At 61.9% G+C, this 56,416-nt stretch carries 55 protein-coding genes and 1 tRNA gene (1 of these 56 running past the window's edge); 44 read left to right on the top strand and 12 right to left on the bottom strand.

Going from position 1 to position 56,416, the window contains the following annotated elements; genetic code table 11:
• Positions 1-198: the start of an endonuclease III gene (gene nth / locus DBR47_RS12530; RefSeq protein ID WP_124450503.1), read on the bottom strand. The gene continues 447 nt to the left of window position 1, outside the view; only the first 198 of its 645 coding nucleotides appear in the window; its start codon is at positions 196-198; its stop codon lies off the left edge, out of view.
• Positions 199-303: 105 nt separating this feature from the next.
• On the opposite strand from nth, the gene DBR47_RS12535 reads away from it, so the two are divergent.
• The 4 genes from DBR47_RS12535 (at position 304) to DBR47_RS12550 (ending at position 3,963) form a co-directional block, all read left to right on the top strand.
• Positions 304-1,749 (top strand): glycosyltransferase family 39 protein, encoded by a 1,446-nt coding sequence (locus tag DBR47_RS12535; RefSeq protein WP_231512280.1) that lies wholly within the window; start codon positions 304-306, stop codon positions 1,747-1,749.
• 92 nt (positions 1,750-1,841) lie between these two features.
• Positions 1,842-2,777 (top strand): glycosyltransferase family 2 protein, encoded by a 936-nt coding sequence (locus DBR47_RS12540; RefSeq protein WP_231512306.1) that lies wholly within the window; start codon positions 1,842-1,844, stop codon positions 2,775-2,777.
• A complete protein-coding gene (locus tag DBR47_RS12545) occupies positions 2,774-3,151 on the top strand; it encodes a GtrA family protein (protein ID WP_124450509.1) in 378 nt (125 codons plus the stop codon). Before DBR47_RS12540 ends, DBR47_RS12545 begins: the two co-directional genes overlap by 4 nt.
• 11 nt (positions 3,152-3,162) lie before the next feature.
• Complete coding sequence (locus DBR47_RS12550) at positions 3,163-3,963, top strand: ChbG/HpnK family deacetylase (RefSeq protein ID WP_197047035.1); 801 nt, start codon at positions 3,163-3,165, stop codon at positions 3,961-3,963.
• A 6-nt stretch (positions 3,964-3,969) separates the two neighbouring features.
• Here DBR47_RS12550 and rsxB read toward each other — a convergent pair whose 3' ends face one another.
• From rsxB to DBR47_RS12565, 3 genes are all read right to left on the bottom strand, one after another.
• The gene (rsxB, locus tag DBR47_RS12555) at positions 3,970-4,653 is read right to left on the bottom strand and encodes an electron transport complex subunit RsxB (RefSeq protein ID WP_124451041.1); all 684 of its coding nucleotides are present in this window, start codon (positions 4,651-4,653) and stop codon (positions 3,970-3,972) included.
• Between the two features lie 59 nt (positions 4,654-4,712).
• Complete coding sequence (locus DBR47_RS12560; protein WP_124450513.1) at positions 4,713-6,101, bottom strand: polyhydroxyalkanoate depolymerase; 1,389 nt, start codon at positions 6,099-6,101, stop codon at positions 4,713-4,715.
• A 259-nt stretch (positions 6,102-6,360) separates the two neighbouring features.
• A complete protein-coding gene (locus DBR47_RS12565) occupies positions 6,361-7,563 on the bottom strand; it encodes an amino acid aminotransferase (protein ID WP_124450515.1) in 1,203 nt (400 codons plus the stop codon).
• Between the two features lie 216 nt (positions 7,564-7,779).
• On the opposite strand from DBR47_RS12565, the gene uvrB reads away from it, so the two are divergent.
• From uvrB to tsaD, 9 genes are all read left to right on the top strand, one after another.
• The gene (uvrB, locus tag DBR47_RS12570) at positions 7,780-9,894 is read left to right on the top strand and encodes an excinuclease ABC subunit UvrB (RefSeq protein ID WP_124450517.1); all 2,115 of its coding nucleotides are present in this window, start codon (positions 7,780-7,782) and stop codon (positions 9,892-9,894) included.
• 202 nt (positions 9,895-10,096) lie between these two features.
• Positions 10,097-10,630 carry a Fe-S cluster assembly transcription factor gene (locus tag DBR47_RS12575; RefSeq protein ID WP_124450519.1) on the top strand — a complete coding sequence of 178 codons (534 nt, stop codon included), beginning with the start codon at positions 10,097-10,099 and terminating at the stop codon, positions 10,628-10,630.
• Positions 10,631-10,691: 61 nt separating this feature from the next.
• Positions 10,692-11,906: an IscS subfamily cysteine desulfurase gene (locus DBR47_RS12580; RefSeq protein ID WP_124450521.1), complete on the top strand. Its 1,215-nt coding sequence runs from the start codon at positions 10,692-10,694 to the stop codon at positions 11,904-11,906.
• Positions 11,907-12,022: 116 nt separating this feature from the next.
• On the top strand, positions 12,023-12,412 hold the full coding sequence (iscU, locus tag DBR47_RS12585; RefSeq protein ID WP_124450523.1) for a Fe-S cluster assembly scaffold IscU: 390 nt from the start codon (positions 12,023-12,025) through the stop codon (positions 12,410-12,412).
• Positions 12,413-12,448: 36 nt separating this feature from the next.
• Entirely contained in the window at positions 12,449-12,772 is a 324-nt protein-coding gene (gene iscA / locus DBR47_RS12590) for an iron-sulfur cluster assembly protein IscA (protein ID WP_124450525.1), read from the top strand.
• Between the two features lie 79 nt (positions 12,773-12,851).
• The gene (gene hscB, locus DBR47_RS12595; RefSeq protein WP_124450527.1) at positions 12,852-13,370 is read left to right on the top strand and encodes a Fe-S protein assembly co-chaperone HscB; all 519 of its coding nucleotides are present in this window, start codon (positions 12,852-12,854) and stop codon (positions 13,368-13,370) included.
• Between the two features lie 3 nt (positions 13,371-13,373).
• Positions 13,374-15,230 carry a Fe-S protein assembly chaperone HscA gene (gene hscA, locus DBR47_RS12600; protein ID WP_124450529.1) on the top strand — a complete coding sequence of 619 codons (1,857 nt, stop codon included), beginning with the start codon at positions 13,374-13,376 and terminating at the stop codon, positions 15,228-15,230.
• Between the two features lie 12 nt (positions 15,231-15,242).
• Entirely contained in the window at positions 15,243-15,581 is a 339-nt protein-coding gene (gene fdx / locus DBR47_RS12605; protein WP_124450531.1) for an ISC system 2Fe-2S type ferredoxin, read from the top strand.
• A gap of 15 nt (positions 15,582-15,596) precedes the next feature.
• The gene (tsaD, locus tag DBR47_RS12610) at positions 15,597-16,637 is read left to right on the top strand and encodes a tRNA (adenosine(37)-N6)-threonylcarbamoyltransferase complex transferase subunit TsaD (protein ID WP_124450533.1); all 1,041 of its coding nucleotides are present in this window, start codon (positions 15,597-15,599) and stop codon (positions 16,635-16,637) included.
• Between the two features lie 3 nt (positions 16,638-16,640).
• On the opposite strand, the gene DBR47_RS12615 is transcribed toward tsaD, so the two are convergent.
• Complete coding sequence (locus DBR47_RS12615; RefSeq protein ID WP_124450536.1) at positions 16,641-17,105, bottom strand: Hsp20/alpha crystallin family protein; 465 nt, start codon at positions 17,103-17,105, stop codon at positions 16,641-16,643.
• Between the two features lie 406 nt (positions 17,106-17,511).
• Here DBR47_RS12615 and rpsO point away from each other — a divergent pair, with 406 nt between their 5' ends.
• From rpsO to DBR47_RS12745, 26 genes are all read left to right on the top strand, one after another.
• On the top strand, positions 17,512-17,781 hold the full coding sequence (gene rpsO, locus DBR47_RS12620) for a 30S ribosomal protein S15 (RefSeq protein WP_124450538.1): 270 nt from the start codon (positions 17,512-17,514) through the stop codon (positions 17,779-17,781).
• A gap of 326 nt (positions 17,782-18,107) precedes the next feature.
• Positions 18,108-20,261: a polyribonucleotide nucleotidyltransferase gene (pnp, locus tag DBR47_RS12625; protein ID WP_124450540.1), complete on the top strand. Its 2,154-nt coding sequence runs from the start codon at positions 18,108-18,110 to the stop codon at positions 20,259-20,261.
• A 28-nt stretch (positions 20,262-20,289) separates the two neighbouring features.
• On the top strand, positions 20,290-21,276 hold the full coding sequence (locus tag DBR47_RS12630; RefSeq protein WP_124450542.1) for an NAD(P)H-quinone oxidoreductase: 987 nt from the start codon (positions 20,290-20,292) through the stop codon (positions 21,274-21,276).
• Positions 21,277-21,300: 24 nt separating this feature from the next.
• Positions 21,301-22,041 carry a triose-phosphate isomerase gene (gene tpiA, locus DBR47_RS12635; RefSeq protein ID WP_124450544.1) on the top strand — a complete coding sequence of 247 codons (741 nt, stop codon included), beginning with the start codon at positions 21,301-21,303 and terminating at the stop codon, positions 22,039-22,041.
• Positions 22,042-22,107: 66 nt separating this feature from the next.
• On the top strand, positions 22,108-22,491 hold the full coding sequence (gene secG / locus DBR47_RS12640) for a preprotein translocase subunit SecG (RefSeq protein WP_124450546.1): 384 nt from the start codon (positions 22,108-22,110) through the stop codon (positions 22,489-22,491).
• 213 nt (positions 22,492-22,704) lie between these two features.
• Positions 22,705-22,789, top strand: a tRNA-Leu gene (locus tag DBR47_RS12645).
• A gap of 216 nt (positions 22,790-23,005) precedes the next feature.
• On the top strand, positions 23,006-23,365 hold the full coding sequence (locus DBR47_RS12650) for an NADH-quinone oxidoreductase subunit A (protein ID WP_124450557.1): 360 nt from the start codon (positions 23,006-23,008) through the stop codon (positions 23,363-23,365).
• Between the two features lie 143 nt (positions 23,366-23,508).
• Entirely contained in the window at positions 23,509-23,985 is a 477-nt protein-coding gene (locus tag DBR47_RS12655; RefSeq protein WP_046113908.1) for an NADH-quinone oxidoreductase subunit B family protein, read from the top strand.
• Positions 23,986-24,018: 33 nt separating this feature from the next.
• Entirely contained in the window at positions 24,019-24,612 is a 594-nt protein-coding gene (locus tag DBR47_RS12660) for an NADH-quinone oxidoreductase subunit C (protein ID WP_124450559.1), read from the top strand.
• A 3-nt stretch (positions 24,613-24,615) separates the two neighbouring features.
• Positions 24,616-25,869, top strand: coding sequence for an NADH-quinone oxidoreductase subunit D (locus tag DBR47_RS12665; protein ID WP_124450561.1), 1,254 nt, complete (start codon positions 24,616-24,618; stop codon positions 25,867-25,869).
• Positions 25,870-25,884: 15 nt separating this feature from the next.
• Complete coding sequence (nuoE, locus tag DBR47_RS12670; protein ID WP_124450563.1) at positions 25,885-26,394, top strand: NAD(P)H-dependent oxidoreductase subunit E; 510 nt, start codon at positions 25,885-25,887, stop codon at positions 26,392-26,394.
• A gap of 14 nt (positions 26,395-26,408) precedes the next feature.
• Positions 26,409-27,761, top strand: a complete 1,353-nt coding sequence (gene nuoF / locus DBR47_RS12675) for an NADH-quinone oxidoreductase subunit NuoF (RefSeq protein ID WP_124450565.1) — start codon at positions 26,409-26,411, stop codon at positions 27,759-27,761.
• A gap of 26 nt (positions 27,762-27,787) precedes the next feature.
• Positions 27,788-30,121 (top strand): NADH-quinone oxidoreductase subunit NuoG, encoded by a 2,334-nt coding sequence (gene nuoG / locus DBR47_RS12680; protein WP_124450567.1) that lies wholly within the window; start codon positions 27,788-27,790, stop codon positions 30,119-30,121.
• A gap of 13 nt (positions 30,122-30,134) precedes the next feature.
• The gene (gene nuoH / locus DBR47_RS12685; RefSeq protein WP_124450569.1) at positions 30,135-31,193 is read left to right on the top strand and encodes an NADH-quinone oxidoreductase subunit NuoH; all 1,059 of its coding nucleotides are present in this window, start codon (positions 30,135-30,137) and stop codon (positions 31,191-31,193) included.
• A gap of 13 nt (positions 31,194-31,206) precedes the next feature.
• Positions 31,207-31,704 (top strand): NADH-quinone oxidoreductase subunit NuoI, encoded by a 498-nt coding sequence (nuoI, locus tag DBR47_RS12690; protein WP_124450571.1) that lies wholly within the window; start codon positions 31,207-31,209, stop codon positions 31,702-31,704.
• A gap of 145 nt (positions 31,705-31,849) precedes the next feature.
• Positions 31,850-32,497, top strand: coding sequence for an NADH-quinone oxidoreductase subunit J (locus tag DBR47_RS12695; protein ID WP_124450573.1), 648 nt, complete (start codon positions 31,850-31,852; stop codon positions 32,495-32,497).
• Complete coding sequence (nuoK, locus tag DBR47_RS12700) at positions 32,497-32,808, top strand: NADH-quinone oxidoreductase subunit NuoK (protein ID WP_124450575.1); 312 nt, start codon at positions 32,497-32,499, stop codon at positions 32,806-32,808. Before DBR47_RS12695 ends, nuoK begins: the two co-directional genes overlap by 1 nt.
• Positions 32,809-32,815: 7 nt before the next feature.
• On the top strand, positions 32,816-34,873 hold the full coding sequence (gene nuoL / locus DBR47_RS12705; RefSeq protein ID WP_124450577.1) for an NADH-quinone oxidoreductase subunit L: 2,058 nt from the start codon (positions 32,816-32,818) through the stop codon (positions 34,871-34,873).
• A gap of 21 nt (positions 34,874-34,894) precedes the next feature.
• Positions 34,895-36,427, top strand: coding sequence for an NADH-quinone oxidoreductase subunit M (locus DBR47_RS12710; protein WP_124450579.1), 1,533 nt, complete (start codon positions 34,895-34,897; stop codon positions 36,425-36,427).
• Positions 36,428-36,443: 16 nt separating this feature from the next.
• On the top strand, positions 36,444-37,925 hold the full coding sequence (nuoN, locus tag DBR47_RS12715) for an NADH-quinone oxidoreductase subunit NuoN (RefSeq protein WP_124450581.1): 1,482 nt from the start codon (positions 36,444-36,446) through the stop codon (positions 37,923-37,925).
• Positions 37,926-37,938: 13 nt separating this feature from the next.
• Positions 37,939-38,247: a DUF2818 family protein gene (locus DBR47_RS12720; RefSeq protein ID WP_124450583.1), complete on the top strand. Its 309-nt coding sequence runs from the start codon at positions 37,939-37,941 to the stop codon at positions 38,245-38,247.
• On the top strand, positions 38,237-38,833 hold the full coding sequence (locus tag DBR47_RS12725) for an NUDIX domain-containing protein (protein ID WP_124450585.1): 597 nt from the start codon (positions 38,237-38,239) through the stop codon (positions 38,831-38,833). The genes DBR47_RS12720 and DBR47_RS12725 overlap by 11 nt, the downstream gene beginning before the upstream one ends.
• 38 nt (positions 38,834-38,871) lie before the next feature.
• On the top strand, positions 38,872-39,432 hold the full coding sequence (locus tag DBR47_RS12730; RefSeq protein WP_124450587.1) for a DUF1178 family protein: 561 nt from the start codon (positions 38,872-38,874) through the stop codon (positions 39,430-39,432).
• A gap of 254 nt (positions 39,433-39,686) precedes the next feature.
• Positions 39,687-40,835, top strand: coding sequence for an efflux RND transporter periplasmic adaptor subunit (locus DBR47_RS12735; protein WP_231512281.1), 1,149 nt, complete (start codon positions 39,687-39,689; stop codon positions 40,833-40,835).
• Positions 40,836-40,841: 6 nt separating this feature from the next.
• Complete coding sequence (locus DBR47_RS12740) at positions 40,842-44,042, top strand: efflux RND transporter permease subunit (RefSeq protein WP_124450591.1); 3,201 nt, start codon at positions 40,842-40,844, stop codon at positions 44,040-44,042.
• A gap of 129 nt (positions 44,043-44,171) precedes the next feature.
• Entirely contained in the window at positions 44,172-44,822 is a 651-nt protein-coding gene (locus DBR47_RS12745; protein ID WP_124450593.1) for a pyridoxamine 5'-phosphate oxidase family protein, read from the top strand.
• A gap of 60 nt (positions 44,823-44,882) precedes the next feature.
• Here DBR47_RS12745 and DBR47_RS12750 read toward each other — a convergent pair whose 3' ends face one another.
• The 4 genes from DBR47_RS12750 to DBR47_RS12765 form a co-directional block, all read right to left on the bottom strand.
• A complete protein-coding gene (locus DBR47_RS12750; protein WP_124450595.1) occupies positions 44,883-45,827 on the bottom strand; it encodes a hypothetical protein in 945 nt (314 codons plus the stop codon).
• 12 nt (positions 45,828-45,839) lie between these two features.
• The gene (locus DBR47_RS12755; protein ID WP_124450597.1) at positions 45,840-46,523 is read right to left on the bottom strand and encodes a hypothetical protein; all 684 of its coding nucleotides are present in this window, start codon (positions 46,521-46,523) and stop codon (positions 45,840-45,842) included.
• A gap of 246 nt (positions 46,524-46,769) precedes the next feature.
• The gene (locus DBR47_RS12760) at positions 46,770-48,176 is read right to left on the bottom strand and encodes an FAD-binding oxidoreductase (RefSeq protein ID WP_124450599.1); all 1,407 of its coding nucleotides are present in this window, start codon (positions 48,174-48,176) and stop codon (positions 46,770-46,772) included.
• Positions 48,173-48,610 carry a DUF2069 domain-containing protein gene (locus DBR47_RS12765; RefSeq protein WP_231512282.1) on the bottom strand — a complete coding sequence of 146 codons (438 nt, stop codon included), beginning with the start codon at positions 48,608-48,610 and terminating at the stop codon, positions 48,173-48,175. Before DBR47_RS12765 ends, DBR47_RS12760 begins: the two co-directional genes overlap by 4 nt.
• Positions 48,611-48,628: 18 nt before the next feature.
• Between DBR47_RS12765 and DBR47_RS12770 the strand changes: the two genes are divergently transcribed.
• On the top strand, positions 48,629-49,882 hold the full coding sequence (locus tag DBR47_RS12770) for a YihY family inner membrane protein (protein WP_197047036.1): 1,254 nt from the start codon (positions 48,629-48,631) through the stop codon (positions 49,880-49,882).
• Here the strand turns inward: DBR47_RS12770 and DBR47_RS12775 are convergent.
• A complete protein-coding gene (locus DBR47_RS12775; RefSeq protein ID WP_124450601.1) occupies positions 49,871-50,449 on the bottom strand; it encodes a helix-turn-helix domain-containing protein in 579 nt (192 codons plus the stop codon). The two genes, DBR47_RS12770 and DBR47_RS12775, sit on opposite strands and share 12 nt — an antisense overlap.
• Positions 50,450-50,543: 94 nt before the next feature.
• Between DBR47_RS12775 and kbl the strand changes: the two genes are divergently transcribed.
• Genes kbl through DBR47_RS12790 form a run of 3 tightly spaced genes read left to right on the top strand, consistent with a single transcriptional unit; the run spans position 50,544 to position 53,651 of the window.
• Positions 50,544-51,749: a glycine C-acetyltransferase gene (kbl, locus tag DBR47_RS12780; RefSeq protein ID WP_124450603.1), complete on the top strand. Its 1,206-nt coding sequence runs from the start codon at positions 50,544-50,546 to the stop codon at positions 51,747-51,749.
• Between the two features lie 25 nt (positions 51,750-51,774).
• Positions 51,775-52,722 (top strand): NAD-dependent epimerase/dehydratase family protein, encoded by a 948-nt coding sequence (locus tag DBR47_RS12785; RefSeq protein ID WP_124450605.1) that lies wholly within the window; start codon positions 51,775-51,777, stop codon positions 52,720-52,722.
• A 41-nt stretch (positions 52,723-52,763) separates the two neighbouring features.
• The gene (locus DBR47_RS12790; RefSeq protein ID WP_124450607.1) at positions 52,764-53,651 is read left to right on the top strand and encodes a MipA/OmpV family protein; all 888 of its coding nucleotides are present in this window, start codon (positions 52,764-52,766) and stop codon (positions 53,649-53,651) included.
• An 11-nt stretch (positions 53,652-53,662) separates the two neighbouring features.
• Here DBR47_RS12790 and DBR47_RS12795 read toward each other — a convergent pair whose 3' ends face one another.
• Positions 53,663-54,466, bottom strand: a complete 804-nt coding sequence (locus DBR47_RS12795; RefSeq protein ID WP_124450609.1) for an alpha/beta fold hydrolase — start codon at positions 54,464-54,466, stop codon at positions 53,663-53,665.
• A gap of 18 nt (positions 54,467-54,484) precedes the next feature.
• Positions 54,485-55,789: an O-acetylhomoserine aminocarboxypropyltransferase gene (locus tag DBR47_RS12800; protein WP_124450611.1), complete on the bottom strand. Its 1,305-nt coding sequence runs from the start codon at positions 55,787-55,789 to the stop codon at positions 54,485-54,487.
• A 107-nt stretch (positions 55,790-55,896) separates the two neighbouring features.
• On the opposite strand from DBR47_RS12800, the gene DBR47_RS12805 reads away from it, so the two are divergent.
• Complete coding sequence (locus tag DBR47_RS12805) at positions 55,897-56,367, top strand: CBS domain-containing protein (protein ID WP_124450613.1); 471 nt, start codon at positions 55,897-55,899, stop codon at positions 56,365-56,367.
• The last annotated feature ends 49 nt before the right edge of the window (positions 56,368-56,416 follow it).

A 56,416-nucleotide genomic window follows, 5' to 3' on the forward strand; every position in this document is an offset into this window, starting at 1 on the left:
GGCGAGAATCTTTTGGGGCGTATTGGCCACGGGGAACAGTCGCCGCGTTGCCTTGTTGACCCCTACGTCGGTGGCCTGGGCGGACAGCAACACGGCGCTGAGCAGCTCAAACACGCTGGCGTATTCCAGCTCGGTCTGCGGCGAGGGATTGGCGGCTCTCAGGGTGGAGAAAAAGGTCTGGATCTGCTGGGCGTTCATGGCGAGCTATTGTCCTCTGTCGCCAAGCCTCCAAGCTCAGGCATGATGGCGCCCGTTACTTCTTGCAAAACCTTGCTCAAGAAGGTCATTTCCATTGTTCGCTCCATGAATCTTTCCAAAGACATGCGTCTCTCCGTCCGGCCCTGGCTCTGGGTCTTGGCCTTGATCCTGCTGCTGCGCCTGCTGAGCCTGGCCACCATGCCTCTGACGGACCACACCGAGGCTCGCTATGCCGAGATCGCTCGGCTGATGGTTCAGCTGGGTGACTGGGTGAGCCCGCACATCACACCCGATGAGGTGTTTTGGGCCAAACCACCGCTGTCGACCTGGAGCCAGGCGCTGAGCATGCAGGTCTTTAAGGTCAGCGAATGGGCGGCGCGTCTGCCCGCCGTGGGCTGGAGTTTGATGAGTTTGGGCGCTCTGGCCTGGATGTTGCGCGGCAGCCTGAGCTGCTTGCAAATCGCTGCTGTGTTGACCGTGCTGAGCCTGAGCCCCTTGTTCTTCATCAGCGCAGGCGCGGTGATGACCGACGCCACCCTGGGAGCTTGCGTCATGCTGGTGCAGGCCGCCTGGTGGCGGGTTTTGAATAGCGAGGGCAGGGCGCGTCAACGGGCGGCTCGGATCCTGGGTTTTGGCATGGCCTTGGCCTTGTTGACCAAGGGGCCGGCGGCGGCCGTGCTGGCCTTGCTGCCGATTCTGATTCACGCGGGCTGGCGCAAGCATTGGGCTGTGGTGCTGGCCGTGCTGCGCGATCCTTCGGTCTGGTTGATCTGCTTGGGGCTGTCCTTGCCCTGGTACATCCTGGCCGAGATCAAGACGCCGGGTTTCTTGCAGTACTTTGTGCTGGGCGAGCATGTGATGCGGTTTTTGCAACCCGGCTGGAAGGGTGATCGCTACGGCTTCGCCCATGCCCAGCCCCTGGGCATCATCTGGGTCTACACCGTGGTGGCGGCCTTGCCGGCCGTCCTGCTCTTGCTGGCGCGCTTGCCCCTGCTGCGCTGGCGGCAAGGCTCGGGCAGTCTGAAGCGCGCCCTGCAGGCCTCGGGCGGCGTGGAGCTGGCTTGCTATGCCTTGTGCATTGTCCTGGCCCCGCTGCTGCTGTTCAGCGCTGCGCGCAATCTGATCTTCACCTATGCCATGACGGCCTTGCCTGGGCTGGCCTGGCTGGCGGTGATGGTTTTGCCAGAAAGGGCCTTGAGCGGCGCCAAAGCCTGGGGTTTGGCCCTGCTGTGGACGGCGCTCTATGCCTGGGCCTTCTTTTTCAAGCTGCCCGAGGTGGGGCAGCAGCATTCGGACAAGCCTTTGATCGACGCTTACCGTGTCGCTTGCCCGGCGCAAGATTGCGCGCTGCGCTACGAGGCCAAGCCGCCGTATTCGGCCTTCTTCTATACCGGAGGCAAGTTGTACACCGGTCTGCCGGGTCGGCCGGGTGCGCCAGCCTTCAAGGTCGTGCCGGTCGAGAAAAAATCTTCGCGCCCCAGCGATGCGCTGGTCTGTAACAAGGAACAATGTCTGCTGCGCGACGACGGCGTCGCGACCGGTTCACGCTGATGCAACAAGCTATTTCTACCTCCCCCATCGTTTCTCCGTCCTCATCGTCCGCCTCTGTTGTGAGCAGGCGGGCTCAGCCGGGGCTCTTGTCCGTGGTTTTGCCGGCCTTCAATGAGGCTAAAAATCTGGCCTGGTTTCTGCCCGAGCTGGCCACGAAGCTGCAAGGCCAGGCCCGCCGTCTGGAGTTGCTGGTGGTGGACGACGGCAGCAAGGACGAAACCGCGTTGGTGGTTCATGGCCTGATTCAGCAAGGGCTGCCGGTGCGTTTGTTGCGCTTGTCGCGTAATTTCGGCAAGGAAGCGGCCTTGTCGGCTGGCCTGGACGCGGCCGATGGCGATGTGGTGCTGACCATGGATTCCGACGGCCAGCACCCGATTGCCACCGCGCTTGAGATGCTGCCCGCCTGGCGCGAGGGTTTTGACGTGGTCTACGGTGTGCAGACGGGGCGGCGCGCCTCACAGTCCACCGCCAGACGCGGCTACACCAAGTTCTTTTACTGGCTGATGCAGCGCGACTCGCGTTTCGAGTTGCCCTCAGACGCTGGCGACTTCCGCCTCTTGGACCGCCGCGTGGTGCTGGCCTTGCGCAGCCTGCCCGAGCGGGCTCGCTATATGAAGGGCTTGTTTGCCTGGGTGGGCTTCAAGTCGCGCGCGATCGACTTCGTGCCCGATGCTCGCGCTCATGGCGAGACGAGCTTCAACTTCATGCGCCTGCTCTCGCTGGCCGTGGTGGGGCTGACGGCCTTCAGCAAGGTGCCGCTGCGCATGGTCTCTTTGCTGGGCTTTGTGGTTTCGGCGGTGTCGGTGTTCTTCGGCTTTTGGATCATTCTGGAAAAGACCTTGTTCGGCAACCCGGTCTCCGGCTTTGCCACCTTGGCGGCCTCCATCACCTTTCTGGCTGGTGTGCAGCTGCTGTGCCTGGGCATCATTGCGGAGTATCTGGGCCGCGTGTTTGACGAGGTCAAGCAGCGCCCGCTCTACCTGGTGCAGGAGCTGACGCCCCCGCTGGACGCGCCGGAGGAGCTGTGAAGTCCTTGCTCTGGTTTGGCGCGGTCGGTGCCTCGGCCGCCGCCGTGCATTTCGGCGTGGTGTGGGCCTTGGTGGAGAACTGGGGCTTGCCGGCCCTGGCGGCCAATGTGGCCGGGTTCCTCTTGGCTTTTGGTGTCAGCTTTGCGGGCCACCATCGCCTCAGCTTTGCCGCGCAGAAGGCCACGGTGCGGGAGTCGTTGCCTCGCTTTGCCGCGGTGGCGGTCTTGGGTTTTGTCAGCAATGAGCTGCTCTACGCCTTGCTGCTGGGCCTGGGCATGGAGTACCGCCTGGCCCTGATCCTGGTGCTAGTTGGTGTGGCCGCCATGACCTGGATGCTGAGCCGCTTCTGGGCTTTTCGTGCGAGGGCTGCATGACAGGGGCAGGCGTGAAGCGCATTCAGATCTGCGCCGATGATTTTGGTTTTGACGACGCGATCAGCCAAGGCATTTTGGAATGCCTGGACGCGGGTCGCATCAGCGCGACCAGCTGCATGGTCTTGTCGCCGCTCTGGTCGGCCTGGGCTCCGGCCTTGCGGGAGCGCGTTGGCGCTGCCGACTTCGGCCTGCACCTGGACCTGAACGAGTTTGCCGAGTACGCACCTGGCCGAGCCTTGTCGGGCTGGATAGGGCAGGCCTACGCGCGCCGCCTGGATGCGCAAGAGGTTCAGACCTGGGTGAATACTCAGCTGGATGCCTATGAGGCCGCCATGCAGCGGGCGCCAGACTATGTCGATGGCCACCAGCATGTGCACCAACTGCCACAGATCCGGCAGGCGCTGCTGTCCGCCTTGAGTTCGCGTTATGGCAGGCGCTGTGCCTTGCGTTTCACCGGCAATCAAAGCTGGCGTGGACCCAAGGCCGCCATCATCGCGACGCTGGGCTCGGCCGCACTGCGCCGCGGTGCCAGGCAGGTCGGCCTGCGTTGCAACCGTGACTTCGCTGGGGTTTATGACTTCGGCCCTGAGGCCCAGTTCCCTCGGCTCGCCGAAGCCTGGCTGGCCTCGCTGCCCGATGGTGGCTTGATGATGACGCATCCGGGCCGGGCTGCTGCCACCCAGACGCGGGCCGACGCGATACGGGGCGCCCGTGTCAAGGAGCGGGCCTTTTGGCTGAGCGCCGAGGCGGGCGAGATGTTGGCCCGTCTGTCGGTTCAGTTAGGCATGAGCGAGGACTGGCCCCTGGCCTGAGGAAACTCAAGCCTGGGCTTCGCGCTTGGCCCGGGCGCGGGCCAAGGCCGCTTCGATGGTGGCTTTCTTGCGCGCCACTTCATCGGGCTCCGCATTCTTGGTGATTTCGGCGGGGTTCTTGCTCAGGCCCTCCAATTTGTGATGGGCCTTGAGCATAAGACGTGCTTCGTTCTCTGCTGGCGCGCGGGCTTCGCGGACCTGGTGGAATTCGTAGCGCTGCCGGGCTTGATTTGCCAGCGAGGGACTCCAGGCGCCCCAGCCGGTTTGCTCAGCGCTGACGTTGACCAGGCTGATGCAGTCCACCGGGCAGGCCGGCAAGCAGAGTTCGCAGCCGGTGCATTGCTCGGCCACGATCAGATGCATGGCCTTGGGCGCACCGACGATGCAGTCCACCGGGCAGGCCTTGATGCACAAGGTGCAACCGATGCACCAGTCCTCGTCAATCACAGCCAGCAGGCGGGGTGACTCCAGGCCATGCTCGGTGTTGAGTGGTGGGACGGGGCTGGTGCCGGTGATGGCGGCCAGGCGCTGTACGCCCTCGGCACCCCCTGGTGGGCACTGATTGATGTTCGCCTCGCCCTGCGCGATGGCCTGGGCGTAGCTGTGGCAGTCCGGGTAGCCACAACGCGTGCACTGCGTTTGCGGCAGCGCGGCGTTGAGGCCTTCGATCAGCCTGAGTTGCGAGCCAATCGCTGGGGCAGAGGCTGCAAGCTCAGGCTTGGCGGGGGTGGGGAGTGGGGTCGGGAGGGTCAAGCAATACTTTTCTTGGCGCGTGCCTGGCGTTTGGGCGCCTTGGTGGTGGTCGTTGCCGCCGCGCTTGCGCTAGACGCCGCAGCCGCGATGGCTTTGGATGTCGAGCTTGTTGCCGCTTTCTTGGCGGGGCCGCCCACGGCATTCGGGTGGTCGTACTTGAGGATGAAATTCTTCACCTCGGGGTAGACATTGTCGCGCCAACGGCGGCCCGCAAAGATGCCGTAGTGACCGGCACCGATGGCGTCGTAGTGGAATTGGTGCTCGTTGGAGACGCCCGAGCACAGATCATGGGCCGCGCGGGTCTGGCCGGCGCCGGAGATATCGTCCAACTCACCTTCAATAGTCAGCAAGGCGGTTTGACTGATGTCTTGCGGCCGCACCAACTGGCCATTGACCTTCCAGGTGCCATTGACCAGGGCGAAGTCCTGGAAAACAACGCGGATGGTTTCCAGATAGTACTCGGCTGGCATGTCCAGTACGGCGTTGTACTCGTCGTAGAACTGGCGGTGCGAGTCGGCGCTGTCGTCGTCGCCGCGCATCAGGTCGAGGAAGTAGTCGTAGTGCGAGGTCAGGTGGCGATCCGGGTTCATGGCCACAAAACCGGTGTGCTGCAAAAAGCCGGGGTAGACGGCACGGCCGGCACCGGGGAAGTTGGTGGGCACCCGGTAGATCACATTGTTCTCGAACCAGCTATAGCTGCGGTTCATGGCCAGATTGTTGACGGCTGTCGGGCTCTTGCGGGCGTCGATGGGACCGCCCATCATGGTCATGCTGCGCGGTGTGGCTTCGCCATTGGATGCCATCAGCGAGATGGCAGCCAGCACCGGCACGGTGGGTTGGCAGACCGAGATCACATGGCAGTCGCTGCCAATGTGGCGGATGAACTCCTGCACATAGCTGATGTAGTCGTCCAGATGGAAGGGGCCGACTTCCAGCGGCACCATGCGGGCATCGGTCCAGTCGGTGATGAAGACCTTGTGATCTTTCAGCAACTGGCGCACGGTGTCGCGCAGCAGGGTGCTGTGGTGGCCAGACAAGGGGGCCACGACCAGCACGGTGGGCTGATCTTTCATCTTGGTCAGCACGCCCGGATCGTCGGTATAGCGCTTGAAGCGCAGCAGGCGGCAAAAGGGCTTGGTCACCGGTACCAGTTCCTGCACGGCCACTTCCACGCCGTCGACCTCGACGCCACGAATGCCGAACTCGGGCTTCTCGTAGTCTTTGGCCAGGCGGTGCATCAGGTCCAGACCGGCGGAAACCCGCTGCGACATGGGGGTGTGAGCGAAGGGGGACAGCGGATGGCTGTAGAGCTTGGCGGACGCGCTTGCGAATTCCGAGAAGGGACTCATCAGCGCGCGCTGAGTTTCAAAAAGTTGATACAGCATGGGATGGACTCTGGCTTTCGGGGTGGGCAATTCTGGCCATGATGCCAGAATTTGTGCGCTGCAGCATTTTATCGAAATCCTGCCGTGAAACTGACAACTCGCTGACGCCAAAATGGCGAATCTGCTTGAGTTCTAGGCTAACTGGCAAAACTGATTTCGTCACCCCCGCAATGGCCCGAACTCCGGCAGAGTTGCCGCTTTGTTCCGGAAATCACCCAGGGCTTGCCGTGGCGGGCCCTGGGTGAACTTGTGCCGACGATCAGCCGCGCAAAACAGCGGCCATGGCTTGCGCCACTTGGGGCAGGTTTTTCTCATTCAGCGCGGCCACACAGATGCGGCCTGAGTCCACGCCGTAGACGCCGAACTCGCTGCGCAAACGCTGCATCTGAGCGGCGTTCAGGCCGGAGTAGCTGAACATGCCTTTTTGGCGGGTGACGAAGCTGAGGTCTTGATCCACGCCTGCGGTTTTCAAGGCCTCGACCAAGGCACTGCGCATGGCGCGGATGCGCAGGCGCATGCCGGCCAACTCGTCTTCCCACAGCTGACGCAGGGCAGGTGTGCCCAGCACCAGGGCCACCACTTGGGCGCCGTGAGTCGGCGGGTTGGAGTAATTGGTGCGAATGACGATCTTCAGCTGGCTCAGCACGCGCCCGGCTTCCTCGGCGGAGGCGCAAACCACACTCAAGGCGCCCACACGCTCGCCGTAGAGCGAGAAGCTCTTGGAGAAGCTGGTGGAGACGAAGAAGTCCAGGCCAGCGGCCAGGAACTGCTGGATCACCGCGCCGTCTTCGGCAATGCCTTCGCCAAAGCCTTGGTAGGCCATGTCCAGGAAAGGCACGAGATTGCGTGCCTTGACGGCAGCCACCACCTGGTCCCATTGGGCGGCGCTGAGGTCATAGCCGGTCGGGTTGTGGCAGCAGGCGTGCAGCACGATGACGGTGCCTGCAGCGGCCGCATTCAAGGCCGCCAGCATGCCCTCGAAATTGATGCCCAGCTTGTCGGCGTCGTAGTAGGGGTAGCTGCCGACCTGGAAGCCGGCATTGCTGAACAGGGCGCGGTGGTTCTCCCAGCTGGGGTCGGAGATCAGCACTTGGGCGCCGGGGTTCAGGCGCTTGAGGAAGTCGGCGCCAATTTTCAGGCCACCGGTGCCGCCAATGGCTTGCACGGTGGCCACGCGCTTGGCTTGCAGCACGGCACTGTCGGCACCAAAGACCAGGCCTTGCACGGCCTTGTCATAGGCCGCGATGCCGTCAATGGGCAGGTAACCGCGCGCCTTGGGGTCGGCCTGCATGCTCGCTTCGGCCTGGGCCACGCAGCGCAGCAGGGGTAGCTTGCCGTTCTCGTCGAAATACACGCCCACGCCCAGATTGACCTTGGCGGGGTTGGGGTCGGCATTGAATTGCTCGTTCAGACCCAGGATGGGGTCGCGAGGGGCCATTTCGACGGCGGCGAACAAAGACATGGGAAGGATTCCTGACAGGACGTTGGCAATAGCGGGGAGTGGATGCCTGAATGCGGCTGGCAATATCTGACCAGGCATCCGGCGCGAAGGCTTGGCCTGCGCTAACCTGTCGGGTTGCGCGGCGCTGCGATTTTAGGCGTTGCTGGGCCGGGTTTTGCTCTCGGCCCTTGTGAATGCCAAGCAGGCCATGACGGCCAAGACCCAGGAAAACGACGTATGCAGGACTCTTCATCAGTCAGCCTTATTGACGAAGCCAACGAGCTAGCCGAACGGCCGAAGGGTGAGTTCGTTTCTTTCGAAGGCTCACCCTTTGAGTTGTTCCAGCCCTTTCCGCCGGCCGGCGATCAGCCCACGGCGATCGCGCAGCTGTGTGAAGGCATCAACGACGGCCTGAGTTTTCAGACCTTGCTGGGTGTGACGGGCTCGGGCAAGACCTTCACCATGGCCAATGTGATCGCCCGTCTGGGCCGGCCGGCCATCATCTTTGCGCCCAACAAGACGCTGGCGGCCCAGCTTTACAGCGAGTTCCGGGATTTCTTTCCCAATAATGCGGTTGAGTATTTCGTTAGCTACTACGACTACTACCAGCCCGAGGCCTACGTGCCGCAGCGCGATCTTTTCATCGAAAAAGACAGCGCCATCAACGAGCACATCGAGCAGCTGCGCTTGTCGGCCACCAAGAGCTTGATGGAGCGGCGAGACGTGGTGATCGTGGCCTCGGTGTCGGCGATCTACGGCATTGGCAATCCGGCCGACTATCACCAGATGGTGATGACCTTGCGCAATGGCGACAAGATGGGCCAGCGCGATGTGATCGCCCAGCTGATCCGCATGCAGTACACCCGCAACGAGGTGGAGTTCAGCCGCGGCGCCTTCCGGGTGCGGGGCGACACCATTGACGTCTTCCCGGCTGAGCATTCGGAACTGGCCTTGCGCATTGAGCTGTTCGACGACGAGGTCGAGACTCTGCAGCTCTTCGACCCCTTGACTGGCAAGGTGCGGCAGAAGATTCCGCGCTTCACCGTCTACCCCAGCAGCCATTACGTGACGCCGCGTGAGCGGGTGCTGGCTGCCATGGATGGCATCAAGGAAGAGCTGCGCGTGCGCCTAGGCGAGTTTGTGCGCGACGGCAAACTGGTGGAGGCGCAACGCCTGGAGCAGCGCACCCGCTTCGACCTGGAGATGCTGCAGGAGGTGGGGCATTGCAAGGGCATTGAGAACTACACCCGCCATCTCTCCGGCGCCCAGCCGGGTGAGGCGCCGCCCACTCTGATCGACTATCTGCCGGCTGATGCACTGATGTTTTTGGACGAGAGCCATGTGCTGATCGGCCAGTTCGGCGGCATGTACAACGGCGACCGGGCACGCAAGACCACGCTGGTGGAGTATGGCTTTCGCCTGCCATCGGCCTTGGATAACCGCCCGCTCAAATTCGCCGAGTTCGAGCGCAAGATGCGCCAGGCCGTCTTCGTTACCGCGACCCCGGCGGTGTATGAGCAGGAGAACTCCGGCCAGATCGTCGAGCAGGTGGTGCGGCCGACCGGCCTGGTCGACCCGGTCGTCGAGGTGCGTCCTGCCACCCATCAGGTCGATGACGTGCTGCAGGAAATCCGCGAACGGGTGGAGGTGAATGAACGCGTCTTGATCACCACGCTCACCAAGCGCATGGCCGAGCAGCTGACCGACTATCTGAGCGATAACGGCGTCAAGGTGCGTTATCTGCACTCCGATGTGGACACGGTGGAGCGGGTGGAGATTCTGCGCGATCTGCGCCTGGGGGCCTTCGATGTGCTGGTGGGCATCAACCTATTGCGCGAGGGTCTGGACATTCCCGAGGTCTCCCTGGTCGCCATATTGGACGCGGACAAGGAGGGCTTTTTGCGCTCCGAGCGCAGCCTGATCCAGACCATTGGCCGCTCGGCGCGAAATCTGCGCGGCAAGGCGATTCTCTACGCCGACCGCATCACCGATTCCATGCGCAAGGCCATGGGCGAGACCGAGAGGCGCCGGACCAAGCAGCTGGCCTTTAATGAGGCGAACGGCATCACGCCGCGCTCCATCGTCAAACGGATCAAGGACATGATCGACGGGGTCTACTCCGAGAAGTCCGGGCGCGACGATCAGAAGCTCTTGCAGATGGCGGCTGTGGAGGAGTTGTCCGAGAAAGACCTCAGCAAACGCATGGCCTTGTTGGAAAAGCAGATGCTGGAGCATGCGCGCAATCTGGAGTTCGAAAAAGCCGCCCGGGTGCGCGATCAGCTGGCCCAGCTGCGCGAGCAGGCTTTTGGCGCCGTGGTGCACGACCATGTGCCGTCCACGCCCAGGGCTTGAGAGAGTGGCAAGCCGCGAAATACCCCTTCTTTCGACCGGCTGAATTGGCGGCTCTGCAAGCCTGCCAGTAATTGAGTAAAATGGTCGGAAATAAACCAGGGTTTACCCGGCGCCGCTTGTTCGTGGCGGAAGGTGGCTCTGGCGGGCATCACCCGTGCTTGTTTGTGATGCTCCATGGTCTTGTTGACCGAAGGAGAGTTCGATGCGCCTTACTACCAAAGGTCGTTTTGCTGTCACCGCGATGATTGATCTTGCCCTGCGTGAAAACGGCGGGCCGGTGGCGCTCGCGGCGATCAGCCAGCGGCAGCAAATCTCTTTGTCCTATCTCGAGCAACTGTTCGGCAAACTGCGCCGCCACGAGTTGGTGGAAAGCACACGCGGTCCAGGTGGCGGATATTCCTTGGGCCGTAAGTCCAGTGAAATCACGGTTGCCGACATTATCGTCGCGGTGGACGAGCCCATCGACGCGACCGGCTGCGGCGGCCATGAGAACTGTATGGGCGAGAATACCGGCCGCTGCATCACGCATGAGTTGTGGACCAGTTTGAACGCGAAAATGATCGAGTATCTCGACTCCGTTTCGCTGCGAAAATTGGTGGAAGACCAACTGGCCAAGGGTGTGACCATTGAGGAGGCTTCGATCAAACGGGCCATCTCCACCCAGCCGGTGGTCAAACCCATCCGCATCACCGCCCCCAATTCCGTTTTCGCTCTGGGTAATACCCTGAGCAAGTAAGTCGCGCCATCGCCTCGCCGGCGCGGCTTTCAGATTTCCGATTTCTTTGGCATTCAAAAAAATGACACCGCATTTCCCTATCTATATGGACTACGGCGCAACGACGCCGGTTGACCCGCGCGTTGTGAGCGCCATGGTGCCCTGGCTCAGCGAGCATTTCGGCAACCCGGCTTCGCGCAGCCATGCCTGGGGCTGGGAGGCGGAAGCGATCGTGGAGAAATCCCGCGAGCAGGTGGCGGCGCTGATCGGTGCGGATCCGCGTGAAATTGTCTGGACTTCGGGTGCGACCGAGTCCATTAATCTGGCCATCAAGGGTGCGGCGCATTTCTACAAGACCCGCGGCAAGCACATCATCACTTTGAAGACCGAGCACAAGGCCGTGCTGGACACCTGCCGCGAGCTGGAGCGTCAGGGCTTTGACGTGACTTATCTCGATGTGGAAGAAAACGGCCTGCTGGACTTGGATAAGTTCAAGGCGGCGGTGCGCCCGGACACGATTTTGGCCTCGGTGCTTTTCGTGAACAACGAGATTGGCGTCATCCAGGACGTCGTCAGCATCGGCAATTTCTGTCGTGAGAAGGGCATCATCTTCCACGTCGATGCGGCCCAGGCAACCGGCAAGATCGACATCAATGTGGCCGAATTGCCCATCGACCTGATGAGCCTGGCTTCCCACAAGACCTACGGCCCCAAGGGCATTGGCGCCTTGTTCGTGCGCCGCAAGCCGCGCGTGCGTCTGGAGGCTCAGATGCACGGTGGTGGGCATGAGCGCGGCATGCGCTCGGGCACCTTGGCTACGCATCAAATCGTCGGCATGGGCGAGGCTTTCCGCATCGCGCGTGAAGACATGAAGGCCGACAACGAGCGCATTCGCGCTCTGCACAAGCGTTTGCTGGACGGCTTGCAAGGCATTGAGCAGGTGTTTGTGAACGGCGATCTGGAACGCCGCGTGCCGCACAACCTGAACATCTCCTTCAACTATGTGGAAGGCGAGTCGCTAATCATGGGCGTGAAGGGGCTGGCCGTGTCCTCGGGTTCGGCCTGCACCTCGGCTAGCTTGGAACCCAGCTATGTTTTGCGCGCTCTTGGTCGTAGCGACGAGTTGGCGCACTCCAGTCTGCGCATGACGATCGGCCGCTTCACCACCGAAGAAGAAATCGACTACGCCATCGCGACCCTGAAGGACCGTGTGGCCAAGCTGCGTGAGTTGTCGCCTCTGTGGGATATGTACAAAGACGGCATCGACATCAGCACCATCCAGTGGGCGGCCCACTGACGAAATGGAACCCCCGGCTGCGGTGTACCGCAGCCACCCCCCGAGGGGATGCGGGGCCGCTTGGGAGCGGCCCGGCGCTGGCCCCATCGGAGCAAACAGATCGATAGGAGAACACCATGGCATACAGCGACAAGGTCGTTGACCACTATGAAAACCCCCGCAATGTCGGCGCTTTTGAAAAAGGTGACGACTCGGTTGGCACCGGCATGGTCGGCGCGCCGGCCTGCGGCGATGTGATGAAGCTGCAGATCAAGGTCAACCCGGCCACCGGTTTGATCGAAGACGCCAAATTCAAGACCTATGGTTGCGGCTCGGCGATTGCTTCCAGCTCCCTGGTGACCGAATGGGTCAAGGGCAAGTCACTCGACCAGGCGCTGGACATCAAGAACACCCAGATTGCCGAAGAACTGGCCTTGCCGCCGGTCAAGATCCACTGCTCCATTCTGGCCGAAGACGCGATCAAGGCGGCGGTGGATGACTACCGCGCCAAGCACGCCGCGCAGTAAGACCATACAAAAAGAACAAAGCGTAAAGGAGTCTGCATGTCTGTGACCTTGACCGAAGCGGCTGCCCGCCATGTGACGCGCTATATCGCCAAGCGTGGCCGCGGCGTGGGAGTGCGCCTGGGCGTGAAGACCACGGGCTGCTCTGGCCTTGCCTACAAGCTGGAGTACGCCGATGAAGTCGCCTCCGAGGACGTGGTGTTCGAAGGTCATGGCGTGAAGATCTTGATCGACCCCAAGAGCCTGCCCTATCTGGATGGCACCGAGCTGGACTTTGTGCGTGAAGGCCTGAACGAAGGCTTCAAGTTCCGCAACCCGCGCGAGAAAGATCGTTGCGGCTGCGGTGAGTCTTTCCGCGTTTAAGGCGCGATGCTCTGGACGAAGGCGCGGCCGAATGTCCGCGCCTTTTTCATGCTTCTCTCAAGTTTTAAAGACAGTTCCCATGCAGCTCAGCGACGACGACTTCAGTCTGTTTGGTTTGCCCCAGCGCCAGGCGCAGGACAGGGCCGAGGTCGATGCGCGCTGGAAGGCCTTGCAGGCCAAGGTGCATCCTGACAAGTTCGCTGCCGAAGGCGCGGCCTCGCAGCGCCTAGCCATGCAATGGGCCGTGCGCGTCAATGAGGCGCACCAGCGTCTGCGCGACCCGATGAAGCGCGCCGCCTATCTGTGTGAAATGCGTGGCGCAGCGCTGCAGGCCGAGAGCAATACCCGCATGCCGACCAGCTTTTTGATGGAGCAGATGAGCTGGCGAGAGGGGCTTGAGGAGGCGCGCACCGCCGCTGAGGTGGAGGCGATAGACGCCGAGGTGGCGGCCCGCGAGACCGCCTTGTTGAACGAGGTCCAGCGCCTGCTGGACGATGAGAATGATGCCGCGGCAGCCGCGGAGCAGGTGAGGGCATTGATGTTCATTCATCGCTTCCGCTCCGATATCGATAAACGGCTGGACGCCCTGGGACAATAAGACATGGCTCTTTTGCAAATTTCCGAACCCGGTCAATCGCCCAATCCGCATGAGCGCCGCATCGCGGTGGGCATCGATCTGGGAACCACCCATTCCTTGGTGGCGGCCGTGCGGCATGGTGTGGCCGAGTGCCTGCCCGACGAGCAAGGGCGAGTGATCCTGCCTTCGGCCGTGCGTTATCTGAGCGAGGGTAGACGCCAGATCGGCGCCGAGGCACTGGCGGCTCAGGCCGAAGACCCGGAAAACACCGTGGTCTCGGTCAAGCGCTTCATGGGCCGCAGCCTCAGCGATATCCGCGAGGCCAACAAGCTGCCCTATCGCTTTGAAGACACGCCGGGCATGGTCAGCCTGACGACCCGTCACGGCAGCAAGTCGCCGGTGGAAATCTCGGCCGAGATCCTGGCGACCCTGCGCTTCCGTGCCGAAGACTCGTTTGCCGATGATGTGTTTGGCGCGGTGATCACCGTGCCGGCCTACTTCGACGACGCCCAGCGTCAGGCTACCAAAGATGCCGCTCAGCTGGCGGGTTTGAATGTGCTACGCCTGATCAACGAGCCCACGGCGGCGGCGATTGCTTACGGCCTCGATAACGCCAGTGAAGGCCTCTACGCGGTCTACGACTTGGGTGGTGGCACCTTTGATATCTCGCTGCTGCGCTTGAGTCGAGGTGTTTTTGAGGTGGTGGCCACGGGGGGCGACGCGGCCCTGGGTGGCGACGACTTTGATCGCGTTCTTGCCGACTGGGCCTTGGCGCAATCGGGTTTGCAGGCCGAGAGCAGCCACGACAAGCGCGCGGTGCTGGTGGCGGCACGTGCGGCCAAGGAGGCTTTGTCCGATGCGCAAGAAGTGCAGCTGGCAGCCCAGCTGAATGCCGGGGGACTCAGCGTCACGATCAGCCGTCAAAAGTTTGACGAACTCGCCCAGCCCTTGTTGGAAAAGACTCTGACCGCCGTGCGTCGCGTGCTGCGCGATGCCCGGGTCAAGGCCGAGGAGGTGCAGGGCACGGTGATGGTGGGCGGCTCGACCCGCATGCCTTGCGTGCGCCAAGCCGTCAGCGCCCTGTTTGGTCGCGAGGTGCTGGTCAATCTGAACCCCGACGAAGTGGTGGCTCAGGGCGCCGCCATCCAGGCCAATCAGCTGGCAGGCAATGCCTCGGACGGCGAAATCCTCTTGCTGGATGTGATCCCCTTGTCCCTGGGTCTGGAAACCATGGGTGGCCTGGTGGAGCGGGTGATTGAGCGCAATGCCACCATCCCTGTCGCCCAGGCTCAGGACTTCACCACCTTCAAAGACGGGCAGACGGCCATGGCTGTGCACGTCTTGCAAGGCGAGCGAGAGTTGGTCAGTGAGTGTAGATCCTTAGCCCGATTTGAGTTGCGCGGCATTCCGCCCATGGTGGCCGGTGCGGCGCGCATTCGCGTGACCTTCCAGGTTGATGCCGACGGCTTGCTGAGTGTGTCGGCCAAGGAGCTGGGTTCCGGCGTCGAGGCGGCCATCACGGTCAAGCCCAGCTACGGCTTGTCGGACGACCAGATCGCCGAGATGCTGAAGGACGGCTTTGCCAGCGCCGAGACCGATATGGCGGCCCGCAAACTGCGCGAGGCGCGGGTTGAGGCTGAACGCATGACTCTGGCCACTCAAAGCGCTCTGGCCGCCGATGGTGACCTGCTCACCGAGGACGAGCGCGGCGATTTGCAGGCCTTGTTGCAGGCCTTGGCATTGAGCGCCGAGGCTGAAGATGCGGATGCCATCGACGCCGCCGTCGAGGCCTTGGCCAAGGGAACCGAAAGCTTTGCCGCCGCGCGTATGAATCGCGGCATCCACAAGGCCTTGACCGGCCGCAGCGTCGACCAAATCTGAGGCCGCATCATCATGCCCATCATCAAAATCCTTCCCCACGCCGAGTATTGCCCTGAGGGCGCGACGGTGTCTGTGCCGGCTGGCACTTCCATCTGTGAGGCCTTGCTGGACAACAAGATCGCCATCGAGCACGCCTGCGATATGGTCTGCGCCTGCACGACCTGCCACGTCATCGTGCGCGAAGGCATGCGTTCGCTCTCCGAGATGGAGGAGGAGGAAGAAGATATGCTGGATCGCGCCTGGGGCCTGGAGCCCGATTCGCGCCTGAGCTGCCAAGCCATTCTGGGCCAGCAGGATGTGACCATCGAGATCCCCAAGTACTCGATCAATCACGCCAAAGAAAATCACTGAGAGGGCGTAAGCGCGATGTTGGTCCTGGGTTTTGAATCCTCTTGCGATGAAACAGGCGTGGCCCTGGTGCGGGTGCCCGAGCAGGGCGCGCCGCAGCTCCTGGCCCAGGCCTTGCACAGCCAGATCAGCATGCACCAAGCCTATGGCGGGGTGGTGCCTGAGTTGGCCTCGCGGGACCATATCCGCCGCGTCTTGCCACTGACGCGCGAGGTTCTGGCGCAGGCCGATGTGGATCTGGCCGAGCTTGACGTGGTGGCCTATACCCAGGGCCCGGGTCTGGCCGGTGCTCTGCTGGTGGGGGCGGGTGTGGCGGTTGCCTTGGCATCGGCGCTGGACAAGCCCACGCTGGGCATCCACCACCTGGAAGGGCATTTGCTCTCGCCCTTTCTCTCGGCCGATGCGCCGGAGTTCCCCTTTGTGGCCTTGCTGGTCTCGGGCGGGCATACCCAGCTGATGCGCGTCACCGAGGTGGGGCAGTACGAGATCCTGGGTGAGACGATTGATGACGCCGCGGGCGAAGCCTTTGACAAGAGTGCGAAGCTGCTGGGCCTGCCTTACCCGGGCGGTCCGCATCTGTCGCGCTTGGCGCAAAGCGGCAATGCGGCCGCTTTTGATCTGCCGCGCCCGCTCTTGCACAGCGGCAAGCCGGACTTCAGCTTTGCCGGCTTGAAGACGGCGGTGCTGACCCAGGTCAAGCGCCTGGGCGAGGCTCCGACGGAACAACAAAAAGCCGATCTGGCCGCGGCCACGCAGGAGGCCATCGTCGAGGTCTTGGTGAAGAAGTCCTTGCTGGCCCTCAAGCTGACCGGGCTCAAGCGTCTGGTCGTGGCGGGTGGTGTGGGGGCTAATAGTTTGCTGCGTGAGCAACTCAACACGGCTTGCGCCAAGCGTGGCGTGCGGGTGCATTACCCGGAGTTGAGTCTGTGCACCGACAACGGCGCCATGATCGCCATGGCCGCCGCCATGCGTTTGCAGCGCGGTATGGCCGTTCTGCAATCCGGGCCAGACGCGGGTGGCTTCGAGGTGCGCCCGCGCTGGCCGCTCGGTTCAATCTAGCTTTTAGCTGACCTTCAAATGGCTAGGGCCGCTGGGCTGGCGTTTCACCAGGGTCAGGGTCAGCACGCCGTTTTCAAGCCGGGCCGTGGAGTCCTGTTGATTGACCTCTTGCGGCAAGGCAATGCTGCGTGAGAAGCGGGTCAGGGCGCGTTCGCGGTAGAGGCTGCGCGGGGCGGCAGGGGCTTCGGCTTCTGGCTTGGGGGCTTCTGTCGCACGGGCTTGTTCGGCATCGACGCTGACGCGGCGGCCTTCGATGCTGATCTTCACCGCCTCCTTGCTCACACCCGGCAGGTCCATCAGCAGGATGTAGGCGCTGTCGGTCTCGCTCACATCCAGGGCAGGGCTGCGCAGGGCCAGGGCTTGCTCCGCGGGCTCGGCCTGAAACATGCGTTCAATGCGCTGAGCGATATCGCTGGCTTGGCGGGCTTGGGCTTGGCGGGCGATGCTGTTGACGGGGAAAACAAACATGGTGGCTCCTTTGGGTCTGGGAAGAATCGTTGGAATGCTTTGCTGTGCAAGCCTCACATCTCCAAAAATTGGACTCTTGCCTCCGTCTTCAAGCCCCGAAAAAAACTTCAAACCCTAGCTTGGAACTGGCGCGATCATCTCCAAGTGCGTCGGCTGGCCGAAAGCTTCTCGCCGCCGCCCTGGCTCGCACTTTTGGGAGTGCAGGCAATCTGGTCTATAATCAGCAGGTTTTGTGACTCGAGGCATCGCCGGGCTCGTTCTGGCAAGGTTTGGGGTCGCAAGATTTGAAAGAGCACGGCTCGGGTCGGTTTCACCCGTGTCCGCAAGTTAAAACCTTTGGAAACCGTTTGTGTGCTGCCGCTGACTGGCGCAGCCCGGCGGCTTCCATCATGCAAGGAACGCAAACATGTCAGTCGCCGACATCAACAAGGCAGAAATCGTCAAGTCCAACGCACGTAGCGCCAACGACACCGGCTCGCCGGAAGTCCAGGTTGCTCTGCTGACCGCACGTATCAATGGCCTGATGCCTCACTTCAAGGCCAATATGAAGGATCACCACAGCCGCCGTGGTCTGCTGAAGATGGTCAACACTCGCAAGAGCCTGCTGGCCTATCTGAAGTCCAAGGACGCAGCGCGTTACACCGACCTGATTCAAAAGCTGGGTCTGCGTAAGTAATTCACGCGTGAAATCAAGGAGCCTGTCTGGGTATTGACGCCTGCACAGGCTCTTTGTTTTTTCTGCGATCGGATTTGTAGTCTTTTTTTGAAGTTGTAGTTCCTTGGTCTGTTGTTGGGCCGAGTTTTAGATTTCGGAGTTGAGCTGACGTGGCGCTGCTGTGTCATTCCAAAGCTTCTGCGGCTTGTTGTTTATCGAATGCAGACGCACTGGAATGGCATCCCGCCAAACCCAGACTCACTCCCGGTCAAGAGGCGGGCCGCAAGCCGCTTCGCTAAAAAGGCCTGGGCACCGGTGTGTCCGGGCTGAGCAAAAAGGAGAGACGTATGAGCTTGTTCAATAAAGTCACCAAGACCTTCCAATGGGGCCCCCATTCCGTCACGATGGAAACGGGCGAGATCGCTCGTCAGTCCAGCGGTGCCGTGGTCGTGAACATCGAAGGCACCGTGGTCCTGGCGACCGTGGTGGCCAAGACCGAAGCCAAGGCCGGCCAGGATTTCTTCCCGCTGACCGTGGACTATCTGGAGAAGACCTATGCCGCCGGCAAGATCCCCGGCAGCTTCTTCAAGCGTGAAGGCCGCCCCAGCGAGCTGGAGACCCTGACCAGCCGCCTGATCGACCGCCCCATCCGCCCGCTGTTCCCCGAAGGCTTCTACAACGAAGTCCAGGTCGTCGTGCATGTGCTGTCGCTGAACCCCGAAGTTCAGGCCGACATCGCCGCCCTGATCGCTTCCAGCGCCGCGTTGGCCGTGTCCGGCATCCCCTTCAACGGTCCCATCGGTGCGGCTCGCGTGGGCTATGTCAATGGCGAGTACATCTTGAACCCTGGCAAGACCGAGCTGGCCAATAGCAAGATGGACCTGGTCGTCGCCGGTACCCAAGCCGCCGTGCTGATGGTGGAATCGGAAGCCGATGCGCTGTCCGAAGAGGTCATGCTGGGCGCCGTGGTCTTCGGTCATGAGCAGGGCAATATCGCCATTGCCGCCATCAATGAATTGGTGCGCGACGCTGGCAAGCCGGCCTGGGACTGGAAGGCGCCAGCCAAGAACGAACCCTTGATCGCCAAGGTTGGCGCTCTGGCCGACGAAGCTCTGGCTGCCGCCTACCAAATCCGCAACAAGCAGGCTCGTACGCAAGCTTGCCGCGCTGTGACCGCTAACGTCTTCAAGGCGCTGAGCGATGAAGGCGTCGAGTTCGACAAGGTCGAAGTGGAAAGCCTGCTGTTCGAGATCGAAGCCCGCATCGTGCGCGGCCAGATCCTGGCTGGCGAGCCCCGCATCGACGGCCGCGACACCCGCACCGTTCGCCCCATCGAAATCAGCAACAGCATCCTGCCGCGTACCCACGGCTCGGCCCTGTTCACCCGTGGTGAGACGCAGGCCCTGGTCGTGGCGACCTTGGGCACGGACCGCGACGCTCAGCGCATCGATGCGCTGGCCGGCGAGTTCGAAGACCGCTTCATGCTGCACTACAACATGCCTCCCTTCGCTACCGGCGAAACCGGTCGCGTGGGTAGCCCCAAGCGTCGCGAAATCGGCCACGGCCGCCTGGCCAAGCGTGCGCTGATCGCCGCGCTGCCCAGCAAGGAAGATTTCCCCTACACCATGCGTGTGGTGTCGGAAATCACCGAATCCAACGGCTCTTCGTCCATGGCTTCGGTCTGCGGCGGCTGCCTGGCTTTGATGGACGCCGGTGTGCCGATGAAGGCCCATGTGGCCGGCATCGCCATGGGTCTGATCAAGGACGGCAACCGTTTCGCCGTGTTGACCGACATCTTGGGTGACGAAGATCATCTGGGCGATATGGACTTCAAGGTGGCAGGCACCACCGGTGGCATCACCGCCCTGCAGATGGACATCAAGATCCAGGGCATCACCAAGGAAATCATGCAAGTGGCCCTGGCGCAAGCCAAGGAGGCGCGCCTGCACATCCTCTCCAAGATGGTTGAAGCCATGGGCACGGCCAATACCGAGGTGTCGCAGTTCGCGCCGCGTCTGTACACCATGAAGATCAACCCCGAGAAGATCCGTGATGTGATCGGCAAGGGCGGCGCCACCATCCGTGCGCTGACCGAAGAAACTGGCACCACCATCGACATCGGCGAAGACGGCACCATCACCATCGCTTCGACCGACGGCGAGAAGGCTGAGTACGCGAAGAAGCGCATCCAGGAGATCACCGCCGAAGTCGAAATCGGCAAGGTCTACGAAGGCCCGATCACCAAGATCTTGGACTTCGGTGCCCTGGTCAACCTGCTGCCCGGCAAGGACGGTTTGCTGCACATCAGCCAGATCGCCCATCAGCGCGTCGAGAAGGTGACCGACTTCCTGAAGGAAGGCCAGATCGTCAAGGTCAAGGTCATGGAAACCGACGAGAAGGGTCGCATCAAGCTGTCGATGAAGGCTTTGATCGACCGTGATGCAGCGCCTGCCGCGGCGCCCGCTGCTGTGTCGGCCCCTGCCGACGAAGCTCAGCAGTAATCCGCTGAGCGCCTGATTTGAGATCGGCATGAAAGCCATTGCCATCAGCCGCACTGGCGGCCCTGAGGTTCTGCAGCTGATCGAGCGTCCCGACCCCCAGCCGGGGGCAGGGGAGTGCTTGATCGCGGTAGAGGCTTACGGCATCAACCGCCCCGATGTCTTGCAGCGCAAGGGTGTGTATCCGCCGCCTCCCGGTGCCAGCGATCTGCCGGGCCTGGAAGTGGCGGGGCGCATTGTTGCGGGTGATGCCGCGGCCTTGGCGGCGGCGGGTTTCAAATTGGGTGACGCGGTTTGTGCTTTGACACCTGGCGGCGCCTATGCGCAGCTGTGCGTCACGCCCGTGGGGCAGTGCTTGCCGCTGCCCAAGGGCTGGAGCATGGCTGAAGCGGCGAGCCTGCCGGAGACCTTCTTCACCGTCTGGTCCAATGTGTTTGTGCGGGCGGCCTTGCAGCCTGGCGAAACCCTCTTGGTGCATGGCGGCAGCAGTGGCATCGGCGTGGCGGCCATTCAGTTGGCCAAGGCCTTGGGTTCGCGGGTCATCGTGACCGTGGGCAATGAAGCCAAGGCGCAGGCCTGCTTGGCCTTGGGTGCCGATGTGGCGATCAACTACAAGAGCCAGGACTTTGTGGCCGAGGTGAAAGCTGCCACTGGCAATCGCGGCGTGGACGTCATTTTGGACATGGTGGCCGGCGCCTATATCGAGCGCGGCGTGCAATGCTTGGCGGACGATGGTCGCATGGTCATCATCGGGGTGCAGGGCGGCGTGGACGCCAAGTTCGATGCTGGTGCTGTGCTGCGTCGACGCTTGACGATCAGCGGTTCCACCTTGCGTCCGCGTTCCCTGGAGTTCAAGGCCTCGGTCGCCCGCGCGCTGCGCGAGCGGGTCTGGCCTTTGCTCGAGGCGCGCCAAGTGCTGCCGGTGATCTATCGTCAGCTGCCTGCTGAAGAAGCGGCGGCGGCACATGCTTTGATGGAATCCGGCGAGCATGTCGGCAAGATTGTTTTGAGCTGGTGATAAAGAGATTTGGGGGATTGGGCAATGCGTAAGAAATTGGTCGTCGGCAACTGGAAGATGCATGGCAACCGCAGTGCCAACGCGGCGCTGTTGGCCGGCCTGAAAGAGGCGGGCCCGTGGAATGCGGATGTGGCAGTTTGTGTGCCTTTCCCTTACATCGCTGAAACCGCCTTGGCTTTGACCGGCCAGGCCATCGCTTTTGGCGCGCAAGACTGCTCGGCGCAAGAGCAGGGTGCCTTCACCGGTGAGGTGTCCTCGGCCATGTTGGCCGATCTGGGTTGCCGTTATGTGATCGTCGGTCACTCCGAGCGTCGGGCCTATCACCATGAAAGCGATCAGCTGGTGGCCGACAAGGCCAAGGCGGCCTTGGCGCATGGCGTGACCCCGATTGTCTGTGTGGGTGAAACGCTGGCCGAGCGCGAGGCGGGTCAGACCGAGTTGGTGGTCAAGCGCCAACTGGCTGCGGTGATTCACACCTTGACGCATTGCATCGGTGAAATCGTGCTGGCCTATGAGCCGGTGTGGGCCATCGGCACCGGCTTGACGGCCTCGCCCGAGCAGGCTCAAGCCGTGCACGCCGTGCTGCGCAAGCAGCTGCAGGCGGCCACGCAGAAGGCCGATGCCATGCGCATTCTTTACGGCGGCAGCGTCAAGCCCGATAACGCGGCGCAGCTGTTTGCTTGTGCCGATATCGATGGTGGCTTGATTGGTGGCGCGGCCTTGAAGGCGGCGGATTTCAGCGTCATTTGCCGCGCTGCGAGCTGAACTTTTTAGACCTGTTCGCCCGTTGGCGAAGGGTCGATTCGTAGAAGATTTTTTGGAGCTTTTGAGATGCAATTTTGGATGAATTTGGTGTTGGTGGTTCAGCTGCTGAGCGCCTTGGTGATGATTGGTTTGGTCTTGGTGCAGCATGGCAAGGGGGCCGATATGGGCGCCTCCTTCGGTAGCGGCGCCTCGGGCAGCTTGTTCGGTGCCACCGGCAGTGCTAACTTCCTGTCGCGTAGCACGGCCGTTTGCGCCACCGTCTTCTTTGTCTGCACTCTGGCCTTGGCGTATATGTCCAATAGCCGTAGCGGTCAGACTGGCAACGAAACCATTCTGGACAAGGCCGCGCCCGCTGCTGCCGCCGCGTCTGGTGCGGCAGCTATCCCCGGTGCTGCGCCTGCAGTGATTGCCCCGGCTGCGACGCCCGCAGCTTCTGCTGCCTCGAAATAAGGCCTGGCCGTTGTAGGTGCTTGAGCAGCGAGCTTTGGGTGCCTGCATCTGAAGCTTGGATGCCGCTTTGATGCGGCAACTCAAAAAACGCTGAGAAATTGTTGCGAATTGGCCAAGAGAGCAAAAATTTCAGTATAGAATTTGAGGCTGGCTAGATAGCAAGACGCAAGTCATTCCTCAGGCAAATCTAGTCGCAATTGAGATTAAATAATAGCCGTCGTGGTGAAATTGGTAGACACGCTATCTTGAGGGGGTAGTGGCGAAAGCTGTGCGAGTTCGAGTCTCGCCGACGGCACCAGATCATCGGTTAGTATTCTCGGGTTGGAGCCCGTGAACAACTTGCCAAAGCGCCTCATCGCAGAGTTTGCTTGAACGTAGTTTGAGTCTGCTCTGCAGGGGACCCGAGCGGGCGCAGTCCGTAAGCGAGAATTCGCTGGCGGCGCGCCCGTTGCTTTTTTGTGGTAACTGCTGTGAATCGCCTGGAGGCGTAAGACAGCTTTAGAGAGCGTCACCCATGAACTTGGATCAGTACCTACCCGTCATCCTCTTCATCCTGGTCGGCGCAGGCGTCGGCGTGGCGCCTCAAGTGCTCGGCGCATTGCTCGGGCCGCATCGGCCGGATCAGGCCAAAAACTCCCCCTATGAATGTGGCTTCGAGGCCTTTGAAGACGCGCGAATGAAATTCGACGTCCGCTATTACCTCGTGGCCATTTTGTTTATTTTGTTTGATCTGGAAATTGCATTCCTGTTCCCCTGGGCGGTTTCGCTCAAGGAGATCGGCGCGGCAGGCTTCTGGTCGATGATGATTTTCCTGGGCATTCTGGTCGTGGGTTTCGCCTACGAATGGAAAAAGGGCGCCCTGGACTGGGAGTGATTTTGGATTTCTCGCCCGAGGTTGATCTTGGGTGATCCCCGGATGGGGCGCCGGCCCTGAGTTGACCTGGGCTGGCATTGCGGGCAGGCTGAAGAGCGGCCCGGCGCTCGGCCCGCGTGGCCTAGTCTGAATGGAAGCTCGATATGGGTATCGAAGGCGTTTTGAAAGAAGGCTTTGTCACCACCTCGGTGGACAAGCTGATCAACTGGTCCAAGACCGGTTCCCTGTGGCCGATGACTTTCGGTCTTGCCTGCTGTGCGGTCGAAATGATGCACGCAGGCGCTGCGCGTTATGACATTGACCGTTTCGGCATGTTGTTCCGCCCCAGCCCGCGTCAGAGTGACCTGATGATTGTGGCTGGCACCCTGTGCAACAAGATGGCGCCCGCTCTGCGCAAGGTCTATGACCAGATGGCTGAGCCGCGTTGGGTCTTGTCCATGGGCTCCTGCGCCAACGGTGGTGGCTATTACCACTACAGCTATTCGGTCGTGCGTGGCTGCGATCGCATCGTGCCGGTCGACGTCTATGTGCCTGGCTGCCCGCCCACGGCCGAGGCCTTGCTCTACGGCATCTTGCAGCTGCAAGCCAAGATCCGCCGCGAAAACACCATCGCGCGTTGACCTGAACGTCACGGCTGAAAAGGTCCCTCACAGATGAGCAAACTTGACACCCTCAAAGCAGCGCTCGAAGCAGCGCTTGGCGAGAAGATTCAAAACCTGAAAACCGAGTTTGGCGAAATCACCGTTCAGGTGAGCGCAGCCAACTACGCCGCAGCAGCCAAGATCCTGCGCGATCACTCGGAGCTGCGTTTCGATCAGCTGATCGATCTTTGCGGCCTGGACTACAGCAGCTACAAAGACGGCGCTTATGACGGTCCGCGCTATGCCGTGGCCGTGCACCTGCTGTCGGTAAACAAGAACTGGCGCGTGCGCCTGAAGGTTTTCTGCCCGGATGACGATTTCCCCTGCGTCGCTGCGCTGACGCCGCTGTGGACTTCGGCCAACTGGTTCGAGCGTGAGGCCTTTGACCTGTTTGGCATCATCTTTGATGGCCACGAAGACCTGCGCCGCATCCTGACCGACTACGGTTTCATCGGTCACCCCATGCGCAAGGATTTCCCCACCACGGGCAATGTGGAAATGCGTTACGACGCCGAAGCGCGTCGCGTGATCTACCAAGCGGTCACGATCGAGCAGCGTGAGATCACGCCGCGCATCATCCGTGAAGACAACTACGGCGGACACTGAACGATGGCCGAGATCAAAAACTACACCCTGAACTTCGGCCCGCAGCACCCAGCCGCCCACGGCGTGCTGCGTCTGGTGCTGGAGTTGGACGGCGAAGTGATTCAACGCGCCGACCCGCATATCGGCCTGCTGCACCGCGCGACTGAAAAGTTAGCTGAGAGCAAGACCTATATTCAGTCGCTGCCCTATATGGATCGTCTGGACTATGTGTCCATGATGGCCAATGAGCATGCTTACTGCCTGGCCATCGAGAAGATGCTGGGCGTGCAAGTGCCGCTGCGCGCGCAATACATCCGCGTGATGTTTGCCGAGATCACCCGTTTGCTCAACCACCTGCTGTGGTTGGGCGCGCACGGCATTGACTGCGGCGCGATGAACATCCTGATCTACGCCTTCCGCGAGCGCGAAGATCTGTTCGATATGTACGAGGCCGTCTCCGGCGCGCGCATGCATGCGGCCTACTTCCGCCCGGGTGGTGTCTACCGTGATCTGCCGGATTCGATGCCGCAATACCAGGTCAGCAAGATCAAGAACGCCAAGACCATTGCGATGCTCAATGAGAATCGCTCGGGCTCTTTGCTGGACTTCATCGACGACTTCTGCAAACGCTTCCCCAAGAACGTCGACGACTACGAGACCCTGCTGACCGACAACCGCATCTGGAAGCAGCGTACCGTGGGCATCGGCGTGGTTTCGCCCGATCGTGCGCTGAACCTGGGCTTTACCGGCGCCATGTTGCGCGGCAGTGGCGTGGCTTGGGACCTGCGCAAGAAGCAGCCCTACGACGTCTACGACAAGATGGATTTCGATGTGCCCGTCGGCACCAATGGTGATACCTACGACCGCTATCTGGTGCGCGTCGAGGAAATGCGTCAAAGCAATCGCATCATCAAGCAATGCGTGGACTGGTTGCGCGCCAATCCCGGCGCCGTCATCACCGATGACCACAAGGTGGCGCCTCCTTCGCGTGTCGACATGAAGTCGAATATGGAAGAGCTGATCCACCACTTCAAGCTCTTCACCGAAGGCTTCCACGTGCCCGAAGGCGAGGCCTATGCCGCCGTCGAGCATCCCAAGGGCGAGTTCGGCATCTACATCGTCAGCGATGGCGCCAACAAGCCTTACCGCCTGAAGATCCGTGCGCCGGGCTTCTCGCATCTGGCTGCGCTGGACGAGATGTCGCGCGGCCACATGATTGCTGACGCGGTGGCCGTGATCGGCACCATGGACATTGTTTTCGGCGAGATTGATCGTTGATTTGGACACCTTGCGATGAGCACTGACACCTATCATTTGAGCGAAGCGACCGCCGCGCGTTTTGCTCGCGAAGTCGCCAAGTACCCGGCCGACCAAAAGCAGTCGGCCGTGATGGCTTGCCTGGCTATCGTGCAGCAGGAGATTGGCTTCGTCTCGCGCGCCAGCGAGGACGCCATTGCCGAGTACCTCGGCATGCCGCCCATCGCCGTGTACGAGGTCACGACCTTCTACAACATGTACAACCAGCGCAAGCTTGGTAAGTTCAAGTTGAACGTTTGCACCAATCTGCCCTGCCAGTTGCGTGACGGCCAATCTGCGCTGAACCATCTGTGCAGCAAGCTGGGCGTGGAAGAGGGCGGCACCACGGCCGACGGCCTGTTCACCGTGCAAAAGAGCGAATGCTTGGGTGCCTGCGCCGACTCGCCGGTGATGCTGGTGAATGATCGCCAGATGTGCAGTTTCATGAGCCCTCAGCGTCTCGACGAATTGGTCGACACCCTGCGCGCCCATGCTGGCAAGAACTGAAGGACGAGCACACGATGTTGGATCTCTCCAAATTTCAGTCCACGGGCCAAGAAACCTGCTTCCATGACCGTCATATCGGCGCGCAAATCTACGCCGGTCTGGATGGCAAGAACTGGGGTCTGAAGGACTACGAAGCACGCGGTGGCTATGCAGCCCTGCGCAAGATCTTGAAGGGCGAGGGCGCTCCCGAAGGCGCGCCGCTGACTCAGGATCAGGTGATTGCCGAAGTCAAGGCTTCCGGCCTGCGGGGACGCGGCGGTGCGGGCTTCCCCACCGGCCTGAAGTGGAGCTTCATGCCCCGCCAGTTCCCTGGCCACAAGTATCTGGTTTGCAACTCAGATGAGGGCGAGCCCGGCACTTGCAAGGACCGCGACATCCTGATGTTCAACCCGCACATCGTCATCGAAGGCATGATCATCGCCGCCTTCGCGATGGGCATTCGGGTGGGCTACAACTACATCCACGGCGAGATCTTCGAGGTCTATGAACGCTTCGAGGCCGCCCTGGAAGAGGCGCGCGCTGCCGGCTATCTGGGTGAGGACATTCTGGGTTCAGGCTTTAGCTTCCAGCTGCATGCCCACCACGGTTTTGGCGCCTATATCTGCGGCGAGGAAACCGCCTTGCTGGAGTCGCTGGAAGGCAAGAAGGGCCAACCGCGCTTCAAGCCACCGTTCCCGGCCAGCTTCGGCCTCTACGGCCGCCCGACCACCATCAACAACACCGAGACTTTTGCCGCGGTGCCCTGGATCATCCGCAACGGTGGCCAGCCCTATCTCGAGATCGGCAAGCCCAATAACGGCGGCACCAAGATTTTCTCGGTCTCCGGCGATGTGGAGCGTCCCGGCAATTACGAGATCCCACTGGGCACGCCTTTCTCCAAGCTCTTGGAACTGGCCGGTGGCGTGCGCAAGGGTCGCAAGCTCAAGGCGGTCATCCCTGGTGGTTCTTCCTCGCCCGTGCTGACGGCCGACGTCATCATGGACTGCACCATGGACTACGACTCCATCGCCAAGGCCGGCTCCATGCTGGGCTCGGGCGCGGTGATCGTGATGGACGACAGCCGTTGCATGGTCAAGAGCCTGCTGCGTCTGACCTACTTCTACTCGCATGAGTCTTGCGGTCAGTGCACGCCTTGCCGCGAAGGCACGGGCTGGATGCACCGCGTGGTCGAGCGCATCGCCACGGGTCACGGCAAGCCGGAGGACATCGATCTGCTGAACTCGGTGGCAGACAACATCCAGGGCCGCACCATCTGCGCGCTGGGTGACGCGGCGGCCATGCCGGTGCGCGCCATGATCAAGAATTTCAAACAAGAGTTCGTTCATCTGATCGAACACAAAAGCCCCCTAGTGCCGGCTGCAGTCTGAAGTAGCAGGACAGGACAGGACACGACATGATTGAAATCGAACTGGACGGACAAAAGGTAGAGGTCTTGGAAGGCAGCATGGTCATGCATGCCGCCGAGAAGGCCGGTACCTATATCCCGCATTTCTGTTATCACAAAAAGCTCTCCATCGCCGCCAACTGCCGCATGTGCTTGGTCGATGTGGAGAAGGCGCCCAAGCCCATGCCTGCCTGCGCGACGCCGGTCACGCAAGGCATGATCGTGCGCACCAAGAGCGACAAGGCACTGAAGGCCCAGCAGGGCGTGATGGAGTTCTTGCTGATCAACCACCCCCTGGATTGCCCCATTTGCGACCAAGGCGGCGAGTGCCAGCTGCAAGACCTGGCCGTGGGCTATGGTGGCAGCAAGTCGCGCTACACCGAAGAAAAGCGTGTGGTGTTCCAGAAGAATGTGGGCCCGCTGATTTCCATGCAGGAAATGAGCCGCTGCATTCATTGCACCCGCTGCGTGCGCTTCGGCCAAGAGATCGCCGGCGTGATGGAGCTGGGCATGGCGCACCGCGGTGAGCATGCCGAGATTCAGACCTTTGTCGGCCGCTCGGTGGACTCCGAACTGTCGGGCAATATGATTGACATCTGCCCGGTCGGCGCCCTGACCAGCAAGCCCTTCCGTTACAGCGCCCGCACCTGGGAGCTGTCGCGTCGCAAGAGCGTCAGCCCGCATGATTCGACCGGCGCCAATCTGGTCGTCCAGGTCAAGAACAACCAGGTGATGCGTGTCGTTCCCTTGGAGAACGATGCTGTCAACGAATGCTGGATTTCCGACCGCGATCGCTTCTCCTACGAAGCCCTGAACAGCGACGCCCGCCTGACCCAGCCCATGATCAAGCAGGGTGGGGCCTGGAAGACCGTCGACTGGACCACGGCCCTGGAGTACGTGGCCAATGGCATCAAGGTCATCAAGGCCGAGCATGGCGCCGCTGGTTTCGGCGCCCTGGCTTCTGCGCAGAGCACGGTGGAAGAGTTGCACCTGCTGGCCGCCCTGGTGCGCGGCATCGGCAGTGAGAACATCGACTACCGTCTGCGCCACGCCGACTTCGCTAACGTGGCACCCGCAGGCCAGGCCCAATGGCTGGGTACGTCGATCGCTTCGCTGTCCGAGTTGGACCGCGCCCTGGTCATCGGCTCCTTCCTGCGCAAGGACCATCCGCTGTTTGCTCAGCGTCTGCGCCAAGCCACTCGCCGTGGCGCGCAGATCAGCCGCATCGGCGCCAGCGCCGACGACTGGCTGCTGCCCATCAAGGCGGAAATCACCGGCGCACCCAGCGCCTGGCTGCAGGAACTGGCAGCCGTCGCGGCATCGGTTGCCGGTGCTAACAGCGTGAGCGCGCCGGTTGCAGGCCAGGCCAGCGAGGCTTCAAACGCCATCGCCGCCTCCTTGCTGTCGGGTCAGCGCAAGGCCATTCTGCTGGGCAACGCTGCCGCCCAGCATCCGCAAGCCGCTGCACTGCTGAGCCTGGCGAACTGGATTGCGGCACAGACCGGCGCCACCGTGGGCTATCTGAGCGAAGCGGCCAACACCGTCGGCGCTCAACTGGCCGGCGCGCTGCCGCGCGCAGGCGGCCTGAACGCAGCTCAAATGCTGAGTGGCGAAGGCAAGGCCGTGAAGGGCTTGCTGCTCTTGAACACCGACCCGGTGCTGGACAGCGCCAATGCCGCTGCCGCCGCCAAGGCCCTGGCTGCTACCGATATGGTCGTGGTGATGAGCCCCTTCAAGACCGGTTTGGAATACGCCGACGTGCTGCTGCCGACCGCGCCTTTCACCGAGACCTCGGGCACCTTCGTCAATGCCGAAGGTCGTGCGCAGAGCTTTGTGGGCGTGGCCAAGGCCCTGGGCGAAACCCGTCCGGGCTGGAAGATTCTGCGCGTGCTGGCCAATCTGCTGGCTCTGGACGGTTTCCAGCAAGAAAGCTCGGAGCAAGTCCGCAACGCAGCGCTGGGCGTCGATGCAGATCTGTCGGCCAAGCTGAGCAATGCGTCTAACGCCGCTATCGAGCTGCGTGCCGCCACTGAAGGCTTGGAACGCCTGGCTGATCTGCCCATCTACGCGGCCGATCTGCTGGTGCGCCACGCCAGCTCGCTGCAGCTGACGAGCGACGCTCGCCAAGCGGCCGTGGCGACCCTGCCGCAGGCGCTGTGGACTCAGCTGGGCCTGAGCGCTGGCGACAGCGTGCGCATCAGCCAGGACGGCGCCGGTTCGGTGCAAGTGCCGGCCAAATTGGATGCCAAGTTGCCGGCCAATGTCGTGCGCGTGCCGCAAGGCCTGCCCGAAACGGCGGCCCTGGGCGCGGCGTTTGCCAGCCTGAACGTGACCAAGGTGTGAGGCGAGAACAGCAATGATTGAAACCCTCTACCAAACTGGTGCCGGCCTGCTGGGCGGCGCATGGCCCGTGGTGTGGACCCTGATCAAGATCATCGCGGTCGTCGCACCGCTGATGGGTTGTGTGGCCTACCTGACTCTGTGGGAACGCAAGGCCATTGGCTGGACACAGATCCGCCCCGGTCCGAATCGCGTGGGCCCTTACGGCTTGCTGACGCCCATCGCTGACGCGGTGAAGCTGATCTTCAAGGAAATCATTCTTCCTTCGGCGGCGAACAAGGGCCTGTTCTTCCTGGGCCCCATCATGACCATCATGCCGGCTCTGGCCGCATGGGCCGTCGTGCCTTTCGGTCCCGAAGTCGCGCTGGCCAACGTCAATGCCGGTCTGCTGCTCTTGATGGCCATCACCTCCATCGAGGTCTATGGCGTGATCATCGCCGGCTGGGCATCGAACTCCAAGTACGCCTTCTTGGGCGCGCTGCGTGCTTCCGCACAGATGGTCAGTTACGAAATCGCCATGGGCTTCTGCCTGGTCGTCGTGCTGATGGTCAGCGGCACCATGAATATGAGCGAGATCGTGCTGGCTCAGGGCCGTGGCATGTTCGCCGATATGGGCCTGAGCTTCCTGTCCTGGAACTGGCTGCCCTTGTTGCCCATCTTCGTGGTGTTCTTCATCTCGGGCCTGGCTGAAACCAACCGTCACCCCTTCGACGTGGTGGAAGGCGAGTCGGAAATCGTGGCCGGCCATATGGTCGAGTACTCGGGCATGTCTTTCGCCATGTTCTTCCTGGCTGAGTACGCCAACATGATTCTGGTCTCCATCCTGACCGTGACCCTGTTCCTGGGTGGTTGGATGTCGCCGGTGGCCTTCCTGGACTTCATCCCTGGCTGGATCTGGCTGGGTATCAAGACCTTTGTTGTTGTGACCATGTTCCTGTGGGTGCGTGCCACGTTCCCGCGCTACCGCTATGACCAGATCATGCGTCTGGGTTGGAAGATCTTCATCCCCGTGACCCTGGTTTGGCTCGTTGTGATCGGCCTGTGGATCCAGTCCCCATTCAATATCTGGAAGTGAGCAGAGGAAACCCATGTCTGCAGTGAGCTCCTTCAAAGACACGCTCAAGAGCTTCATGCTTCTTGAGCTGTTCAAAGGCATGGCCCTAACCGGCCGGCACTTTTTCTCGCGCAATATCACCGTGCAATTCCCGGAAGAGAAGACGCCGCTGTCGCCTCGCTTCCGTGGTCTGCATGCCTTGCGCCGCTATGAGAACGGCGAAGAGCGTTGCATCGCCTGCAAGCTCTGTGAGGCCGTTTGCCCGGCCATGGCCATCACCATCGAGTCCGAAGTGCGGGATGACGGTTCGCGCCGCACCACCCGCTACGACATCGATCTGACCAAGTGCATCTTCTGCGGCTTCTGCGAAGAGAGCTGCCCGGTGGACTCGATCGTCGAGACCAATATTTTTGAGTACCACGGCGAAAAGCGCGGTGACCTCTACTTCACCAAGGACATGCTCCTGGCGGTGGGTGATCGTTACGAGCCCCAGATCGCTGCCCAAAAGGAGGCCGATGCCAAATATCGTTGACCTCTCGTCCGGGAGTACCCGGCCGGTCCCCCGAGGGGACGCAGATGAAGGCCGGCATGGGCCGACCTTCACATCTGCAAGCGTCGTCCTTGGGGCGGCCCGGCGGACGACTCCAATCCCTGAGTGACGTATTTGCAGGAATCGCATGGAAATCACCACCGTTCTGTTCTACCTGTTCTCAGCCGTGTTGCTGGGTTCGGCCTTCCGGGTCATCACGGCGCAAAGCACCGTGCATGCCGCACTGTTCCTGATCCTGGGCTTCTTCAATGCCGCTTGTATCTGGATGCTGTTGAAGGCCGAGTTCCTGGCCATCACCCTGGTCCTGGTCTATATCGGCGCCGTCATGGTGCTGTTCCTTTTCGTCGTGATGATGTTGGACATCAATAGCGACAAGGTACGCCAAGGTTTCTGGCGCCATCTGCCGCTGGCCGGCTTGGTGGGTGCCTTTGCCGCGCTGGAAATGTCCTTTGTGCTGATGGGCGGCTTCCGACTGAACGCGGCCCCCGAAGCCAGCGCTGTGGCCCTGCAAATGGGCAATAGCAAGCTGCTGGGCATCGCGATCTACACCCAGTATCTGTACCCGCTGGAAATCGCGGCAGTGTTGCTGCTGGTGGCCATCATCGCTGCCATCGCCTTGACCTTGCGTGAGCGCAAGGACTCGCGCAGCCAGGACGCCGGCGTGCAGGTCCGCACCAAGAAGGCCGACCGACTGCGCATCATCAAGATGGCGCCGACCGTTGAAGTGCCTGCTGCCGATGCAGCGGCCGCCGAGAACAATAAGGGAGCTGCATGATGGCTGCAATTACTCTGGGCCATTTCCTGACCCTGGGCGCGATTTTGTTCGCCCTGTCGGTGGTCGGTATTTTCATGAACCGCAAGAACCTGATCGTGCTGCTGATGGCGATCGAGTTGATGCTTCTGGCGGTCAATCTGAACTTCGTGGCCTTCTCCCACTATCTGGGCGATATGGCAGGTCAGGTGTTTGTGTTCTTCATCCTGACCGTGGCCGCGGCGGAGTCGGCGATTGGCTTGGCCATTCTCGTCGTGCTGTTCCGTAACCGCGCCACCATCAATGTCGATGAACTTGACGCGCTGAAGGGCTGATCGCCATATGTCTGCACAACTCTCTCAAAACATGCTGCTGGCGGTGCCCATGGCGCCGCTGGTCGGCGCGGTGGTGGCCGGCTTCTTCGGCAAGCAAGTGGGCCGCCGTGGCGCCCACAGCGTCACCATTCTCGGCGTCCTGATTTCTTTCATCATCTCGGTGATGACGCTCAATGCCGTCGTCAATGACGGCGCTCACTTCAACCAGACCATTTACGAATGGATGGTGGTGGGCGGCCTGAAGATGGAAGTCGGCTTCCTGGTCGACGGCCTGACGGCCATGATGATGTGCGTGGTGACCTTTGTGTCCCTGATGGTGCACATCTACACCATCGGCTATATGGAAGAAGACCCGGGCTATCAGCGCTTCTTCAGCTATATCTCGCTGTTCACCTTCTCCATGTTGATGCTCGTCATGAGCAATAACATGCTGCAGCTGTTCTTCGGCTGGGAAGCCGTGGGCCTGGTGTCCTATCTGCTGATCGGTTTCTGGTACACCAAGCCGACCGCCATCTTCGCCAATATGAAGGCCTTCTTGGTCAACCGCGTGGGTGACTTTGGCTTCATCCTGGGCATCGGCCTGCTGGTGGCTTACAGCGGCTCGCTGAACTACGGCGAAGTGTTCGCCAAGAAGGACGAGCTGGCTCAAATCGCCTTCACCGCCCCGCTGTGGGGCAGTGATTGGATGATGTTGTCGGTGGCTTGTATCTGCTTGTTCATCGGCGCCATGGGCAAGAGCGCGCAGTTCCCTCTGCACGTCTGGCTGCCGGACTCGATGGAAGGCCCGACGCCTATCTCCGCGCTGATCCATGCCGCCACCATGGTGACGGCCGGCATCTTCATGGTCTCGCGCATGAGCCCCTTGTTCGAGCTCTCGGACACCGCGCTGAACTTCGTGCTGGTCATCGGTGCCATCACCGCACTGTTCATGGGCTTCATGGGCATCATCCAGAACGACATCAAGCGCGTCGTGGCTTACTCGACCTTGTCGCAGCTGGGCTATATGACCGTGGCCCTGGGTGTGTCGGCCTACTCGGTCGCCGTCTTCCACCTGATGACGCACGCCTTCTTCAAGGCGCTGCTGTTCCTCGGCGCGGGCTCGGTCATCATCGGCATGCACCATGACCAGGACATCCGCAATATGGGCGGCCTGCGCAAATACATGCCCATCACCTGGATCACTTCCTTGCTGGGTTCGCTGGCTCTGATCGGCACGCCTTTGTTCTCGGGTTTCTACTCCAAGGACAGCATCATCTTGGCTGTGCACGCCAGCAATTTGCCCGGCGCAAGCTTTGCTTACTTTGCCGTAGTGGCCGGTGTGTTTGTCACCGCCTTCTACAGCTTCCGCATGTACTTCCTGGTCTTCCATGGCAAGGAGAACTTCCGCCACAAGCCATTCCCCGGCGAGCATGACCATCATGATGACCACGGTCACCATGAGCCCCATGTGCCGCACGAATCGCCTTGGGTGGTGACGGCGCCGCTGGTCCTGCTGGCCATTCCTTCGGTGGCTATCGGTTATCTGACGATTGATGCCATGTTGTTTGGCGACTTCTTCAAGTCCTCCATCTTCGTCAACGAGACCTTGCACCCCGCCATGCATGAGTTGGAGCATCACTTCCACGGTGCTTGGGCCATGGCCTTGCACGGCTTGCAGAGTCTGCCTTTCTGGCTGGCCCTGGGTGGTGTGGTGACGGCCTATGTCTTCTATATGGTGGCGCCTGTCATCCCCGCGACCTTGGCACGCGTGCTGCGTCCCCTGGCTGTGGTGCTGGAGAACAAGTACTACATGGACTGGTTCAACGAGAACGTGCTGGCCAAGCTGGCTCGCGGTCTGGGCCTGGCCTTCTGGAAGGGTGGCGACGTTGCCCTGATCGACGGCGTGCTGGTGAACGGTTCGGCGCGTACCGTCGGCGGTGTCGCCGGCCTGGTTCGACTGGTGCAAACAGGCCATCTGTACTGGTACGCCCTGGTGATGATGCTGGGTGTGATTGGCTTGATGACTTGGCAGTTGTGGCCCTTCATCGGCCCCCAACTCAAGGCCCTCCTGGGTCTGGGCCTGTGACACGCGGCGGAGAAAAGAAATATGTTGCTTAGTCTTTCGATTTTTCTGCCCATCGTTTGCGGGCTGGTGCTTCTGGCACTGGGCCGTGACGATCAGGCCAAGGCCGTGCGTTGGCTGGCCTTGATTGCCGCCCTGGCAAGCTTTGCCGTCACGCTGCCTCTGATTGGCGGTTTTGATACCTCCACGGCTGCCATGCAGTTTGTGGAGAACCAGCCCTGGATCGAGCGCTTCAATGTGCGCTACCACCTCGGGGTGGACGGCATCTCCATGTGGTTTGTGCCGCTGACGGCCTTTATCACGGTGATCGTGGTCATCGCTGCCTGGGAAGTCATCGAGAAGCGCGTCAACCAGTACATGGGTGCCTTCCTGGTGCTGTCCGGTCTGATGATCGGCGTGTTCTCGGCCCTGGACGGCCTGCTGTTCTACGTCTTCTTCGAAGCGACCCTGATCCCGATGTACATCATCATCGGCGTCTGGGGTGGCCCGCGTCGGGTTTACGCGGCCTTCAAGTTCTTCCTCTACACCCTGGCCGGTTCGCTCTTGATGCTGATCGCCTTGCTCTACCTGTACTTCAGTTCAGGTGGCAGCTTTGACATCCAGACCTGGCACAAGCTGCCGCTGCCGATGAGCACGCAGACCCTGCTGTTCTTCGCCTTCCTGGCCGCGTTCTCGGTCAAGGTGCCGATGTGGCCGGTGCACACCTGGCTGCCGGACGCCCACGTGGAAGCGCCCACCGGCGGCTCCGTCGTGCTGGCCGCCATCATGCTGAAGCTGGGTGCCTATGGCTTCCTGCGTTTCTCCCTGCCCATCGCGCCCGATGCCGCACACCACTGGTCTTGGCTGATCATTGCCATGTCTTTGATCGGTGTGGTTTACATCGGTCTGGTGGCCCTGGTGCAGCAGGACATGAAGAAGCTGGTGGCTTACTCCTCCATCGCGCACATGGGTTTCGTCACCCTGGGCTTCTTCATCTTCAACGAGCTGGGCGTGTCTGGCGGCCTGGTGCAGATGATCTCGCACGGCTTTGTGTCGGGCGCCATGTTCCTGTCCATCGGCGTGCTCTACGACCGCGTTCACTCGCGTGAAATCGCGGCCTACGGTGGCGTGGTCAACACCATGCCCAAGTTCGCAGCCTTTGCTCTGTTCTTCACCATGGCCAATTGCGGCCTGCCTGCCACCGCCGGTTTCGTCGGTGAGTGGATGGTGATTCTGGGCACCGTCAAGTACAGCTTCTGGCTGGGCGCGATTGCCGCGACGGCCCTGATCTTCGGCGCGGCCTATTCGCTGTGGATGTACAAGCGTGTTTACTTCGGCCCGGTGACGAACGACAACGTCAAGGCGCTGAAGGACATTAACGCACGTGAATTCCTGATGATGGCGGTGCTGGCGATTGCCGTGCTGTGGATGGGCATCTATCCCAAGCCCTTCACCGACGTGATGGACAAGTCGGTCAGCCATTTGCTCCAGCATGTGGGCACGTCCAAGCTGCCGGTGCTGGTCCAACCCGCGGCCCCCGCCGTGACTGAAACGTCGGCCCAGCCGACTGCCAACTGAGAGGGGCCAGGAACAAATGAACAATATGAATTGGCTCGCGGTTTATCCCGAAATCATTCTTCTGGCCATGACTTGCGTGGTGGCCATGGTGGATCTGTGGGTCACCGACCCAGCCCGTCGCCCGACCTATTGGCTGACTCAGCTGACGCTGGGCTTGGTGGGGGCTATCCACCTGAGCTACTTCCATGACGGCCTGACCGTCTACGCCATGCAAGGCATGGTGGTGGCCGACCCCATGGGGCATCTGCTGGCATTCTTCGCCTGTGTGGCCACCATCGTGACCCTGGTCTATGCCCGCCCTTATGCTGCCTCGCGCGAGATGCTCAAAGGTGAGTTGTTCACCCTGACGCTGTTCTCCATGCTGGGTATCAGCGTGATGGTCTCGGCCAATAACTTCCTGGTTGTGTACCTGGGCCTGGAGCTGATGAGCTTGTCGCTCTACGCCTTGGTGGCCTTGCGTCGCGACAACGCGAACGCGACCGAAGCGGCGATGAAGTACTTTGTGCTGGGCGCTCTGGCCAGCGGCTTCTTGCTCTACGGCCTGTCCATGATGTATGGCGCTACCGGTTCGCTGTCGATTCCACGCGTGTTCGAAGTGATCAGCCTGGGTGAAGCCAACAAGTCCGTGCTGGTGTTCGGCGTGGTCTTTGTGGTGGCCGGCCTGGCCTTCAAGCTGGGTGCTGCTCCCTTCCATATGTGGGTGCCCGACGTCTATCACGGCGCGCCCACGGCAACGACCCTGCTGATCGGCGCTGCGCCCAAGCTGGCAGCCTTCGCCATCACCATCCGCCTGCTGGTGGAAGGCATGATTGGCCTGGCCGTCGACTGGCAGCAGATGTTGATCGTGCTGGCCATCGCCTCGCTGCTGGTCGGTAACTTGGCGGCGATCGCGCAGACCAATCTGAAGCGCATGCTGGCCTACTCGACCATCGCGCAGATGGGCTTCATGCTCCTGGGCCTGGCCTCGGGCGTGGTCAACGACAACACCTTGTCGGCTGCCAACGCCTACAGCTCGGCCATGTTCTACGCCGTCACCTATGTGATGACGACGCTGGGCAGCTTCGGCATGATCTTGCTGCTCTCGCGCCAGGGTCACGAAGCCGAAGAGATCAAAGACATGGCCGGTCTGGCCAAGCGCAGCCCCTGGTACGCCGCCGTCATGACCATCTTCATGCTGTCGCTGGCGGGTATTCCGCCTACGGCTGGCTTCTACGCCAAGCTGTCGGTGCTGCAAGCCATGATCTCGACCAACAATCCGCTCTACCTGATGCTGGCCATCGCAGCCGTGGTGGTCTCCCTGATCGGTGCCTACTACTATCTGCGCGTCATCAAGGTGATGTTCTTTGACGAGCCCACCGACAGCTCGCCCCTGGGTGCCCCCACCGATGTGCGCGTGGTGATGAGCCTGAACGGCGTGGCCGTGCTGGTCTTCGGTCTGCTGCCTGGCGGCCTGATGGCCTGGTGCGCTCAAGCCATCGTCAAGACCTTGGCCACCTAAAGCCGGACCCACGATGGATCAGAGCGCAGCCGTTTGGTTGGTGTTATTGGCCGCCGTGGCGGCGGCCAATCTGCCTTACTTCAGCGAGCGGGTGCTGTTCTTCGGCCCGCTGCAAAGCCCCAAGTCTGTGGCCTGGCGTTTGCTGGAGCTTGTGCTGCTGGCCCTGGCCTGCTTGGGCCTGGGTTTTGCGCTGGAGGCCCGCATCGGCCAACGCCAGCCGCAGGGCTGGGAGTTCTACGCCGCTGCCGCCTGCCTCTTCGTGACCCTGGGCTTCCCCGGCTTTGTCTGGCGTTATCTGCGCCGAGGTCGGCATGCCGATTGAAAAGCCGGTGGCCGAGGATCTGCACCTGCGTGAGCAGGCCCTGCAGCAAGACACGGTGTTCAGCGGCTCCTTTTTGAAGGTGCAACGCGACACGGTTCGTTTGCCCGACGGCAAGACTGCTACCCGCGAGTTCATACGTCATCCCGGCGCGGTGATGATTGTTCCCCTGCTGGACGATGGCCGCCTGCTCCTGGAGCGCCAATTCCGCTACCCCATGGGCCGCGTGATGCTGGAGTTCCCAGCGGGCAAGCTGGATGCCGGTGAGGTCCCCCTGCATTGCGCGCAGCGCGAGCTGCTGGAAGAGACCGGTTATCGGGCCCGCGAATGGGCCCATGCCGGTGTCTTGCACAACGCCATCGCCTATTCGGATGAAGGCATAGAAATCTTTTTTGCCCGCGGCCTGAGCGCCGGCAAGCAGGCGCTGGATGAAGGCGAGTTTCTGGACCTGGTGACGCATAGCGTCGAGGAACTGGAGCGTTACTCCGCCCAGGGCGAACTCACCGATGCCAAAACCCTGGTCGGCCTGCTGTGGCTGAGCCGTTGGCAAAACGGCGCCTGGGCGCTGAACTGGCAAGCGGCTGCTTGAAACCCTGCTGATCCCGGCCCAATTCCAAACACTCCCTCATGCTGGTTCTCAATCTGGCTTGCAGCTTAGACCATCGTTTTGAAGGTTGGTTTGGCTCCCACGGCGATTTTCAGTCTCAGACCGAACGTGGCCTGCTGAGCTGCCCCGTCTGCGCCGATGCCAAGGTCAAGCGCATGCCCAGCGCACCTCATCTGAACGTATCCCATCTGCGTCAGGAAGCGCCAGCACCGGCCCGCCGGGAGGCAAAGCGCGCAGAGCAGGGCGCTGCCGCGGCAGCGGGCTCAAAACTCTCTGCGCCGGCCCTGGCTGCGCCCGCGCCTCCAGCCGCCTTGCAGCCCATCGAGGCCGGGCTGGATCCGCGCGAGCAGTTGCAGGTTTTGCAGGCCAAGCTGATGCAGGCGGTGCAGCAGGTGATAGCCAATACCGAGGACGTCGGCACCCAGTTTGCCGAGGAGGCTCGCCGCATTCACTATGGTGAGTCGCCGGAACGCGACATCCGTGGCCAAGCCACGATGGATGAGGCCGCGGCGTTGGAGGACGAAGGTATCTCCGTCATCGCCTTGCCCTCGGCCCTCGGGCATAAGGGCCCGCTGCAGTAGTTGGCGGTCTCCCCTCGGGCGCTACTTTTTGTTGGTAATCCACCCGTAATTTCTGCCCCTTGATCGCCTGCACGGCCCGGCCAGGGCGGCAATCTGAAGGGCGGATGAAGAGTGGCAACATGACCAACGGCAGGGGCTTGGTTTCAGGATAAGCTGGCGCGCTTCCCAAAAGATCGCCCTGTTCTGGAGTCCCTTCGATGTTGCGTGCCCCTTCGCCGTCTTCCTCTCTTCGATTCACACAAGGCCCCCTACGCTTGGCCCTGGCAACAGCGCTCACCTGTGCTGTCGCTCTGAGCTTGACGGCCTGTGGCAAGGACAAGGCCAAGACCGAGGCAGCCGCCACCACCGAGCCCTTGCAGATTGCGCCGGAAGACTTGCGCCATATGAGCGTCGGCGCCTATGCCGTGGGCCCGGTGATCACCGGCTCCATCCAGCCCGAGAAGCGCGCCGATTTGCGCGCCGAGGTTTCGGCCGTGGTCCAGCAGGTGCTGAAGGAAAACGGCCAGCAGGTGAAAAAGGGCGAACTCCTGGTGCGCCTGGACGACACCTCCATCCGCGACGGCCTGGCCTCGGCCGATGAAGCCGCCCGCGCCTCGGCCCAGACTTTTGAGCAGGCCGAGCGCCAGTACCAACGCCTCAAGACCTTGCAGGCTCAGGGCATGAGCTCCTTGCAAGCCTTGGAGGATGCCGAGCTGCGCCGCAATGGCGCGCAAAGCGATCTGGTGGCGGCCAAGGCTCGGGTGGTCACGGCCCGCCAATTGCTGCAACGCACCGAGGTGCGCGCACCTTTCGACGGCGTGGTCAGCGAGCGCAAGGTTTCCATCGGCGACACGGCCCAGGTTGGCAAGGAATTGGTCAAGGTGATCGACCCCCGCAGCATGCGCTTTGAGGGCCTGGTCTCGGCCGATCGCATGCATGAATTGAAGGTGGGCCAGCAGGTCAACTTCCGCGTCAACGGCTACTCGCAAAGCGAGTTCGTCGGCAAGATTCGCCGCGTCGATGCGGCGGCCAATGCCACCAGCCGTCAGGTCGAAGTCTTGGTGGATTTCGCCGATGGCAAGGGCCCCGATGTGGCCGGCCTGTATGCCGAAGGCCGGGTCGAGTCGGGCACGGTGCGCAGCCTGATGCTGCCCGAAGCCTCGCTGCTGCGTTCGGGTGACGAGGCCTATGCCTGGCGCGTCAAAGACGGCAAGCTGGCCAAGGTCAAGCTGGACCTGGGCGAGCGTGACGCCAGGCGCGGCGAATATGCGGTGCGCAATGGCTTGAATGAAGGCGACCAGGTGCTGCGCAGCCCGGGCTCCAATCTCAAAGACGGTCAGGCGGTCAAGCTGGTGGCCACGCCGCCGGTGAATGCGGCTTCCGTGGTCAAGCCCGCGGCTTCCTCTACTGCGTCGGGGAAGTGAGTCGCCATGTTCCTGTCCGACTTCGCCATCAAAAAGCCCATCGCGGCCATCGTCATCATCATCTCCTTGATGTGCTTGGGGCTCTTGGCGCTCAAGAAGCTGCGCGTCAATCAAATCCCTGATGTTCAACAGCCTTTCCTAGTCGTCAACATCAACTATCCCGGCGCCTCACCCGAGACGGTGGAGCGCGAGGTCATCAACCGCATCGAGAAATCTCTACAAAGCATCTCGGGCATCGACCGGGTGCGCTCGACCGCCGGCGAGGGCAATGCCAGCCTCTTTCTGATCTTCAATTTCAATAAGAACATGATCGAGGCCTCGGACGAGGTGCGCAATGCCATCTCGACCGTGCGCTACAAGCTGCCGACCGAGATCCGCGAGCCGGTGATCGAGCGCATCGACCCCAGCGCCGAGCCCGTCATGCAGCTGGCCCTGTCCAGCACTTCGCTCAGCCATGCCGAGATTTCGCGCCTGGCCGAGGACAAGCTGGCCGACAAGTTTCGCGGCATCCCTGGTGTCTCGGTGGTCAATGTCAACGGCGCACTCAAGCGTGAGCTGAGCGTCTTGCTGCGGGCCGAGAAGCTTCGCGAGTACAACGTCTCGGTGACCGAGGTGGTGGCCGCGCTGCGCAGCCAGAACGTCACCGCCCCCGTGGGCAAGGTACGTGGTGGCCTGGAGGATCAAAGCATCCGCCTGCTGGGCCGCATCGAGAACCCTTCGGAGTTCCAGCAAATCGTCATCAAGCGCAGTGGCAGCGAGGTCATTCGTCTGGGCCAGGTTGCCAGCATTGCCGACGGCTTTGCCGAGGTGAATAGCTTCAGCGTGCGCAATGGTCACCCCAATGTGGGCATGTCCATCAACCGTGCCCGCGATGCTTCGACCGTCACCGTCGCTAACAAGGTGCGCAAGCTGACCGAGGAGATCAGCGCCGGCCTGCCTCCCGGCACCACCTTGGAGGTGACCCGGGACGGCGGCAAGGAGGCCGAAGACAATCTCAACAACGTCATCCACGCCCTGGTCTTTGGCGCGGGTCTGACGATTTTTGTGGTGTACGTCTTCCTCAATTCCTGGCGCTCGACCCTGATCACGGCGCTCAGCCTGCCGACCTCGGTGATCGCGGCCTTTATCGCCGTCTGGCTGTGCGGCTTCACGCTCAACTTCATGAGCTTGTTGGGCCTGTCTCTGGCCATCGGCGTGCTGATCGACGACGCCATCGTGGTGCGCGAGAACATCGTTCGCCATATGGAACGCGGCTCGGATCGCCGTACCGCCGCGCTTGAGGGCACGGCCGAGATCGGCCTGGCCGTGGCGGCCACCACTTTTTCCATCGTGGCGGTGTTCATTCCCGTGGCTTTTATGCCCGGCATCTCGGGCGAATGGTTCCGGCCTTTTGCCCTGACCGTGGTGGCCTCGGTGCTGGTGAGCTTGTTCATCTCCTTCACGCTCGACCCCATGCTCTCGGCCTACTGGGGCGACCCACCGGGTCACCACGAAGCGCCCAAGACCGGCATTAGCAAGCAGTTGGCCCGTTTCAACACCTGGTTTGACCACCAAAGCGACCGCTATGGCCATGTGATCGCCTGGGCCTTGCACCATCGTCGCTGGATGGCTGTGTTTGCCGTGGCCAGCCTGGTGGGCGCAATCGTCTTGCAAGCCAAATTGGGTGGCTCCAGCTTCCTGCCTTCCTCGGACAACGGCATGCTGGCCATCGATGTGCGCACGCCTGCCAGCAGCAATCTGGAGTATTCACGCCGCAAGCTGGAATCCGCCGCCATCCTGGCGCGCAGCATCCCAGAGACCGAGGCGACCAATAGCTATGTGAATCCGGGTGGCGGTCGCATCTATGTGGACATTGGCAAGAGCAGCAAGCGCAAGCGCTCGGCCATCGAGATCGGCGTGGAGCTGCGCAAGAAGATCGCCACCCTGGTGGGCGCCGAGTACACGGTGCTGGATGACTTCAATAACGGCGCGCAAAAGCCGGTGCAGATCCGTTTCTCCGGCCCCGATTCGCGCAAGCTGCTGGAGATCACCAATGACTTCATGGTCAAGCTGCGCAGCGTGCCCGGTGCGGTGGACGTCGGCTTGTCCGAGCAAGATCCGCAGAACGAGTTGCAGATCGAGCTGAACCGGGGTCTGGCGAATTCATTGGGCATCTCGGTGGGCGACGCCGCCAACTCCCTTCGCGTGGCTTTTGCTGGTGTGGAAGTGGGCGACTGGGTGGACCCCACCGGCGAGGCCCGCGATGTGGCCGTGCGCCTGCATCCCGATGACCGGGTGGACCTGAGCAATATCGAGCGCCTGCCCATCGCCATCAGCGGCGCGAACCAGATGGTGCCGCTGGAGCAGATTGCCAAGGTCAGCATGGGGCGCGGCCCCTCGCAGATCCAGCATGCCGACGGCAAGCGCACCATCACCGTGGCCGCCAATGCCCAGGGCCGTTCCGACGGCGAGGTGACGGCCGACGCGGTCAAGATCGCCAAGGCAATGAACTTCCCGCCCGGCTACGGCATCGACCTGGAAGGCTCCTCGCGCGATCAGCAAGAGGTCTTCGGCGAGATGGGCATTGCCCTGGTCAGCGGCATTGGCCTGATGTACCTGATCCTGGTGATGCAGTTCGGCTCCTTTACCGCGCCGCTGGCGGTGATGCTGTCTCTGCCCCTGTCCTTGATCGGTGTGGTCCTGGCCTTGCTGATGACCAAGGGCACGCTGAATCTGATGAGTTTCATCGGCGTCATCATGCTGATGGGCTTGGTAGCCAAGAACGCCATCCTCTTGCTGGATGCCGCCCGGCAGCTGGAGAAGGAAGGCGTGGACCGCGAAGAGGCCTTGATGCAAGCTGGCCGCAAGCGCCTGCGTCCGATTCTGATGACCACCTTCGCCCTGATCGCCGGCATGTTGCCGGTGGCCATAGGCGTGGGTGAGGGCGGTGAGTTCTACCGCCCCATGGCCGTGGCCATCATCGGCGGCACCATCACCTCGACGCTCTTGACCCTGCTGGTCGTGCCCAGCTTCTACGACAGCATCGAGCAGGCCCGCGACCGCGCCATCGCCAAGTTCCATCGCCGCGAGACGCGTTGGGGCAGCTTCCTGGCCTTTGTGCTGACCTTGGTCGAAGCTGTTCTGGCCTTGATTTTGGTCCGCCTGGTGTGGCGCTTGTTGGCCAAGGTCTATGCCTTGGCGACGGGGCCTCGGGTGAAGTCGGCCTGATTGCTGGGACGAGACGAATTTAGAAAAGAAATGGCGATCTCCTGATCGCCATTTGTCTTTCAGGGAACCCGAGCTTCAATTGCCACAGTGCTGTCCTGACCAAGATCCATCACCTACTCAAGCTTGCCCATGAGTCCTGATCCAAAACACCCGCTCACAAACCAGATCATTCGTGACGAGGCGCAGCTGCGCGCCCTGATCGGCAGCCCCACAGACTTGGTTTGCAGCAAGATCAGCGATCGCCTCAACGCTATGACACGCCTGTTCGTCGAGCGTTCGCCCTTTGTGTGCTTGGCCACCAGCGACCGGGCCGGCCATTGCGACTTGAGCCCCCGTGGTGACCCGGTCGGCTTTGTGCGCATTCTTGATGAGCGCACCTTGCTCATGCCCGAGCGTCCCGGCAATCGCATTGCGGATTCACTGCGCAATATCTTGGCCAATCCGTATATCGGCCTGCTCTTCGTCGTGCCAGGCAGCACCGACACTTTTCGCGTCAATGGCCGGGCCACCCTCACCACCGATGCCGAGCTCTTGGCGCCCAGCGCCGTCGAAGGCAAGCCGCCCTTGCTCGGCATCCTGGTCGACATCGATGAAGCCTATACCCAGTGCTCCAAAGCCTTGCTGCGCTCACAACTCTGGGACCCGCAGCGCCACGTCGCGCCAGCCAGCATGCCCACTGGGGGGCAGGTGATGCGCGCCATTCACGGCGAGCCCTTTGATGCCGAACAGTACGACAAGGAGCGCGCGGAGCGCTATCGGCGCCGAGTGGGGTTTTACTGATTTTGGGCCGCGGCCTGCGCGTTGTAGTGCAGATGGCCGTCGCCAAGATGGCCCAACTCGTTAACCCAGTCGCTGGGTTGTGGTCGCGCAATGCTCATCCATCGGCTGTGAATTTGAATTCGAGCGAGCCGGGAGAGACATTAGCCAACCGCGCAAGTTTCGTAGCAACACGCGACCGCAGTCGCTCTTGATGAATTGACCTCGTTCAATCGAGTCTTCTCGTCCATCGGTAAACGGAACCGATCGCTGCGGTAGTGCGGGGTCGACAAATGCATCGGCCAGACCAATCTCCAAGCCTTCGGCCACCAAGCCGACTAGTGTGGCCCGCAGTCGCTTCCCCTCATCCTGCTTCCAGACAGATTCAGGCACCTCCGCCTTGATTGGCGTGGACATCACCTGCACCTGGCGCAAGGCCTTCGGCCGATCAGACCCGGAGCTGGGCCAAAAAGCGATCCAAATGTGGGCAGAAATCGTCCTGGCGTCTGCCGCCAAGACGAAGGCCGGTCTCACCTCAACGAGCCAATCGTTTTTCAGCTTTGCATTTCCGCTTGGCAGAAAAGTCTCTCCTAGAGGAGGCCAAGCCGTGGTGAGGTCTCCCATCAAGGAGTTCAAATCCAATTGACTTAGCAACTCTCGATACGGAGCCACGATCTTGTTGGCCCGGCGTGTGGCGCTTTGTTCCTTGACTTGATTCGCCGTGGAATTGATCAAAGCATGGGTCATTACCGAGGCTAAAAAGATGAGGCCATTGCCGCCCGGGTAGAGCATGGTTCCCGGTTTACCTTGGCTGTCATTGGCTTCAGCTCCGCTCAGCTGGAATTCAAAGCCGACGGGAACGCTCCATTGCCAATTTGATTCAGACAGACTTGGCAAGGGGGCTTGCAGGAGTTCCTTGTCGCCTTCTGCGCTGGCGTTGACGTGCAGGCCGAGGACGGATAGGGCGAGAACAAAGATACCCGTCCTCTTGTTCCTCGCGTACGTCGAAAAAAGCCTTACCCAAGTCATTTGCAGAGCGAGTTACTGCAAGGGAGTAACGATGGTCTTTCGTGCAGCCTCAATCGCTTGGAAATAAGCATTGGTTAAACCTGGAAAGGAGGGGGGCTCGTCCCAGTTTTTATTGGTGACCTTCTTCACACTGAAAGGCAAGTACCACTCCAATGCATTGCTCGACAGATTGACGATATAGCTTTGACCCTGGACTGTGGCCGATGGTAGGCCCTGCGGAACGTAGGCCTTGAAATTTCGCTCAAAGCCCAGTTGCTCAATATGAACAATCATCAGCCGCTCTATCTGGAATCGAGACTTCAAGGTCGAAAAGTCTCGAGGCGATTTTTGGGGTTCGTTCAAATTGGAAAATGCTTCCAAGTTGGAGGCGTCGGGAAGCTCAATGACTTCTAACTTCTTGTCTTTGAGTACATCCATCAGGCTGGTCTTTATCTCCAGCACTTCGGCCTTGGACAGCGTGGCTGTGTAAGCGTTCAAGCTCGAATGCATCAGATTTGCAGTCGCGAGACACAGGAGACAGCTTGCGCCGGGAAAGTATGTGTCAGGTTTTTCTGGCAAAACCAGCATGAGGCCGATACGGCCCGCTGTTGCATCCACAGCTTTGGGTGATAAAGCGACGGGCAAGCGCTTGGGGCTTGCACAAGCCGCCACGACCATCAGCATTGCCAAGGCAAGTGCCAGCCTCAAGATCCTCATGCTCACTCCAGTTCTTGTTGTTTTGAGAAAACAAAAGGGCACCTGCAAGAGCAGTGCCTAGTGTCAGCTTGGCTTCAATGAGGCGCATTCTTTCGGGCTTTGCGACGCTAGTTGCCGAGGACAAACCCTTGATCAAGTGGAATTGGCAGAACTTCGCAAATTTGACAATGCTCCGCGAATTGCATGCTGGTCGCTAGATGGTGTTTCGGTGCGGTGCTTTGCAGGGAACCCAGCAATTCACTTCAATCAGAGCATCCGCCCCGGGTTGAGTATTCCCTGGGGATCCAAGGCGGTTTTGATGGCCCGCATCAGGCCCAAGGCCACGGGGCTTTTGCGGGCGGCCAACTCTTCGCGCTTGAGTTGGCCAATGCCATGCTCGGCCGAAATCGAGCCCTCATAACGCTGCACCGCCTCGTACACGATTTGGTTGATGGCAGCCTCATGTCGGCTCAGGAACTCCGCGGGGGGCACGCCTTCCGGCGCCTGCACGTTGTAATGCAGATTGCCGTCGCCCAGATGACCGAAGTTGACCATGCGTATGCCTGCAAAGGCTTGGGTCAGGGCCGCATCGGTTTCACGCACAAAAGCGGGGATGCGGGACAGGGGCAGGGCGATGTCATGTTTGACGTTGAGCCCCTCCTTGCTCTGCGCCAGCGGGATGGACTCGCGCAAATGCCACATGGTCTGCGACTGGGCCAGACTTTGCGCCACGGCGGCGTCCGTGATCAAGCCCTGAGTCAAGGCCTCGCTCAGAATCGCCTCGAACTGAGCTTGCGCATGAGCTTCACCCTCGCTGTCCGAAAGCTCCAGCAGCACCGTCCAGGGGCAGGGTGGCAGGGCTTGTTGCAGCTGCGGGAAGTGGCGGCGCACGAGGCTTAGCGAGAAAGCATTCATCAGCTCAAAGCCGGTCAAGGCCGCTGCGGCTTGGCCGCGCGCCAGGCTGAGCAGCCCTAAGGCCGAGTCCAGATCGGGGCAGGCGGCCAAGGCCGTCATCTGCGCGCGCGGGCGGGCAAAGAGCTTGAGGGTGGCGGCGGTGATGATGCCCAAGGTGCCTTCGCTGCCGATGAAAAGATCGCGCAGGTCGTAGCCGGTGTTGTCCTTGCGCAGGCCGCTCAGGCCCTGCCAGATTTCGCCCTGGGCCGTCACCACCTCCAGGCCCAGGCACAACTCGCGCGCATTGCCATAACGCAGTACCTGGGTGCCGCCGGCATTGGTCGCCAGATTGCCGCCTATGGTGCAGGTGCCTTGCGAGGCCAGGCTCAAAGGGAAGAGCAGACCGTGTGCCTCGGCCGCGTCCTGCACGGCTTGCAAGGTACAGCCGGCTTCTACCGTGAGGGTGAGGTTGTGGGCATCGACACCGCGCACCGCTTGCATGCGCTGCAGGCTCAGCAGAATTTGCTGGCCGCTCCCATCGGGCACGCCGCCACCGACCAGGCCGGTATTGCCTCCTTGCGGGACGAGGCTGAGACCATGCTTGGCGCAGCAGCGCAGCACAGCGGCCACTTGCTCGGTGTTGGCGGGTCGGGCCACGGCCAGGGCGCGGCCTTGATAGCGGCCCCGCCAGTCGTTCTCATAGGCCGACAAATCATGGGCCGGGCTTTGCAGCAGGCCGCCCTCGCCGAGCAGGGCTTGCAGTTCGGCCAGGGCACTCATGCCTCGGTATGCGCCTTCGCTGCGGCTAGGCGTTGGCGCACATGCAGGGCGCAGGCGGTGAAGATCAAGACACTGAGCAAGACCTCCGCCGTAGCCAGCCAGGCCGACAGGCCTTTCTCGCTGGTGGCGCGCACGGCGCCCTCGGCGAAGTAAAGCCAGATCATCAGGCTCAGCCAGCGGAAGGTGTAGAGCCGGTAGCGCCACAGGCCAGCCATGGGAATCAGCAAGGGCAGGGCTTTGATGGCCAGGGTGCCACGGCCGGTGGGAGCCAGCCACAACTCCCAGGCCAGGCAGAGCAGGAAGAGGGCAATCAAGCCGCCCAGAGCCAGCCAGCGGCTCAGGGCTTCGCGCGCATCGGCCTGCGTTCTTTGGGCATGGTTGCTTGCCGAGTTGAGGGGGGGCGTGGGGGCGTTCATGGGAGCGGGTGCGGACATGCTGGCATCATAGCCAGCATGACAAATTCCTCTCCCACCGATCTGGTCCAAGCCAGCCCGGCACCCATGAAGTTCGCCCAAGTTCGCCAAAGCCGTTTGTGGCTGGTCCTGGTCAATCTGCATGCCCGTTTCAAGGAAGAACATCTGGGCCTGACGGCCGGCAGCCTGACCTTCACCACCCTGATCTCCCTGGTGCCCTTGCTGACGGTGATGCTGGCTTTGTTCACCGTCTTCCCCATGTTCTCGTCCTTCCAGGTGGCGCTGGAAAAGTATTTTTTACAGAACCTGATTCCGGCCAATATCGCTCGCCCAGTGCTGACCGGCCTGACCCAGTTCGCTGCCAAGGCCAAGGGCTTAGGCAGCATGGGTGTGGCCTTGCTGGGCTTTACCGCCCTGGCCCTGATGCTGACCATTGACCGCACGCTGAATCTGATTTGGCGGGTCAAGCGGCCCCGGCCCATCGCCCAGCGGGTGCTGGTGTATTGGTTTGCCCTGACCCTGGGCCCGCTGATTCTCGGCGGTAGCATTGTGCTGACCAGCTATGCCGTCACCACCGGTCAGGACCTGCTGGGCGATCTGCCCGGCAACTGGTCCTTCTTTCTGTCCCTGGTGCAGGTGCTGATCATGGCGGCCGCCGTGTCGGGCTTGTTCCACTATGTGCCCAACACCCATGTGCGTTGGCGCCATGCGGCTTTTGGCGGACTCTTTGTGGCCCTGGCCCTGAGCTTGGCCAAATGGGGGCTGGCCTGGTATCTGAAACATGTGCCGACCTACTCGACGCTGTATGGCGCGTTCGCCGTCGTGCCGGTGTTTCTGATCTGGCTTTACCTGGGCTGGGTGATTGTGCTGATCGGGGCCGTGCTCTCTGCTAACGCGCCCAGCTTGGCGGGAGGCATGCCGCGCCGCCCCGAGGCCCCGGGTGTGCAACTGGAATTGGCCTTGGATGTCTTGCGGGCCTTGTGGCGTGCCCAGCGCGAGGGGCGCGGGGGCTTGAGCAGCTCGGCCCTGGCCTTGACGCTGCGGGTGGACCCCCTGCAGCTGGAGGCGGTGCTGGACAGCTTGGTCGGGCTGGACTGGGTGGGCAGGCTGGAGGAGGGCGGCGTGCAGCGTCTGGTGCTGCTGTGCGCGCCCGAGCAGGTGCCGGCCCAGGCCCTGCTGCAAGCCACCGTGGCCCAGCGAACACCCGGCTTGCAACAGCTCTGGGCGCGCAGCGATTGGGATCGCTTGCGCCTGGTCGATCTGCTGGAGCCTGCTTCGACCTCAGCTGTGTAAAACCACCAGCAGCGCCACGGCGGGCTGCTGGCTTTGATTGCGGATGGCGTGGGGCCCGTCCACCGCGTAGCGCGCTGTCTCACCCGTGTTGAGGGTCTGTGCGGCGCCGCCTGCATTCACCACCAGGCTGCCGCTGAGCACACTCAGATGCTCACGCGAGCCGGGCTCGTGCGCGGCCGACTCCAGTGCGCCGCCGGGCTGCACGCTCAGCTCATACCACTCGAACTGGCCGGCCAGATCGATGGGCCCCAGGATGCGCAGCTGGCACAGGCCGTCCGGGCTGCTCATCGAGGGTGTTCCGTGGGCCGGCACGGTCTCGATGGCCGGTGGGCTTGTGCGTTCACCGCCCAGCAGTTCGGCCAATTCCACCCGCAAGGCATTGGCCAGACGCCAGACCACGGCAACTGTCGGATTGGCCTGATTGCGCTCTATCTGCGACAACATGGACTTGGAAACCCCGGCGCGCCGCGACAACTCGTCCAAGGACAAGCCCTGGGCTTGCCTCAAGGCTTGCAAGGTGGCGCCCACCTTGGGGGGCTCGAGTGCGTCCAAATTCGCTGCAGACATGCTTGACCTTGAAAATGAAATCCTAGATACTGCACGCAAATTCGATATATCGAACTGCGTTCAATTTAGTGAATTGTGCACCAGGAGACACCACATGGCTACCGCGCAAAACTTCTACGACCACATCAATGCCGAACTCGCTGGCATCCGTGAGGCAGGCCTCTACAAAAGCGAGCGCATCATCACCGGCGCCCAGAGCGCGGTGGTGCACACGAATGACGGCCGGGAGGTGATCAATCTCTGCGCCAACAACTATCTGGGCCTGTCCTCTCATCCCGAGGTGATTGAGGCCGCCCACGAGGCCCTGCGCACGCACGGCTACGGCCTGTCCTCCGTGCGTTTTATCTGCGGCACCCAAGACCTGCACAAAACCCTGGAAGCGCGCCTGTCCAAATTCCTGGGCACCGAGGACACCATTCTTTACGCCGCGGCTTTTGACGCCAACGGCGGCCTGTTCGAGCCCCTGCTGGGCGAGCAAGACGCCATCATCAGCGACGAGCTGAACCACGCTTCTATCATTGACGGCATCCGTCTGTGCAAGGCCAAGCGCTTCCGTTACAAGCACAATGATCTGGCCGATCTGCAAGCCCAGCTGGAAGCCGCAAAGGCGGCCGGCGCCCGCCACACCCTGGTGTTCACCGACGGCGTGTTCTCCATGGACGGCACCATCGCCCAGCTGGACAAGATCCGCGCTCTGTGCGATCAGTACGGTGCCTTGCTGGGCATCGACGAATGCCATGCCAGCGGCTTCCTGGGCCAGACCGGCCGCGGCACGCATGAGTACCGGGGTGTGTTCGGCAAGATTGACATCATCACCGGCACCCTGGGCAAGGCCCTGGGCGGCGCCTCGGGTGGTTTCACCAGCGGCCGCAAGGAAGTGATCGAGCTGCTGCGTCAGCGTTCGCGCCCCTATCTGTTCTCCAACACCGTGGCCCCCAGCATCGTCGGCGCCTCCATCAAAGTGCTGGACCTGCTGGAAGCCTCCACCGCCTTGCGCGACAAGCTGGAAGCCAACACCGCCTACTTCCGCGCCGCCATCCAGGCGGCCGGCTTCGAGATCAAGCCTGGCACCCATCCCATCGTGCCCATCATGGTGTACGACGCGGTGATGGCGCAAAAACTCAGCGCCCGCATTCTGGAACTGGGCATCTACGCCGTGGGCTTCTTCTTCCCCGTCGTTCCCAAAGGCCAGGCCCGCATCCGTGTGCAGGTTTCGGCCGGCCACGAGCGCGAACATTTGGAAAAAGCCGTGGCCGCCTTCACCCAGGCGGGCCGCGAACTGGGCCTCATCAAGGCCTAAGCAGAGACTTCAGCAGACTTTCGACATGACCACCAAGATTCTCATCATCGGCGCCAACGGCCAAATCGGCTCGGAACTGGCCGCAGAACTGGCCCTGCGCCATGGCAATGCCAACGTCATCACCAGCGATCTGGCCCCGCAAGGCCGGGTGCCCCAGCTCAATCACGAGATGCTGGACGTGACCGACGCGGCCGCCCTGGCCGCCGTGGTCAAGCGCCATGGCATCACCCAGATCTACCATCTGGCGGCGGCCCTCTCGGCCACCGGTGAGAAGCACCCGATGTGGGCTTGGGACCTGAATATGAAGGGTCTGCTGAACGTCCTGGAACTGGCCCGGGTGCAAAAGCTGGAACGCATTTTCTGGCCCAGCTCCATCGCCGCTTTCGGCCCCTCGACGCCGACGCTGGACACGCCGCAGACCACCGTGATGGACCCCACCACCATCTACGGCATCTCGAAGTTAGCCGGCGAGCGCTGGTGCGCCTGGTACCACGCCAACCATGGTGTGGACGTGCGCAGCATCCGCTACCCCGGCCTGATCAGCCACAAGACCCCGCCCGGTGGCGGCACCACTGACTATGCGGTCGACATCTTCTATCACGCCCTCAAGACCGGCAGCTACAACTGCTTCCTGGAAGAAAAGCAGGGCCTGCCCATGATGTATATGCCCGACGCGCTGCGCGCCACCATCGAGCTGATGGAAGCGCCCGCCGAATCCGTCAAGCAGCGCGGCTCCTACAACCTGGGCGGCGTGAGCTTCACCCCGGCCGAGATTGCCGCCGCCATCCGCGCCCATCTGCCCGATTTCAAAATCAGCTACGCGCCCGACTTCCGCCAGGCCATCGCCGCCAGCTGGCCGCAGCGCATCGACGACAGCGAGGCCCACAAGGATTGGGGCTGGAAGCTGGAGTACGACCTGCGCGCCATCGTGGCCGATATGCTCAAGGAAATAGCCCGCAAAGAGGCGGTTTAAGCCGGGATGGCTTCGGGGGCTGCTGCTAAGCTGGGTTCATCATGCCCAAGCCCATTCAGCGCCTCCTTCCTGTCGCTCTCTGCCTGAGCTTGTGGGCGGCCGCCGCCTCGGTATCGGCCGCCGAGCCGAGCGCGGAAGAGCCCAAACGACCCGTAGCCGAACCGTCTTGGTTTGATCTGCCCGGTGATGATTTGCGTTATCTGCTGGGTGCCAGCCTGAGCTATTCGCCGTCCTATCCCGGTGCCCGCATCATGGAGACCTCCCTCAAGCCCATGTGGGCGGCGCGCTGGGGCAAGTGGCGTTTGTCCAGCTCCGGCGGCGCCGGTCTGATGGGTTTTGGCGTGGAGTCCATTGGCCCAGGCTCGGGCGCCAGCCGCGATTTATTCCGCTCGGACACGCTGCGTTTGGGCCTCACTCTGCGTCTGGACAATGGCCGCCGCAGCAGCGATGCCGCCTACACCGAGGGCCTGCCCGATATCGGCCGCACCCTGCGTCTGCGTCTTTACGCCAGCAAGACTCTGGCCCCGCAATGGCAGCTTTCTGCCGCCTGGAGCCAGGATGCGCTGGGCCGCCAAGGCGGGGCGATCTGGAATGCCGACCTGGCACACCGTCTCTATCGCTCTGCCAACGGCGCGGGCGAGCTGATGGCGGGCGTGGGCCTGTCCGGTGGTGATGGGCGTTATTTGCTCAGCTACTACGGCGTGCCGCCAGACAGCGCGGCGGCCCAGCGCCTGGGGCGCAGCTTTGTGCCTGGCGCGGGCTTTAGCGAGGTCAATCTGGGCCTGTCTTACACCCGCGCGCTAAGCCCCCACTGGGTGTTCAATAGCAGCGCGGGCTGGAGTCATTTGCTAGGCCCCGCGGCGGCCAGCCCGCTGACCGAAAGGCTGAGCAATTTCAGCCTGGGCTTCAGTCTGGGCTGGCGGAACTGAGAGTTAGGCGCTCAGGTGCCCAAGATTTGCCGCAAGCTCGCCAGCATTTCTTCCGGCGCCTCGCCCATCAGGGAATGGCCTGAAGGCAGGAGGTAGGTCTTGGCCTTGAGCGCTGCGGCCAGGCTCTGGCTCTGCTTGGGCGCCGTCATCTGGTCGCGCTCGCCCAGCAGCAGGCTGACGGGGCATTGCACTTTGGCCGCCGCCTCCATGCCTTGATCGTAGGCATCGCAGACGCGGAAGTCGTGCTCAAACAGGTTCAAAGCCGTCTGCTTGGCTTGGACGCGCTCCATCAGGGCGCGGCTACCGCCCTGCAGCCAGGCACCGGGGCCGGGATAGCTAGGCTTGCTGGCCCAAGTGGAGATGGAGAAGCTATTGACCATGGCGATGGCTTTCAGAGGTTGATCACGCGCCGTGCTCAGCAAGGCCTCGGACACCTTCATCGGGTAGGCCGTGCCCACCATCACCAGCTGGCGCACCCGCGCGGGCGCCTGGGCGGCGGCTTCCAAGGCGATCAAGGAACCCATGCTATGGCCCACCAGGCTGGCTTGCTGCACGCCCGCGGCATCCAGCAACTCCAGCAACCAAGTGCCTAGCTCGGGCACGCCGCCCAGCACAGGATTGCCGCTGCGGCCATGGCCGGGCAGATCCACGGCCAAGACGCTATGGCCATGGTGAGCGAACCAGCGTGCCAGCAAGGTCCAGACGCTATGGTCGTTCAGCGCCCCATGCACGAACACGAGGCAGGGCAGGGCGGGGTTGAAGGGCTTGCCGCCGGTGTAGGCATAGGCTTGCGTGCCTTTGACATTGAGTTCCATCGCTTCAGTCCTCCCGGCTTATTTGCTGGCGCGCTTGAGCGCTTGTTTCAGATCGGCGATCAAATCGTCGGCATCTTCCAGGCCGATAGACAGGCGCAAGGTGCCGGCCGTGATGCCGGCTTGCGCCAGCGCTGCATCATCCATGCGGCTGTGGGTGGTGGAGGCGGGATGGATGACCAGGGAGCGGCAGTCCCCCACATTGGCCAGGTGGGAGAAGATCTTCAAGGCCTCGACAAAGGCTCGGCCTTGTTCGCGCGAGCCCTTCAGATCGAAGCTGAATACCGAGCCGCAGCCGCGTGGCAAGAGCTCTTGCGCCAGCGCATGACTGAGGTGGCTGGCAAGACCGGGATAGCCCACCTGGGCCACTTGCGGCTGGGCGGCCAGAAACTCCGCCACCTTCTGCGCGTTCTGCACATGGCGCTGCATGCGCAGAGACAAGGTCTCGATGCCTTGCAGAATCAGCCAAGCCGTGTGTGGGCTCATGCAGGCGCCGAAATCGCGCAGCCCCTCGCGGCGTGCGCGAAGCAAAAAGGCACCCACCGTGCTTTCCTCGCTGAAGACCATGTCGTGGAAGCCGGCATAGGGCTCGCACAGTTCGGGGAAGAGGCCGTGTTTGGCATGGGCCGCGTCCCAGTCGAAGCGGCCGCTGTCCACCAGCACGCCGCCCACCACCGTGCCGTGGCCGCTCAGGAATTTGGTGGCCGAGTGGTAGACCAGATCGGCACCATGCTCGAAAGGTCGCAAGAGGTAAGGGGTAGTGAGGGTGGAGTCCACCAGCAAGGGCAGCTTGGCCTGATGGGCGATTTCCGCCACCTGCGGGATGTCCAGCACATCGAGGCCGGGGTTGCCCAGGGTCTCGCCAAACAGCAGCTTGGTATTGGGGCGGATGGCGGCGCGCCAGGCCGCGAAATCACCTGGCCGCACAAACGTCGTCTCGATGCCAAAGCGCCTGAGGGTGTAGTGCAGCAGATTGTGCGAGCCACCGTAGAGCGCGCCGCTGGCCACGATGTGCGAGCCCGCGCCCGCCAAGGTGGCGATGGCCAGATGCAGGGCCGCCTGGCCGCTGCTGGTCGCGATCGCACCGACGCCGCCTTCCAAGGCTGCGACCCGTTCCTCGAAGACGGCCGTGGTTGGGTTGGACAAGCGCGAGTAAACATGGCCGGCGCGTTCCATATTGAAAAGCGAGGCCGCGTGTTCAGAGCTTTCAAACACAAAGGACGTGCTCAGATGCAGTGGCGTGACCCGGGCGCCCGTGCTGGGGTCTGGGGCGGCGCCCGCATGCAGGGCCAAGGTGTCGAAAGAGGGGTCGGCGTAGCCAGCCATGGTGTCTCCCAGGTGTTTGATGCGCGAATTGTGTGCTATGTTTCCATGCAGTCGTATCAAGTGGGATCTGCATCTCGTTTCAGGCCCAGCATCAAGAGGAGAGAGTCATGAAAGTCGTCGACATCCTGCGTGTCAAAGGCGGTACTTTGTTCACCGTCACGCCCGACGAAAGCCTGGCCCAGGCCGTGGCCACCATGTCCGAGCGCGATATCGGCTCCCTGGTGGTGATGGAGCATGGTGACCTGGTCGGTATGTTGACCTTTCGTGAGGTGATTGCCGCCATCGCCCGCAACGGCGGTTCGGTCGGAACCTCGCTGGTGCGTAGCGTGATGGACGATCACCCCTTGACCTGCACGCCCGAGACCGAGATCGATGAAGTCCGCCGCATGATGCTGGGCCGTCATGCCCGCTATATGCCCGCGCTGAACGGCCGCACCTTGATGGGCGTGATCTCGTTCTACGACGTGGCCAAGGCCGTGGTTGATGGCCAGGACTTCGAGAACCGCATGCTCAAAGCCTATATCCGCGACTGGCCGGTGGAAGAAAACGCCAGCACCGCGGGCGAGTCCAAGCTGTGAAGCCCAAGCGGGCGGCGGCCTGAGCCATGCCTTCATGCCAGTTCCTGGC

It is taken from the genome of Paucibacter sp. KBW04, assembly GCF_003852425.1.
In the GTDB taxonomy this organism is placed as follows: domain Bacteria; phylum Pseudomonadota; class Gammaproteobacteria; order Burkholderiales; family Burkholderiaceae_C; genus Paucibacter_A.

Coding starts and splice junctions, on each gene's coding strand:
- DBR47_RS12575 (WP_124450519.1), top strand. CDS start 10,097: ATGCGCCTTACTACCAAAGGTCGTTTTGCTGTCACCGCGATGATTGAT.
- uvrB (WP_124450517.1), top strand. CDS start 7,780: ATGCAGGACTCTTCATCAGTCAGCCTTATTGACGAAGCCAACGAGCTA.
- iscU (WP_124450523.1), top strand. CDS start 12,023: ATGGCATACAGCGACAAGGTCGTTGACCACTATGAAAACCCCCGCAAT.
- tpiA (WP_124450544.1), top strand. CDS start 21,301: ATGCGTAAGAAATTGGTCGTCGGCAACTGGAAGATGCATGGCAACCGC.
- DBR47_RS12775 (WP_124450601.1), bottom strand. CDS start 50,449: ATGTCTGCAGCGAATTTGGACGCACTCGAGCCCCCCAAGGTGGGCGCC.
- DBR47_RS12805 (WP_124450613.1), top strand. CDS start 55,897: ATGAAAGTCGTCGACATCCTGCGTGTCAAAGGCGGTACTTTGTTCACC.
- DBR47_RS12580 (WP_124450521.1), top strand. CDS start 10,692: ATGACACCGCATTTCCCTATCTATATGGACTACGGCGCAACGACGCCG.
- DBR47_RS12650 (WP_124450557.1), top strand. CDS start 23,006: ATGAACTTGGATCAGTACCTACCCGTCATCCTCTTCATCCTGGTCGGC.
- DBR47_RS12710 (WP_124450579.1), top strand. CDS start 34,895: ATGTTGCTTAGTCTTTCGATTTTTCTGCCCATCGTTTGCGGGCTGGTG.
- DBR47_RS12665 (WP_124450561.1), top strand. CDS start 24,616: ATGGCCGAGATCAAAAACTACACCCTGAACTTCGGCCCGCAGCACCCA.
- DBR47_RS12745 (WP_124450593.1), top strand. CDS start 44,172: ATGAGTCCTGATCCAAAACACCCGCTCACAAACCAGATCATTCGTGAC.
- DBR47_RS12615 (WP_124450536.1), bottom strand. CDS start 17,105: ATGTTTGTTTTCCCCGTCAACAGCATCGCCCGCCAAGCCCAAGCCCGC.
- nuoG (WP_124450567.1), top strand. CDS start 27,788: ATGATTGAAATCGAACTGGACGGACAAAAGGTAGAGGTCTTGGAAGGC.
- nuoI (WP_124450571.1), top strand. CDS start 31,207: ATGTCTGCAGTGAGCTCCTTCAAAGACACGCTCAAGAGCTTCATGCTT.
- kbl (WP_124450603.1), top strand. CDS start 50,544: ATGGCTACCGCGCAAAACTTCTACGACCACATCAATGCCGAACTCGCT.
- DBR47_RS12660 (WP_124450559.1), top strand. CDS start 24,019: ATGAGCAAACTTGACACCCTCAAAGCAGCGCTCGAAGCAGCGCTTGGC.
- tsaD (WP_124450533.1), top strand. CDS start 15,597: ATGTTGGTCCTGGGTTTTGAATCCTCTTGCGATGAAACAGGCGTGGCC.
- nuoH (WP_124450569.1), top strand. CDS start 30,135: ATGATTGAAACCCTCTACCAAACTGGTGCCGGCCTGCTGGGCGGCGCA.
- secG (WP_124450546.1), top strand. CDS start 22,108: ATGCAATTTTGGATGAATTTGGTGTTGGTGGTTCAGCTGCTGAGCGCC.
- DBR47_RS12565 (WP_124450515.1), bottom strand. CDS start 7,563: ATGTCTTTGTTCGCCGCCGTCGAAATGGCCCCTCGCGACCCCATCCTG.
- iscA (WP_124450525.1), top strand. CDS start 12,449: ATGTCTGTGACCTTGACCGAAGCGGCTGCCCGCCATGTGACGCGCTAT.
- nuoN (WP_124450581.1), top strand. CDS start 36,444: ATGAACAATATGAATTGGCTCGCGGTTTATCCCGAAATCATTCTTCTG.
- DBR47_RS12795 (WP_124450609.1), bottom strand. CDS start 54,466: ATGGAACTCAATGTCAAAGGCACGCAAGCCTATGCCTACACCGGCGGC.
- fdx (WP_124450531.1), top strand. CDS start 15,243: ATGCCCATCATCAAAATCCTTCCCCACGCCGAGTATTGCCCTGAGGGC.
- DBR47_RS12790 (WP_124450607.1), top strand. CDS start 52,764: ATGCCCAAGCCCATTCAGCGCCTCCTTCCTGTCGCTCTCTGCCTGAGC.
- DBR47_RS12800 (WP_124450611.1), bottom strand. CDS start 55,789: ATGGCTGGCTACGCCGACCCCTCTTTCGACACCTTGGCCCTGCATGCG.
- pnp (WP_124450540.1), top strand. CDS start 18,108: ATGAGCTTGTTCAATAAAGTCACCAAGACCTTCCAATGGGGCCCCCAT.
- DBR47_RS12765 (WP_231512282.1), bottom strand. CDS start 48,610: ATGTCCGCACCCGCTCCCATGAACGCCCCCACGCCCCCCCTCAACTCG.
- rpsO (WP_124450538.1), top strand. CDS start 17,512: ATGTCAGTCGCCGACATCAACAAGGCAGAAATCGTCAAGTCCAACGCA.
- nuoK (WP_124450575.1), top strand. CDS start 32,497: ATGGCTGCAATTACTCTGGGCCATTTCCTGACCCTGGGCGCGATTTTG.
- DBR47_RS12655 (WP_046113908.1), top strand. CDS start 23,509: ATGGGTATCGAAGGCGTTTTGAAAGAAGGCTTTGTCACCACCTCGGTG.
- DBR47_RS12755 (WP_124450597.1), bottom strand. CDS start 46,523: ATGAGGATCTTGAGGCTGGCACTTGCCTTGGCAATGCTGATGGTCGTG.
- hscA (WP_124450529.1), top strand. CDS start 13,374: ATGGCTCTTTTGCAAATTTCCGAACCCGGTCAATCGCCCAATCCGCAT.
- nuoE (WP_124450563.1), top strand. CDS start 25,885: ATGAGCACTGACACCTATCATTTGAGCGAAGCGACCGCCGCGCGTTTT.
- nuoF (WP_124450565.1), top strand. CDS start 26,409: ATGTTGGATCTCTCCAAATTTCAGTCCACGGGCCAAGAAACCTGCTTC.
- nuoL (WP_124450577.1), top strand. CDS start 32,816: ATGTCTGCACAACTCTCTCAAAACATGCTGCTGGCGGTGCCCATGGCG.
- DBR47_RS12730 (WP_124450587.1), top strand. CDS start 38,872: ATGCTGGTTCTCAATCTGGCTTGCAGCTTAGACCATCGTTTTGAAGGT.
- DBR47_RS12630 (WP_124450542.1), top strand. CDS start 20,290: ATGAAAGCCATTGCCATCAGCCGCACTGGCGGCCCTGAGGTTCTGCAG.
- DBR47_RS12695 (WP_124450573.1), top strand. CDS start 31,850: ATGGAAATCACCACCGTTCTGTTCTACCTGTTCTCAGCCGTGTTGCTG.
- DBR47_RS12760 (WP_124450599.1), bottom strand. CDS start 48,176: ATGAGTGCCCTGGCCGAACTGCAAGCCCTGCTCGGCGAGGGCGGCCTG.
- DBR47_RS12785 (WP_124450605.1), top strand. CDS start 51,775: ATGACCACCAAGATTCTCATCATCGGCGCCAACGGCCAAATCGGCTCG.
- hscB (WP_124450527.1), top strand. CDS start 12,852: ATGCAGCTCAGCGACGACGACTTCAGTCTGTTTGGTTTGCCCCAGCGC.
- DBR47_RS12725 (WP_124450585.1), top strand. CDS start 38,237: ATGCCGATTGAAAAGCCGGTGGCCGAGGATCTGCACCTGCGTGAGCAG.
- DBR47_RS12750 (WP_124450595.1), bottom strand. CDS start 45,827: ATGACTTGGGTAAGGCTTTTTTCGACGTACGCGAGGAACAAGAGGACG.
- DBR47_RS12740 (WP_124450591.1), top strand. CDS start 40,842: ATGTTCCTGTCCGACTTCGCCATCAAAAAGCCCATCGCGGCCATCGTC.
- DBR47_RS12720 (WP_124450583.1), top strand. CDS start 37,939: ATGGATCAGAGCGCAGCCGTTTGGTTGGTGTTATTGGCCGCCGTGGCG.
- DBR47_RS12770 (WP_197047036.1), top strand. CDS start 48,629: ATGACAAATTCCTCTCCCACCGATCTGGTCCAAGCCAGCCCGGCACCC.
- DBR47_RS12560 (WP_124450513.1), bottom strand. CDS start 6,101: ATGCTGTATCAACTTTTTGAAACTCAGCGCGCGCTGATGAGTCCCTTC.
- DBR47_RS12535 (WP_231512280.1), top strand. CDS start 304: ATGAATCTTTCCAAAGACATGCGTCTCTCCGTCCGGCCCTGGCTCTGG.